Consider the following 56,892-nt stretch of genomic DNA (forward strand, 5'->3'; position numbering starts at 1 on the left):
TCGGGGCGCTCGCGCAGCGTGCCCGCGTCGATGTACTCCTGCACCGAGGCCACGTGCAGCCGCAGCCCGTGCTCGGCCACCACCCGGTCCCGGTAGTCCAGGACCTCGGGGAAGTTGTGCCCGGTGTCCACGTGCAGCAGCGAGAAGGGCACCGCCGCCGGGGCGAACGCCTTCAGCGCCAGGTGCAGCATCAGGATCGAGTCCTTGCCACCGGAGAAGAGGATCACCGGCCGCTCGAACTCCCCCGCCACCTCACGGAAGATGTGCACCGCCTCGGACTCCAGCGCGTCCAAGTGGCTGAGTGCGTACGGGCTGTCGGTCTCCTCGGAGACGCCGACGACGGTCGTCATGCGAGACCCCTCTCGGTGAGCAGCGCGTGGAGAGCCGCCGCGGACTCCTGCACGGTCTGATCCTGCGACTCGATGCGCAGATCGGGCGAGTCAGGCTCCTCGTACGGGTCGTCGACCCCGGTGAGGCCGGATATCTCGCCCGCGGCCTGCTTGGCGTACAGGCCCTTCACATCGCGCACGGAGCACACTTCGACGGGCGTCGCGACGTGCACCTCGACGTACGCGCTGCCGGTCGCCTGGTGGCGCTTGCGCACCGCCTCGCGGCTGTCCGCGAACGGCGCGATCACCGGCACGAGCGCCAGCACGCCGTTGCGGGCGAGGAGTTCGGCGACGAACCCGATCCGCTGCACGTTGGTGTGCCGGTCCTCGCGGCTGAAGCCGAGGCCCGCCGAGAGGAACTCGCGGATCTCGTCGCCGTCGAGCACCTCCACGCGGCGGCCGTCGGCGCGCAGCCGGCCCGCCAGTTCGTACGCGATGGTGGTCTTGCCGGCGCTGGGCAGGCCGGTGAGCCAGACGGTGGCTCCGGTCGTCACGTGGTTCTCCCGGGTCGGTTGCTGCTGAGTCTGGGGCTGCTGGGTCTGGGGCTGCTGCTGAGTCGGGGGCGCGGTCATCCGTGGATCCCGCACTCGGTCTTGGTGTTCCCGGCCCAGCGGCCGGCCCGCACGTCCTCGCCCGACAGGAGGCGACGCGTGCAAGGAGCGCAGCCTACCGAGCCGTAACCGTCCATCAGGAGGGGGTTGGTGAGGATGCCGTGCTCGGCGACGTACGCGTCGACGTCGTCCTGGCTCCAGCGGGCGATCGGCGAGATCTTGACCTTGCCGCGCTTCTCGTCCCAGCCGACGACCGGGGTGTTCGTGCGGGTCGGCGACTCGTCGCGGCGCAGCCCGGTGGCCCAGGCCTCGTACCCTTCGAGGCCGGCCTCCAGGGGCTGCACCTTGCGCAGCGCGCAGCACAGGTCGGGGTTGCGGTCGTGCAGCTTCGGCCCGTACTCGGCGTCCTGTTCGGCCACGGACTGCCGCGGGGTCAGCGTGATGACGTTGACGTCCATCACGGCCTCGACGGCGTCGCGGGTGCCGATGGTCTCCGGGAAGTGGTAGCCGGTGTCGAGGAACACGACGTCGACGCCGGGCATGGCCCGCGAGGCGAGGTGGGCGACGACCGCGTCCTCCATCGAGGACGTCACGCAGAACCGTGCCCCGAAGGTGTCGGCGGCCCACTGGAGGACCTCCAGGGCCGAGGCGTCCTCCAGGTCGCGCCCGGCCCGCTCGGCGAGCGCCTTCAACTCCGCCTCCGCAGGCCGCGGTCGGCCCTGAGCGGTCGTCATATCTGCTCCCCTCCACCACTGGTGTGCTGAACGCCCCGGGCGAGGAGCCCGAGGAACTTCAGCTGAAAGGCCCGGTTGCATGCCGCGCATTCCCAGGCGCCGTGACCGGTCTCGTTCGGACGCAGGTCCTCGTCGCCGCAGTAGGGGCAGTGGAAGGGGGCGGCGCGCTCGCTCACTTGAGGGCCTCCTCGGACGCGCGGGCCGTCCAGGTGGCGAAGCGCTCGCCGTCCTCGCGCTCCGCCTGGAAGCGCTTGAGGACCCGCTCCACGTAGTCGGGCAGCTCGGTGGCGGTGACCTTCAGGCCGCGGACCTTGCGGCCGAAGCCGGCGTCCAGACCGAGGGCGCCGCCCAGGTGCACCTGGTAGCCCTCGACCTGGTTGCCCTCGTCGTCGAGGACCAGCTGGCCCTTGAGGCCGATGTCGGCGACCTGGATGCGGGCGCAGGCGTTGGGGCAGCCGTTGATGTTGATGGTGATCGGCTGGTCGAACTCCGGGATGCGGCGCTCCAGTTCGTCGATGAGCGAGGCGCCGCGCGCCTTGGTCTCGACGATGGCGAGCTTGCAGAACTCGATGCCGGTGCAGGCCATGGTGCCGCGCCGGAAGGGCGAGGCGTTGACCCGCAGGTCGAGCGCCTCCAGGGCGGAGACGAGCGAGTCGACCTGCTCCTGCTCGACGTCGAGCACGATCATCTTCTGCTCGGCGGTGGTGCGCAGGCGGCCCGAACCGTGCGCGTCAGCGACCTCGGCGATCTTCGTGAGGGTGGTGCCGTCCACCCGGCCGACGCGGGGCGCGAAGCCGACGTAGAAGCGGCCGTCCTTCTGCCGGTGCACGCCGAGGTGGTCGCGCCAGGTACCCGGGGGCTGCTCGGGGGCGGGCCCGTCGACCAGCTTCCGGTGCAGGTACTCGTCCTGGAGGATCTGCCGGAACTTCTCCGGCCCCCAGTCGGCGACGAGGAACTTCAGGCGGGCGCGGTTGCGCAGGCGCCGGTAGCCGTAGTCGCGGAAGATGCCGATGACGCCGCCGAACACGTCCGGCACCTCGTCGAGCGGCACCCAGGCGCCCAGGCGCACGCCGAGCTTGGGGTTGGTGGACAGGCCGCCGCCCACCCACAGGTCGAAGCCGGGGCCGTGCTCGGGGTGGTGGACGCCGACGAAGGCGACGTCGTTGATCTCGTGCGCGACGTCGAGCTGCGGGGAGCCGGAGATCGCGGTCTTGAACTTGCGCGGCAGGTTCGAGAAGTCGGGATTGCCGATGAAGCGGCGCTGTATCTCGTCGATGGCGGGGGAGCCGTCGATGATCTCGTTCTCGGCGACGCCGGCGACGGGCGAGCCGAGGATCACGCGGGGCGTGTCGCCGCAGGCCTCGGTCGTCGAGAGTCCCACGGCCTCCAGGCGGCGCCAGATCTCGGGAACGTCCTCGATGCGGATCCAGTGGTACTGGATGTTCTGCCGGTCGGTGAGGTCGGCGGTGCCGCGCGCGAACTCCTGGGAGACCTCGCCGATGACCCGCAGCTGCTCGGTGGTCAGCCGGCCGCCGTCGACGCGCACCCGGAGCATGAAGTACTCGTCGTCCAGCTCCTCCGGCTCCAGGATCGCGGTCTTGCCGCCGTCGATCCCGGGCTTGCGCTGGGTGTAGAGGCCCCACCAGCGCATCCGCCCACGCAGGTCGTTCGGGTCGATGGAGTCGAATCCACGCTTCGAATAGACCGTCTCAATACGTGTCCGCACATTGAGACCGTCGTCGTCCTTCTTGAACTGCTCATTGCCGTTGAGCGGCGTGAAGTGACCAACGGCCCACTGACCCTCGCCGCGGTGACGGCTCGCCTTGCGGCGGGGCGTGGCTGGGGCGGGCTTTTCCGGCGTGGCGGCCATGGTGGTACGTCCTTCGGGGCAGCGAGAAAGCGGCTCTGACCTGCGGATGTGGCACATGACCGGGAGAGCAGGGCTCATCCGGACATGCGCGCGCGGCGCTGCGCAGGGAGGGGAATCAGGGAGAGGGGAGCGGCGGTGCTGAGTCGATCAGCGAGCCGGACACATGGCGCTGGACATGCGGCCGAGGTCGACGTGACGTCGACTCACCAAGGCGATTCCAGTGCGATCCATGCGGGAAGCGTGTCATGGGACTTTCGGCCCAGTCCAGCATTATCCAAAATGTGGACACCCTTGTCCCGCATCGTGGACAAGGGTGTCGCCGGTCACAGGGGCGCGCGTGCGCCGGGAAGGGGTCAGTCGCGCTCCGCCCCCGGCCACGGGCCCGGGGAGGCCACGTCGGGCTCCTGCTCCACCTTCGTGTCGAAGAGCCGGAAGCCGCGCCGCTGATAGTTGGCCATGGCGTGTTCGCCGTCCTTGGAGCAGGTGTGCAGCCAGACCCGCTCGGTCGGCGCGAGCCCCGGCCACCGCTCGGCCAGGTCCCAGGCGCGCGCGGTGGCGTACGACAGGAGGTGGCCGCCGATGCGTCGCCCCCGGAAGGCGGGGAGCAGCCCGAAGTAGACGATCTCGACGACACCCTCCGCCGCGTCCCCCCGCTCGCCCCGCGCCGCCAGCTCGACGTACCCCGCGGGCGTCCCGTGGTCGTACGCGACCCAGGTCTCCACGCCCGGCCGGTCGAGCAGTTTCTGCCACTCGGCGTACGTGAGGGAGAGCCGGTCGGTCCAGCGGATGTCCCCGCCGACGGACGCGTACAGGAACCGGCTGAATTCGGGCGAGGGCACTTCGGCGCGCACGATCCGTACGTCGCCGTCGGGCACGGCGGCCGGGACCAGGTCGGCGGGCGACGTCTGCTCCAGGGACCACGTGGTGACAGTGAGGCTCATGCGGGTCAGCGAATCACGGGCCGCGGCGCGCCACGAGCCCGGGGCCCGACGGGGGTTCGAAGGCAGGCTCTCAGGGCTCCGCCACCCGCCGCGCCGCGCGGACCGCCGGTGCCGTCGAGTGGGGCAGCAGGTCCACCGGCCGCTCCGGCATGACCACGTCGACGTCCACGTCCTCGTGGAAGCGGTAGGGCCGGTGGGCGAGCAGGCCGCCCAAGTAGCGGCGCACCCGGGAGAGTTCGGCGCGGACCGTCACCGTGCGGGCCGGATCGCCGAACATGTCCTCGGCCAGGCCCGACGCGGTGCGCCCCGTGCGGTACGTACAGAGCAGGAAGAGCAGTTCGGCGTGGCGCGGACTCAGGTCGTGGGTCCAGTCGCGGGCGCCGCCGAGCACCGAGAGCGTCCACCGGCGCGGGCTGCTCACGTCCAGGACGAGCCGGGTCGCGGCGAGCGCCCGCGGCGCGTCGCCGGGGCTGTCCACGCGCAGCAGCCAGCCGCCGGGCAACGGCTCCACCAGGCAGGAGCCCAGCGAGGGGAGCCAGGTGCGGCCCGCACCGAAGGCCTTGGGCAGGGCGAGTCGGTCCGCCGGGGCCATGCCCGTCACCGCGGCGGTCCAGCCGTGCACGTCCACCGCGAGCGCCCGCCCGTCGAGGCGCGCGAGGAGCGGGGCCGCCACCGCGCGCAGCCGGTCGAGCGCCGTCACGTGCCGGTCCCGCAGCCGGGCCTCGGCGAGCTTGGCCACCGAGTCGACCAGGGCGAGCGTGGCGGGATGGACGGTCCGCAGCGGGCCGCTGACGTCGACCACGCCGAGCAGCCTGCCGTCGCGCGGATCGGTCACCGGGGCGCCCGTGCACGTCCACGGGTGGTGGGTCCGCACGAAGTGCTCGGCGGAGAAGACCTGCACCGGACGGCGCACCACCAGGGGAGTGCCTATGCCGTTCGTGCCGACCACGCTCTCCGCCCAGTCCGCCCCGAGCTCGAAGCCGAACGAGTCCGCCTTGCGCAGCACCGACGCGCTGCCCTCGCGCCACAGCACCCGCCCGTCCGCGTCGCTGACGACCATGATGTGCTGCGCGGCGTCCGCCACGGAGACCAGGGCGTCGCGCAGGACGGGCAGGATCTCGGCGAGCGGCGAGGCGCGGCGGCGCTCCGCCAGCTCCTCCTCGCCCAGCGGCGGGGACCGGAAGTCGTGGTCCGGGTCGACCCCGACGAGCATCATCCGCCCCCACGAGTCGCCGATCACCGGCCGCGGCAGGAGCTGCGGCCGCCGCCCGGACAGCGTGGCGTCGCGCACCCCCTCCAGGAGCCGCGCGGCGTGCGGGAGGTCCATGGCGGATATCCGCGCGAGATCTACGGTCGACGGGGCGTTCATGACCACTGGGTCCTTTCCGGCCAGACCAGTGTGCGGCAGCAGGATTTCATCGTGCCCCCTGCGCACGCCCCCGGGTGACGCATCGGCGATGAACCGGCGCTCGCCGCCGCCCGTTGCAACCTCCTGCAACTCTGGCCAACGCCTGAGGGGTGCCCGAGGGTGGACACGACACCGCCCGTGCGGTGTTCACGCTCCTCAAGGGGCCTGAGAGACGGGGGTGGTGCCGTGTCGGCGCAGCACCACCCCCGTGTCGGCCGCTACGCCTGAAGTCCGGGCGTGGCGCGCGCCACCACCGAGGCCAGATCCAGACTGTGCGGCAGCGTGCCGAAGGCCGCGCCCCAGTCCCCGCCGAGCCGCGACGCGCAGAACGCGTCGGCGACCTCCGCGGGCGCGTACCGCACGAGCAGCGACCCCTGGAGCACCAGCGCCATCCGCTCCACCAGGCGCCGGCCGCGCGCCTCGATGCCGTCCAGGTCGGCCAGTTCGGTCAGCAGGCCCTTGATCGCGCCGTCCAGACGGTGGTCGGCGCCGCGTGCCGCGCCGACCTCTTGGAGGAACGCGTTCAGGGCCAGCGGCTCACGCTGCAGCGCCCGCAGCACATCGAGCGCCTGGACGTTCCCCGAGCCCTCCCAGATGGAGTTGAGCGGCGCCTCGCGCAGCAGCCGCGGCATGCCCGACTCCTCCACGTAGCCGTTGCCGCCCAGGCACTCCAGCGCCTCGCCGACCAGCGGCGTGCACCGCTTGGTCACCCAGTACTTCGCGGCCGGCACCGCGAGCCGCAGGAACGCCTGCTCCTGCTCGCTGCCGTCGTCGTACGCCGCGGCGAGCCGCAGCGCGAGCGTCGTGGCCGCCTCGGACTCCAGGGCCAGATCGGCCAGTACGTTGCGCATCAACGGCTTGTCGACCAGCTTGCCGCCGAACGCCTCCCGGTACGTGGCGTGATGCACCGCCTGCGCCACGGCCTGCCGCATCAGCGCCGCCGAACCGATCACGCAGTCGAGCCGGGTCGCCGCCACCATCTCGATGATGGTGCGCACCCCGCGCCCCTCGTCCCCGACCCGGCGCGCCCACGTCCCGTCGAACTCCACCTCGCTCGACGCGTTGGACTTGTTGCCCAGCTTGTCCTTGAGGCGCTGGATGGCGAAGGCGTTGCGCGAACCGTCCTCCAGGACGCGCGGCACCAGGAAACAGGTCAGCCCCTGCCCGGCCTGCGCGAGCACCAGGAACCCGTCCGACATCGGCGCGGAGCAGAACCACTTGTGGCCGGTCAGCGCGTACGTCCCGTCCTCCGCGAGCGCCTGAGCCCGCGTCGTGTTGGCCCGTACGTCGCTGCCGCCCTGCTTCTCCGTCATGCCCATCCCGAAGAGCACACCGGCCTTCTGCGCGGCCGGGCGCAGCCCTTCGTCGTACACGGTCGAGGTGAGCCGCGGCTCCCACTCGGCGGCGAGGGCGGGATCGGCGCGCAGCGCGGGCACCGCCGCGTGCGTCATCGAGACGGGGCAGCCGTGCCCCCCTTCGGCCTGCGTCCACACCAGGAATCCGGCGGCCCGCCGCACGTGCCCGCCCGGCCGCGACCAGGCCGCGGTCAGCCCCGCGGAGACGGCCTTGCCGAGCAGCCGGTGCCACGCCGGGTGGAAGTCGACCTCGTCGATCCGGTTCCCGTAGCGGTCATGGGTGTGCAGAACGGGAGGATTCTCATTGGCCTGATCTCCCCACCTCTGTGCCTGGGCGGAGCCCGCGGAGCGGCCGAGCAGGGCGAGTTCGTCGCGAGCGGAATCCAGGAGCGCCGGGTCCAGATGCCGCTCGACGCCCTCCACGAGGGCCCGGTCGGACGTGAATACGTCATATCCCACCAGGGGCGGAGCCTGGTTGGTCACTGTGTGGGTGCTGGCTGCCATGCCGCTACGGTAAGGAGGTGCACCAGGCAAAAGAAACACCCGGGCGGCCGTCGGGCCGTTGGAATCGGGCCCGCGCTCTCTACCGGAACGTCTCGAAGCGCAGGACCGCCTGGCTGCTGCTCAAGGACACCGTCAACTCGTGCGTCGAGTACCGCATCCTGGGGCTCGCGGCCGAGGCGGCGTTCTTCACGCTGCTCTCCGTGCCGCCGCTGCTCCTGAGCCTGATCGGACTGCTCGCCTACGTCGACCGGTGGACCGGCGCGGACACCATCACGAGCGTCCAGAACAACATCCTGGAGGCGTCCCGCACGGTCCTCTCCGACAAGGGCGTCAGCCAGATCGCGGAGCCGATACTGGCGGACGTGCTGCGGGTCAGCCGGCCCGACGTCATCTCGATCGGCTTCCTCTTCGCTCTGTGGTCCGGCTCGCGCGCCGTGAACGTCTTCATCGACACCATCACGGTGATGTACGGCCTCGACGGCGTGCGCGGCATCGTCAAGACCCGCATGCTCGCCTTCGGCCTGTTCATCGTGGCGCTGCTCATCGGCTCGGTCGCGCTGCCGCTGATGGTGGCGGGTCCGGACGCGGTGGTGAACCTGCTGCCGGGGTCCACGACCGTGGTCCAGATCCTCTACTGGCCGGTCGTCGTCATCCTCTCCGTGGTCTTCCTGACCACGCTGTACCACGTGTCCGTGCCGGTGCGCTCGCCGTGGGTGGAGGATATGCCGGGCGCCCTGATCGCGCTCGCCATGTGGGTGCTCGGCAGCTTCCTGCTCCGCATCTACCTCACCAGCACGGTGGAGGGCCCCACCATCTACGGCTCGCTCGCGGCCCCGGTCGCGGTGCTGCTGTGGATCGGCGTCTCGGCGTTCGCGGTCCTGGTCGGCGCCGCCGTCAACGCGGCCATCGACCGGGTCTGGCCGTCCGTGGCGACGGCCGCGGCGCGCGCCGCCAACGACCGGATAAGGGAGGCCCAGGCCGCGGAGGTGGTGGCCCGCGCGGCCGCCGCCCGCGAGGCGATGGCGGACCTCGACGACCCGGACGACCCGATGATGCCGTCCGAGTTCCCCGAGCGCTGGTCGCGCTTCCTGCCGCCGGACGACGTGTCGTCGCGGCTGCGGACGCCCGCGAAACCCACGAAGCAGGCGAAACACGCGAAGCGGAACAACACGGGGAGCGGAGGGAAGACCCCCTCCGGCGACTGAGGAGCGGGGTCCGGGGCGGAGCCCCGGGACCTCGCCCCGCGGGGCCCGGCCTCACCTCTTCCAGGTGCCCGCCTCGGCCTGTTCCCGCGCGAAGTCCGCGAAGTCCCGTGGGGCCCGGCCCAGCACTGCGCGCACCTCCTCGGAGACCTTCGCGTTGCGGCCGTCCAGGTTCGTTTCGAACAGCTCGGTCAGGAACTCCGCCTCCGCCGCCGGAACCCCGAACTCCGCGAGCGCGGCCCCGTAGTCGCGCGCCGACACCGGTACGTACGCGATCTCCCGCCCCGCGGCCGCCGCGACCTCCGCCACCGCCTGCCGGAACGACAGGAGCCGGGGCCCGGTGAGGTCGAGGGTCCTCTCCGCGAACCGGTCGCCGCCGGTCAGCGCGGCCACCACCACGTCCGCGACGTCCCGCGCGTCGATGAACGGCTCCAGGACCTCGCCGCCGGGGAAGACCAGCTCCCCGCCCCGCATCCCGTCCAGGAGCGGCCCCTCGCTGAGGTTCTGCGCGAACCACGCGGCCCGCACGACCGTCCACCGCGCGCCCGCCTCCCGCACGGCCCGCTCCGTCGCGTGCGCCTGGTGCTCGCCCCGCGCCGAGAGCAGCGTGAGCCGCCGCACGCCGAGCTCCACCGCCTGCCGGGCGAACGCGCCGACCGTCTCCGCCGCGCCGGGCGCCCCGACGTCCGGCAGATACGCGAGGTGCGCCGCGTCCACGCCCCGCAGAGCGCCCTCCCACGTCGACCGGTCCGCCCAGTCGAACCGCACCGCGCCGGACCGCGAGGCCGCCCGCACCGTGAGCCCCGCCGCCTCGGCGGACCCCACCACCCTGCGCCCCACCCGCCCGGTCGCGCCCGTCACCAGAACCGTCATGCCTGCCGTGTGCGGCGTGTCCGCCGTGTTCGTCGTCATGGCTTCAGTGAACTGCCGCGCAGGTCACGGAACCATCGCCGAGGAGCTCACGGCCATACGCGTGCGTCTACGCTGCCGTCATGGACGTACTCGCGGGACTTCTGGAGGGGCCGCGCGCCCGGGGAGCCTTCATGATCCGCGCGCTCTTCGACCCGCCCTGGTCCGTCCGCATCGCGGACGAAGCACCCCTGTCGGTCATGGTCATGGTGCGCGGCACCGCCTGCATCGTCCCCCAGGGCGGGGCGCCCGCCCAGCGGATCCGCCCCGGCGACCTCGCCATCGCCCGCGGCCCCGGCCACTACACCTGTGCCGACGACCCCGCCACCGCGCCCTTCGCCGAGATCAGGCCGGGCGAGCGCTGTGTGCCGCTGGGCGCCACGCCCCCCGACAAGTACCGGGACCTCGGCCTGCGCGCCTGGGGCGAGTCGCCGGACAGCTCCGTGGAGATGCTGATCGGCACCTACCAGATGCGCGGGGAGATCACCGGCCGCCTCCTCGACGCGCTGCCGCCGCTGCTCGTCCTGCCCGGCGACGTCTGGGAGTGCCCGCTCACCCCGCTGGTCGCCGACGAGCTCGGCAGGGACGAGCCGGGCCAGGCCGTCGTCCTCGACCGGCTCCTCGACCTGCTCCTGATCGCCGCGCTGCGCGCCTGGTTCTCCCGCCCCGAGGCGGCGGCCCCCGCCTGGTACCGGGCGATGGGCGACCCGGTCGTGGGCCACGCCCTGCGGCTGCTCCAGGACGACCCGGCCCACCCCTGGACCATCGCGGACCTCGCGGCGAAGGCCGGCGTCTCGCGGGCCGCGCTGGCCCGGCGGTTCGCCGGCCTGGTGGGGGAGCCCCCGATGACGTACCTGACCAACTGGCGCCTCGCCCTCGCCGCGGACCTGCTGCGCGACAGCGAGCTGACCATCGGCTCGATAGCCCGCCGCGTCGGGTACGGCAGCGCGTTCGCGCTGTCCGGCGCCTTCAAGCGGGTGTACGGGGTCAGCCCGCAGGACCACCGCACGCGGGCGGCGTGAGGGCGGCCCGGCGTAGCCTCGTCCCGTGGCCGAAGCGACCGGCGGGTACCGGGAGCGGCCGTCCCGGCTGACCGGTGCGGTCGTGTGGACCCGCACGCTCACGGAAGGACCCGGCGGCAGCCGTCCGGTGCTGCCCGACGGCTGCATGGACCTGCTCTGGACCGAGGGCCGGCTGTTCGTCGCGGGCCCGGACACGCGCGCCCACGTTCCGGGCGCCGCAGACGTCGGCGGCCGCTGCGTGGGCATCCGCTTCCACCCCGGCACCGCCCCCGCCTTCCTCGGCGTACCCGCTCATGAACTGCGGGACCGGCGCGTGGAGTTGGAGGACCTGTGGAGCGCTCCCCTGGTGCGCCGCCTCCTCGCGCGGGTGGACGGCGCGGGCGATCCGGTGACCGCCCTCGAAGCGGTCGCGCTGGACCGGGCCGCCGACGCCGAGCCGCCCGATCCGCTGCTCGCCCGGGTCGTCGGGGACCTGAGCGCGGGCCGCACCGTCGCGCGGACCGCCGCGGCCGCCGGGATCAACGCCCGCCTGCTGCACCGCCGTTCCCTGCACGCGTTCGGCTACGGCCCCAAGATGCTCGCCCGGGTACTGCGCCTGCAGCGCGCGCTCGCCCTCGCCCGCGCAGGCCTGCCGTACGCGGACACGGCGGCCGTCGCGGGCTTCGCCGACCAGGCCCATCTCGCCCGCGACGTCAAGGAGTTCACCGGGATGCCGCTGGGCGAGCTGCTGGGCGAGCGCGCCTAGCTCGACTCCAGCGGGGCGAAGAGGTCGACTCCGTTGCCGTCCGGGTCGAGCACGACGGCGTACCGCTGGCCCCAGACCGCGTCGAACGGCTTGAGCTCACCCGCGTACCCGGCGCCCGTCATGTCCGCGAACGCCGCGTCGACCCCGGCGGCGGTGCCGCAGTGGAAGGCGAGCCCGATCCGGCCCGCGTCGGCGGGGGCCCGCCAGTCGGGGGAGAAGGACCGGATGGTCTCCTCCGTGTCGAAGGCGATGCGCAGGCCGCCGGGGAGCGCCGCCTCGGTGTGCGGCGCGCTCTCCGCGTCCTCGGGGAACTCCAGGCCCAGCCTGCGGTAGAAGGCGAGTGAGGCGCTCATGTCCGAGACGACCAGGCCGATCAGGTCGAACCGGGGAACGGGGGAAGTCGGTGTGCTGTCCATGCCCGCAGCGTAGGCAGCGGCCCCGCGCCGGGTCTTGAAGAAAACGGACACCCGGGCGGCCACGGGCCGTGCCGACGCGTGTGGGTGACGGCCTACGGCACTCGGTTGACGGACGTCTACGTTCCGGTCGAGCCCGACCAGGGAGAACGCGAAACGGTGGCCGATGCCCGCTGCCCCGACTGTCCCGGCCCCCCGATCCCCGCTACGTTGGAAGGCATGGACTATCCCGGTGACAACCGGCTCGCGGCGGCCGTCGTGGCGTTCCGCGGCCGCGTGCTGCTCGTGCGACGCAGCGAGACCGAGCGGTTCCTGCCCGGCGTGTGGGGCGTACCGTGCGGGAAGCTGGAGCCGGACGAGAGTCCCCGTGACGGCGTCCTCAGAGAGCTCAAGGAAGAGACCGGACTGCTCGGGCACGTGCTCCGCAAGGTCGGCGAATCCTCCTTCGTCAGTACCTACCGCGGCCACGAGGTGAAGAACTGGCAGGACAACTTCCTGGTCCGCCCCCTCACCTTCGACGTGACGCTGCCGCTGCCCGACCAACGGCACCGCTGGCTCGCCCCGGCCGAGCTCGGCACCGTCGAGATCGACGACTACAACCGCGACATCGTCCGCCAGGCCTTCGGCTGACTCAGCCGAGCAGCTCGGCAAGCGCCGAGAGCTCCGCCAGATAGTCCCGCACCTCCAGAGGCTTCTTCGCGACCGCGCGCCCCGACAGGTCCGCGCCGGCCGTGCCCGCGCCGCCCGTGTCCGCACCGGGCCCGGCGAACACGTCCGTGTAGCGCCGCCGCCCCGCCCCCGTCTCCAGGAACAGCGTGACCGTCGTGCCCGACGAGGCGCACCAGGCGCGGTGCAGGACGTGCGGCGGCAGCGCGTAGCCGCTCCCCGCCGCGTAGCGCGCGGTCTGCGTCAGACGCAGCCGTGCCCCGCCCGCGGGCTCCAGGAGCCAGTCGCCCTCCTCGCCGGAGAGGGACTCCCGGTACCAGGCCGTGTCGATCCCCTCGTCCGAGGAGGCGGCCGTGGCGGCGGACACGGGCTCGTACAGCTCCATGCCGAGCGCGCCCCGCACCACACAGGAGGCCAGCGGCGAACGGTGGTTGTGGATGTCTTCCTGCGTGCCCCGGCCGGGGTGCCACACATGGGCGCGCAGCATGTGCCGGGGACCGCCGTCGATCAGCAGCAGCTTGTCGAAGCCGAGGACGTGGCGGTACGAGAGGAGCGCGCACCCCGACGGGTCGCCGGCCCCCGCCGCCAGCTCGCGGATCAGCGGCAACAGGGCGGCGGGGGCGGCCAGTTCGGCCACGGCCCCGCGGGCGGCCCCCACCAGTTCGTCCCCGCCGGTCCCGTCGAGGGTCTCCCGCAGGAACCGCCTGGCGTCGTGGACGTGCCGACCACCCACCGCACCCTCCCCCTCGTCCGCGCGCACGCGCCGCGCCGGGGGCTCAGACCCCCGGCTGATACATCCATACGGCATGTGCCCGCAGCGCGGAAAGGCCTTGATAGGTCATCCACAGCGGGTAGGCGAGATCGGCCCCGTCCCACGTCCAGATCCCGTTCTCCTGCTGGCGCCACACGGACGCGGCCGCGCCCGACAGCATCTCCTGCCACACCGCCTCCCGGCCCTCGTCGGCGGCGACCGCCGGGGCGTCCGGGGTGAGCAGCGCCCGTACCACCCAGGCCGCCGCGAAGTGCCGCACGGCCAGCACCTCCGAGCGCGACGCGTCGACGGGGTGCGGCCTGCGCACCGTCTCGTGGCCGCTCTCCAGGTCGTCGCAGCCGTCGTGCGCGGGCCCGGGACAGGAGAGCAGCCAGCGGATGCCCTCCTCGCGCGTGGCGCGGGCGTTCGCGTCCTCGCCGAGCACCCGGGCCGCCCGGTCGAGGGCGACGACGGCCTGCGCCGTGTGCACGGCCGAGGGCGCCACCGTCCGGCCGCGCGGCGGAGTGAGACGCGAACCCCAGCAGCGCCGGTGGCCGCGCGCCGGATCGGTGACGGCCCCGTCGACGAGGGCGTCCCGCAGGACCGGCAGGGCGGGCGAATCGGGCGCGGCGCGCAGCAGCCCACGCAGCACCGTCGTGACGACATGGGTCAGCTCCGCGCCCGCGGGCTCCAGTTCGCGGGTGAAACGCTCCGTGCACCGCTCCGCCTCCGTGGCGAGGAGCCGGGCGTCGGCGCCCGCCCTGGCGAGCGCGCCGAGCACCAGGGCGGTCACCTCGGGCCGCCCCACCGCGCCCTGCGAACGGGCCGACCAGCCGCCCTCGGGCAGCCGCAGCCGCCACAGCGTCTCCACGAGCTCGGGCGTTCGCAACCGTCCGTCGGGCATGCCGAGTTCGAGGGCGATGTGCAGTCCGTACGCGGTGCCGGTCGGGGTCGGCCGGACCGGCAGCGGCTGCTCGTCGAGGGCGTGCGACCAGCCGGTGAGGCGGCCGCGCGGCGCGTCGTCGAAGACCGTGAGGCGCTCCACGAGGGCGGCGTACGTGGCGGTGGAAAGACCCGGCAGCGGACCCGGCACCGAGGCCCCCGCACCCGGTGCCGCGGCGCCCGCAGAGCCGCGCCGGGGCGAGGGCACGCCGTCCAGGCCGCCGGCCGTGCCGTCGTCCGCCGCGGCCGCCCTGGCCCGCAGCAGCGCGCCGGCCAGCCAGGCGGAGACCCCCGTCCCGAGACCGCTGACCACGGCGAGCGAGTAGCGGGCCGGGTCCGGGAAGAGCCCGGCGGGCAGCAGCCCCACCAGCGCCTGGAACACGCCGTACCCCACGGCGGCGGGGGCGAGTCTGCCCAGCCACGCCACGAGGCGCCCCGGCCGCGGCGCGGGCGGTGGCTCGGGCGGCACGGGGTGCCGGGCGGGGTCTGTGCTTCCGCGCATGGGTGCTGTAGGCATGAACTCCACTTACCCATAAGACACTTGTGACGAAAGGGAGTGAGCACCGTGCCCGGTTCGGAACCGACAGCGGACCTCACCGGCTGGACCAAGTCCCCGTTCACCGGGGCGAGCATCACGCATGATGTCTATGAGAAGGGGACAGGCCCCGGCGTCGTCCTGGTTCCCGAAATGCCCGGAGTACATCCGGGCGTGCTCGGGCTCGGTGAATACCTGGTGAAACAGGGCTTCACCGTGGCGATCCCGTCCCCCTTCGGCGAACCGGGCAGGCCGGTCTCGACGCCGTACATGCTGGGCGTCTTCCCCCGGCTCTGCGTCTCCGCCGAGTTCCGCGCCTTCGCCACCGACGCCCGGCGCCCCTTCGCGGATTACCTGCGCTGCCTCGCCCGCGACCTGGCGGCCCGCACCCCGGCCCCGGGCGTCGGCGTCATCGGCATGTGCTTCACGGGCGGCTTCGCGCTGGCCGCCGCCACGGAGGAGGCCGTCCTCGCGCCCGTGGTCAGCCAGCCCTCGGTGCCGCTGCCCGTCAGCCGTGGCCGCCGGGTCGACGCGGGCATGTCCCGCGCCGAGTTCGACACGGTCGTGGCCCGCACCAAGAACGAGGGCCTGTGCGCGCTCGGGCTGCGCTTCAGCGAGGACAAACTGGCCCCGGGCGACCGCTTCGCCACGCTGCGCCGCCACCTCGGCGACGCGTTCGAGGTCATCGAGCTGGACTCGTCGCCCGGCAACGAGGCGGGCTTCGCCAAATCGGCGCACTCCGTCCTCACGGAGGAGGTCCGCGAGGTGCCCGGCCACCCCGCGTACGCCGCGCGCGAGCGGGTCGCCGCGTTTCTGCGGGAGCGTCTGGCCCCCGCCGGCTGACCCGGCGGATCACTCGTCCGTACGCGAGAAGACGCAGCTGAACGACGTCGGTCCCGGCGTGGCCCGCAGCTCGTAGCGCGGCAGCACGCCGGGACCGCACGACTGGGTGCCGATGCCGTGCCGGGCGCTGTCGAGGTTGACCCAGACGGTGTCGCCGGGGGTGAGGTCGGTGCGGTGCCGGGCGGCGTCGAGCTGCCGCGTCGTCCAGCGGCGCGCGGTGAAGGCCGGTGCGCCGTCGCTCTCGACGCGCAGCCCGCCGATCTCCACCCAGCGGACGTCGGCGCGGGCGCCGTTCTCCTGCGGGCGCACGTAGGGGGTCTGCAGCGCGTCGACGTCCGACTCCCAGAGGCCCGTCATCGAGGCGGCGGCCGTGTCGGGATAGGCCTCGCCGGGCCCGCCGCCGAACCACCGCACCCGGCCTGCGGCGCCCGGCAGCCCGAAGCGGATGCCGATGCGGGGCAGCGGCACCGGCCAGTCGCCCTCCGGTGTCACGGTCATCCGCAGCTGCAGCCTGACACCGTTCGACACCCAGTGGTACTCCGTGCGCAGCGCCAGGTCGCTCGCCGCCGGAGCCACCCGGGTGCGTACGGTCAGGCCGTCGGCGACCGGCTCGACGGCGTCGACGCGGTGCCGCATCCGGTCCAGGCCGAGGGCGCGCCAGCGGGCGGCCACGGAGGGTTCGGGACGCCAGGGCATGCCGTTGTCGTTGTCGGTGGGGGCCCGCCACACGTCCAGGGCCAGCTCCCTGATCTCGCGGTCCCGGAAGGTGAGGAGCGTGCCGGTGCGGGCGTCGAACGTCGCGGCGCCGAGCGTGATGGACCGGCCCGCCGCGTCCCGCACCGGTGCCGCGCCGCCGGGCACCGGCAGCATCATGCCCTCCTCGACGGGCAGTTGGGCCCATGCCACCAGGTGCCCTGCGGGTGCCCACGCCGTGTCCCCGGCGAGCGTCGCCCGCACCGTCCACTGGGTCGCGGCGTCCGGGTCGCGGCGCGGCGGGGGCGGCAGCTTCACCTCGGCGCGCCCGCCGGGCCCGACCGGCGGCACCGCGAGGACACCGTCCGCGACCGTCCTGCCGTCCTTCTCGTACGACCAGGTGAAGGCGAGGTGGGAGAGGTCGGCGAAGTCGTGCAGGTTGGTGATCGCGACCGTGCCGTCCGGCCCGTCGCCCTCGATCCTGACCGGCTCGATCACCTTCTTGTACTCGGCGAGGCCGGGGGACGGCGTCCGGTCGGGAAAGACCAGGCCGTCGCAGACGAAGTTGCCGTCGTGCAGCTCCTCGCCGAAGTCGCCGCCGTACGCGAAGCCGTGCTCGGGGTGCGCGATGCCGTGGTCGATCCACTCCCAGACGAAGCCGCCCTGGAGCCGCTCGTAGGTCTCGAAGAGCCGCTGGTACTCGCTGAGTCCGCCCGGGCCGTTGCCCATGGCGTGCGCGTACTCGCAGAGGATGAAGGGGAGCCCGCTCCGCTCCCGCGGCCCCTCGTCCTCGCCCCGGCCGATGCGCTCGACCTCGGCGTGGTCGGCGTACATCCGCGCGTACACGTCCGTGTCCGCGCAGGAGCGGTCGCCCTCGTAGTGGAGCAGGCGGCTGCCGTCCCGCGCCCGGATCCACTCGGCCATGGCGGTCAGGCCGCGGCCCGTACCGCACTCGTTGCCGAGCGACCAGACGACCACCGACGGATGGTTCTTGTCGCGCTCGACCATGCGGGCCGCGCGGTCCAGGAGGGCGGGCGTCCAGCGGTCGTCGTCGACCGGGTTGCCGCGCCAGTCCACCGCCTGGAATCCGTGGGTCTCCAGGTCGCACTCGTCGATCACCCACAGGCCGTACTCGTCGCAGAGGTCGAGGAAGGCGGGGTGGGGCGGGTAGTGGCTGGTGCGGACGGCGTTGATGTTGTGACGCTTCATCAACAGGACGTCCGCGCGCATGGTGTCGAGGCCGAGGGCGCGGCCCGTCTCCGGGTGGAACTCGTGGCGGTTCACGCCCCGGAAGAGGACCGGGCGGCCGTTGACGGTGATGAGGCCGTCCTCGACGGCGACCGTGCGGAAGCCGACGCGCAGCGGAATCCGCTCGCCGGGCGTGGCCAGGGTCGCGTCGTACAGGCGGGGCGTCTCGGCGGTCCACGGCTCGACGGGTACGACGACCTGCTCGCCGGTCGGCACGTCGATGCCCAACTCGGGTACGGTGACGCGCCCTTGGACCTCGGATTCGACCCGCAGCGTGCCCGTTCCCGCGCGGTGGTCGTAGGCGGCGTGCACGAAGAAGTCGCGGGCGCACCCCTCGGGGCGGTGCAGCAGTGTCACGCCGCGGAAGATGCCCGGCAGCCACCACTGGTCCTGGTCCTCCAGGTACGATCCGGCGGACCACTGGTGGACGCGGACGGCGAGGACGTTGCCCTCGGGGCGCAGCAGCTCGCCGACGGCGAACTCGTGGGCGAGCCGGGAGCCCTTGAAGTCGCCGAGCGCGGTGCCGTTGAGCCAGACGCGGGCGCAGGACTCGACGCCGTCGAAGCGCAGCAGGGCCGCGCCGTCCCGCGGCCAGTCGGCGGGCAGGTCGAAGGTGTGCAGGTGGTCGCCGGTCGGGTTCTCGGTGGGGACGCGCGGCGGGTCCACCGGGAAGGGGTAGAGCTGGTTGGTGTACTGGGGCGCGCCGTGCCCCTGCAACACCCAGTGGCCGGGAACGGCGATCTCGTCCCAGGTGCCGGGGTCGTACCCGTCGGCGGCGAAGGTCTCGTCCTCGGCGTCCGCGGTGGGGGAGAGGCGGAAGCGCCAGCGGCCGTCGAGGGAGAGGGCGGCGGCGTCGGACGCCGCGTACCAGGTGCGGGGCGGCAGGGTGCCGGTGCCGGGGGACACGTCCTCGTGGTGGGGAAGCTCCATGGTGTCCATCAGACCGTGCGGGGGCGGGGGCCCGCCATCGTCGCGGGGCGGAAGTCGTTGGATTCTTCAGCGACGGCTTGGACGCGCTGTCCGGGTCCTGCGGATACCGTTCCGGGAGGTCTGCGGTGCGACGAATTCCGTCGAACCATGGCTTCCCGTACGCGATATCGGTAACTTGTCGCGATGTGAACGATCAATATGAGCAGCCAACACCCCCGGACGCACGGCCCCGCCCCGACGGTGCCACGCTCCCCGGCACCCTGCCCGTCACCGACCGCACCCGCCACCGCCGCCTGCGCGAGCAGGGCAGTCTGTGCCGCGCCGAGCTCGAAGCGGTCCTCGACGTGGGCTTCGTCTGCCACCTCGGCGTGGTCGTCGACGGCCACCCGGTGGTCGTGCCCACCGTCTACGGCCGCGACGACACCCAGCTCTTCCTGCACGGCTCCGTCGCCAGCCGCAGCCTGGCCGCCGATCCCGAGGCGGCCGTCTGCGTCACCGTCACCCACATCGACGGCCTGATCCTCGCCCGCTCGGTGTTCGAACACGGCGTCAGCTACCGCAGCGCGATGATCCACGGCGTACCCCGCCGCGTGAGCGACCCCGACGAGAAGCTGCGCGGCCTGCGCCTGCTCACCGAGCACGCGACGCCCGGCCAGTGGGACTACGCCCGCCGCCCCAGCCGCAAGGAGCTCGCCGCGACCACCCTGCTCTCCCTCTCCCTGGCGGAGGCCTCGGTCAAGGTCGCGCAGGGCCCGCCGGAGGACGGCGAGGGCCCCGACGCGGAGCTCGGCATCTGGGCCGGAAACCTCCCGCTGACCGCCACCTGGGGTGCGCCCGTTCCCGATCCCCTGCTGCCCGCCGGGATCGCCCCGCCCCCGCACATCGCGGGCCGCGGCGGCACCCGGCAGGGCTGAGAGCCTGTCGCTGAACGGCCCTGTCGCGCCGGGCCGCGGGCTCTCAGGGCAGCTTCGGCGCCCCGCACCCGTGGGCCCGCGCCGAGCGCTCGGCGAACTGCCGCAGCGCGGCCCGCTCGTACGCCAGGTCGCTCGCGGACGGCTCCGTCGCGCGGCGCCCGTCCCCGGCGTCGTACCCGTTCCGGCCGGCGCCGTCGTCCCGCACGGTGAACAGCGCGGGCCCGCCCCCGCCTCGCCCAAGTCGGCGTCGCAGCCCCAGTTCCCGGCGGCCGTCGCGGCCGTCGCCGTGGCGATCCGCGCGTACGCGGCGCGCCTGCGCGGATCGTCGAGGGTGACGTCCTCCTCCTTCACGCCCACCGTGACGAGCAGGCCGCCGCCGCGGGCGCACTCCAGGAGCACCGCCGCGGTCGCCGAAGGGAGACCGTCAGCCATGTGCGCCGCCGAGCCGCACGCGACGCGCCCGTCTCGGGCATGACGCTCCCCTTCCCCCGTGAACGGCACCATGATCGGAGCCGTGATCGGAGTGGACGCTATCAATCCGCCGCGTCGCGACGGCGGGCCGGGACCCTTGTCGCCGGTGGGGACCTCTGCTTGACTCCGCTCGCAAAACGCCCCCGGAACGCCCCGCACGTCACCGTTGGAGGCCGCCATGGAGATGACCCGCAGACGCCTGCTGTCCGCCCTGTCGGCCGGCGGTTTCCTGGCGGTGGTCCCGGCGGGCCGGGTGAGCGCGGCCACCGCCGCGGCGGACCGCGCCCGGCTGCTCGCCAACACCGTGGCCGTCTTCGCCGGGACCGCCGCGTCCAACGTCCGCCCGGAGACGGCCGCGAAGCTCGCCGCCGTCGAGAAGACCGCGCGGGCGGGCCTCAAGGCGATGGACGACGCGGGCGCGGGGGAGCTCTTCGCGGGCCTGGTCCTCGGCACCGACGAGGCCAACCTGAACACCGCCTACCGCAGGCTCTACGAGATCGCCCTCGCCACCCGCACGCCGGGCACGGCCGCCGACCTGTACGGCAGCACGGCCGTGCAGCGCCGGGTCATCGACGGGCTCGGCTGGCTCCACGAGCACTACTACGGGGACCAGTCCAAGGGGTACTACGGCAACTGGTTCCACTGGGAGATCGGGATCTCCCAGCACATCAGCAAGACCCTGGTCCTGCTCGCCGACGCGGTGGCCGCCCACCGCCCCGGCCTCGTGGCCACCTGCGTCGCCGCCATGGACGCCTACCTCCGCAACGGCACCGGCGGCGACGTCGACCTCGACTCGCGCTTCCACACCGGCGCCAACCTCGCCGACATCACCACCAACCGGATCCTGCAGGGCGCCCTCCTGGGCGAGCCCGGCGAGGCCCGCATCCGCAAGGCCCTCGCCGACCAGCTGACGGTCTTCGCCACCATTGACCCGTACGCCCTCGAACACGGGGTGACGGACGGTCATTACGCGGACGGCTCCTTCATCCAGCACGCCTCCGTCGCGTACACCGGTTCGTACGGCAAGGGGCTGCTCACCCGCGTCGTCCAGACCCTCAAGATCCTGGAGGGTACGGGCTTCGCACACGGCGAGGAGCTCGTGCCGACGGTCACCGGGTGGGTGCGGAACGGCTTCGCCCCGCTGATGTTCGAGGGCTGGATGATGGAGATCGTCAAGGGCCGCGCGGTGTCGCGCCCGGACTCCGGGTACACCGACGCGGCGGTGGTCGTGGAGGCCGTCGTCGACCTCTCCTCACTCGCCGTCGGCGCCGAGGCCACCGCCCTGAAGAGCTACGTCAAGCACCTCAGGGCCACTTCGCGGGCCGCCCTCGACCCGGCCCGGTTCATCTCTCCGGTCAGCATCGTGCGCTACGCCGACATCCTCGGCGACGCCACCGTCCCGGCCGCCGACCTCAACGCCCCGGCGCGCAGCGTCGCGTTCAACGCCATGGACAGGACCGTGCACCGCAGGCCGGGCTACGCCTTCGCCCTCGCGCGGAGCTCGGACCGGATCAGCAAGTACGAGTACATGAGCGGCGAGAACCTCATGCCGTGGTTCCAGGGCGACGGGGCGTACTACCTCTACCTCGCCGGGCAGGACCAGACGCGGGCGTACGGCGTCGACTACTACACCACGGTCTCGCCGTACGGCCTCGCGGGCGTCACCGCGCCCGTCCAACAACGGCGCACCGTACCGGAGTTGTACGGAAAGCCGTACTACGACAACCCCGGCCACCCGCTCCACTTCACGTCGTCGTCCGAGTCGCAGAACACGTACGTCTACTTCCCGCGCGGCACCAACCGGTATTCGGGCGGCGCGGTCCTCGGGGCCTACGGCGCGGCCGGAATGGTGCAGTCCAGCGACGTGGCGTACCGCGACCGGCACCTGCTGCCCGACGACTTCGTGGTCTACCGGGGGGCGACGGCGACGAAGTCCTGGTTCCTGCTCGACGACGAGATCGTGGTGCTCGCCGCGGACGTCGGCGACGCCGCGGGGCGGGCCGTCACCACCACCGTCGACGCCCGCACCGCCGCCGTGACCGACCGCACCTCGCTGACCGGCATGCGGCGCGACGGCCGCCCCTGGACAGGACCCGGCACCGCCGACCTGCGCTGGCTGCGCCACGCCAACGCCACCCGGGGGACCGCCGTCGGCTATCTGTTCCTCGACACCCCGCCGGTACGGGTGACGCTGGCCGAGGTCACCCGCAGCCGCCGGACCGTGCGCACCGCCAACCCCGACACGGAGGTGACCCGTTCGGTCCTCGGCATCACGCTCGACGGCCCCGCGGGCTCCGAACCCGTCAGTCTTGCCTACGCGTTGGTGCCGAACGCCGACGAGGACCAGCTGCGCGCCCACCGCCACGGGCCGCTGCGGGTCCTCGCCAACTCCGCGCGCCTGCAGGCCCTCGCCCACTCCGGGCTCGGCCTGACGGCCGCGAACTCCTTCACCTCCGGCTGGCACCGGACCGCGGGCCTGCACGTACACGGGCCCGCCTCGGTCGTCCTGCGCCGGGAGCCCCGCGCCGAGACCGTCTCCCTCGCGGTGTCCGACCCGACGACGGACCGGGACACCGTGACGGTGCTGCTCCCCGGCCGCCCGCTGCGGAAGGTCGCGGCGGACCAGGGGGTCAGGGTGCGCGGGGTGCCGGGCGGCACCCGCGTCGAGGTCGACACCCATCACGCCTACGGCAGAAGCTTCACGGCCACACTGTCTCCCTGAAACCCCTGCCGTAGCACTCCTTCTGTCGGTCCGTCAGCTCTCCTCGACGCTGATGGCCTGCACCGGGCAGGCCCGCGCCGCCTCCCGCACCAAGGGGTCGCCGCCGCCGTCCTGGCGGCCGGGCAGGACCTCACTGAGGCCGTCGTCGTCCTGGGTGAAGACGCCCGGCGCGGTGAGCGCGCACATGCCCGCGCCCACGCAACGGTCCTTCTCCACGTGAATCACCGTGCTCGCCATGGCCGCCCCCTACCAGGTGACGGGGAGTTCGAGCATCCCCTGGAGCGTGTCGCCCGGTTTGAACGGGATGTCCCGCGCGGGCGCGGCGAGCCGCAGCCCCGGCAGCCGTTCGAAGAGGGTGCCGAGCGCGATCTCCATCTCGGCGCGTGCGAGGTTCTGGCCCAGGCACTGGTGGATGCCGAACCCGAAGGCGACGTGGTGGCGGTCCGGGCGGTGCCAGTCCAGCTCCTCGGGGGCCTCGTAGGTCACGTCGTCCCGGTTGATGAGGGACGTGGCGAATACGACGCCGTCGTCGGCGCGGATGGTGCTGCCCGCGAACTCGATGTCCTCCGTGGCCACCCGCAGCAGCCCCTCGGCGATGGACAGGAAGCGCAGCAGCTCCTCGACGGCGGCGGGCATCAACGGCGGCTCGGCCCGCAGCCCCGCGCGCAGTTCGGCCAGCCGGTCGGGGTGCTGGAGCAGCGTGAACGTGCCCAGCGAGATCATGTTGGCGGTGGTCTCGTGCCCGGCGATCAGCAGGATCGAGGCCAGCCTGACCAGTTCCTCCCGGTCGAGCGCGCCCGAGGCGAGCTGCTGCGCGATCAGCTCGTCGAGGAGCCCGTCGCCCGGTGCGGCGCGCTTGCTGTCGATCAACGCGTAGAAGTACGCGTCCAGTTCGTCCCGCGCCCGCTGGGTGTCGTCGGCGGTGGGGCCGCGCAGCAGCCGCCGCGACTGCTCCTCGAAGAACTCGTGGTCGGCGTAGGGCACCCCGAGCAGGGCGCAGATCACCATGGAGGGGACGGGCAGCGCGTACGCGCTCACCAGCTCGGCGGGCGGGCCCTGCTCGATCATGGCGTCCAGGAGCGTGTCGACGGTCTCCTGGATGCGCGGCCGCATGGCCGCGACGCGCTTGACGGAGAAGCTCGGGATCAGCATCCGGCGCTGGGTGTTGTGCTCCGGGTCGTCGACGCCGAGGAGGGCGATGCGACGGTCGTTGAGCCGACTGAAGCGCTCGGTCGGCGAGGGGAACGCCTCGTGCTGGCGGTCCGCGGAGAGACGTGGGTCGATGAGCAGCTCACGGGCCGCCCTCTGCCCGGTGACCGCCCAGACGGAGCGGCCGTCGAAGAGGGTGACACGGGAGAGCGGGCGGGTCTCGCGCAGCGGCGCGTATGCGGTCGGCGGGTGGTAGGGACACGAGCGGTCCTGGGGGAAGGAGACGGTTTCCATCGCCTTCGTTGACTCCGTCATGGATGTACCTCGCAAGCGCAGTTCTTCCCTCTGTCCGTGCCCATTGGATGCCTGGGGCATCTATTTCGTCCACGACAAGACCGGCCAGATCGTCACGCCGCGACATCTGTCCGGAACCACCCCCTCCGCGCAACCCGCCTGCGTCTGGGCGGGTCCGGGTGCCGGGTGGCCGCGCCACGAGCGCGAACGGCCTGCTCGCGCGGGGCGCCGTGGCGTCATCTCGCCGACGGACGGGAGCTGTCGAGGCCCGTCACGGTGCGGAATCCGGCCGACTGCGAAGAGTCGCGGCTCGGGCCCGGCCGAGGAGCCGTGGAAAAAGCGGTGGCGTCGGGTTCGGCGTCGTGGCTAGGCTCTGGGATGTTCCCGGGCGGCCGTACGGCCCCCGGACCGAGCGTGCCGAGACTTGGAGGTGTTGACCGATGGCTGTCGTTGCGATGGGCGCTGCCCGCATCCGGAAGTTCATCAAGTCCACCTCCGTGGCCTCCGGCTGAGCTGATCGACCTCCGCGCCGACCGTGCGCGGACGCCGGGGCCGCCCCTGTGAAGGGTCACCCCTTGTCTTCCTCTTCTTCTCTCTCGTCCTCCTCGTCCTCCTCCTCTTCCCCGTCCTCTTTGGGGAGTTCCTCGCACCCCCTCGCCGCGTACGGCTGGGACGCGGGCTGGGAGGCCGAGTTCGCGCCGTACGCGGCTCGGCAGTTGGTCGCCGGGCGCGTCGTCCGGGTCGACCGCGGGCAGTGCGACGTCGTCACCGCCGACGGGACCGTGCGGGCCGACACCGAGTTCGTCACCCCGCGCGACCCGCTGAAGGTCGTGTGCACCGGCGACTGGGTCGCCGTGGACCCGGCCGGCCGCGACCCCCGCTACGTACAGGCGTACCTGCCGCGGCGTACGTCCTTCGTGCGCTCCACCTCGTCCAAGCGGTCCGAGGGGCAGATCCTCGCGGCCAACGTCGACCACTCGATCATCGCGGTGCCGCTCGCCGTGGAGCTCGACCTCGCGCGGATCGAGCGCTTCCTCGCGCTGGGCTGGGAGTCGGGCGGGCAGCCCGTCGTCGTCCTCACCAAGGCCGACCTCGTGCCGGACGCCACCACGCTCGGGCACCTCGTCGAGGACGTGGCGACCACGGCGCCCGGCGTGCAGGTCCTCCCGGTCAGCGCCGCCACGGGGGAGGGCGTCGATGTCCTCACCGCCGTTGTCTCCGGCGGTACGTCGGTACTGCTCGGTCAGTCCGGCGCGGGCAAGTCGACGCTGGCCAACGCGCTTGCCGGGGCCGACGTCATGGAGGTCCAGGCGATCCGTGACGTCGACGGCAAGGGGCGGCACACCACGACGACGCGCAACCTCATCCCGCTGCCCGGCGGCGGGGTCCTCATCGATACGCCGGGGCTGCGCGGCGTGGGCCTGTGGGACGCCGAGAGCGGCGTCGGGCAGGTCTTCTCCGAGATCGAGGAGCTGGCGCGGCACTGCCGGTTCCACGACTGCGCGCACGGGGCGGAGCCGGGGTGTGCGGTGCTCGGCGCCGTCGCGGACGGCACGTTGCCGGAGCGGCGGCTCGACAGCTACCGCAAGCTGATCCGCGAGAACCAGCGCATCGTCGCCAAGACGGATGTGCGGGCTCGGGCGGAGATGCGGAGGCAGTGGCGGTTGCGGGGGGCGGAGGGGAAGGCGGCGCTCGACATCAAGCGGGGGCGCTTGCGCTGAGCTTGGGCGGGGTGGGGTTCGGGGGATTGGGGGGCTTGGGGGGTGGGGGGAGCTGCGGGTTCGGTGTCGCTGGGCGCGCAGTTCCCCGCGCCCCTGAAGGATTGCGGAGTTCCCCGCGCCCCTACAAGATCGCGCAGTTCCCCGCGCCCCTAAAAGATCGCGCCGTTCCCCGCGCCCCCGGACCGTTCCCCCGGAAAGGTCGTGTCCGAAATCCGCCAGCCGGGGGGGGTGGGGGGTGGATCACAATGAGGGGGTGATCGATGAAGAGACCAGGTACGAGGCCGTGCGGAGTCGGGATGCCCGGTTCGACGGGGAGTTCTTCTTTGCCGTCGCTACCACCGGGATCTACTGCCGGCCCAGCTGTCCCGCCGTCACGCCCAAGCGGCAGAACGTCCGGTTCTACCCCACCGCGGCCGCCGCCCAGACGTCCGGTTTCCGCGCCTGTCGCCGCTGCAGGCCGGACGCCGTGCCCGGGTCCGCCGACTGGAACGTGCGCGCCGACGTGGTGGGCCGCGCCATGCGCATGATCGGTGACGGCGTCGTCGACCGCGAGGGCGTTCCGGGCCTCGCCGGGCGCCTCGGCTACAGCGCCCGGCAGGTGCAGCGCCAGCTCACCGCCGAGCTGGGCGCGGGCCCCGTCGCCCTGGCGCGGGCGCAGCGCGCGCACACCGCCCGCGTGCTGCTGCAGACCACCGAGCTGCCGGTCACGGAGATCGCCTTCGCCGCCGGGTTCGCCAGCGTCCGGCAGTTCAACGACACCGTCAAGGCGGTGTACGCGCTGACGCCGACCGCGCTGCGCGCCGCGGCCCCCCGGCGCGGCACGGCCCGGCCCACGCCCGCCGCAGGCATCCCGCTGCGCCTGGCCCACCGGGGCCCCTACCGCGCCGACGCCGTCTTCGACCTGCTCGCCGACGAGGCGGTGACCGGAATCGAGGAGGTCGCGGGGGAGCGGGGCGCCCGCACCTACCGGCGCACGCTCCGGCTGCCGTACGGCACGGGCATCGTGGCCGTCGAGGAGGCGCACCACGACGTCACCACGGGGACCGGCGGCGGGTCGAGCACCGACGCCGTGCACCGCGGCGGCTGGCTCGACGCCCGGCTGCACCTGAGCGACCTGCGCGACCTCACCACGGCCGTACAGCGCCTGCGCCGCCTCTTCGACCTCGACGCCGACCCGTACGCCGTGGACGCGCGGCTCGGCGCCGACCCCCGGCTCGCCCCGCTCGTCGCCGCCCGGCCCGGGCTCAGGTCGCCGGGCGCCGCCGACCCGGACGAGTTCGCGGTGCGCGCGCTGGTGGGGCGGGCGGGCGCCGAGCGGCTGGTGCGGCGGTACGGCAAGGTGCTCGACGCCGCGTGCGGGCGGCTCAGCCACGTCTTCCCCGCCCCGGCGGACCTCGCGGCCGAGCCCGGCACGCTCGGCGCCCTCGCCGCGGTGCTCGCGGACGGCTCCCTGCGCCTGGACGCGGGCGCGGACCGCGACGACGCGGAGGCGGGGCTCCTCGCGCTGCCCGGCATGGACGCGCGGACCGCGGCGCTCATCAGGACGCGGGCCCTCGGCGACCCCGACGTGAACCTGCCGGGGGAGCCGGAACCCGCCGTCGACGCCTGGCGCCCGTGGCGCTCGTACGCCCTGCGCCATCTGGCACACGACGCCGGCCGAGCCCGGCCGTACGTCAGCCCCAGATGAGCGCCCCGAGCCACGCCCCCACGATCAGCAGGCACGCGAACAGCTCGGTCAGCACGCTGCTCCCGCCCATCCGCAGGGCCGTCCGCGTCGCGGCCGCCGCCTCGCCGTGCCGGCCGAGCCGCAGCCGCTCCCCCGCGTAGATCCCGCCGATGAAGCCGGGGATCGCCCCGATCACCGGCAGCACGCAGAAGCCGAGCAGCGCCCCGGCCCCGGCGAAGACCGCCATCCGGGGCGTCGCGCCGCTCTCCCGCAGCCGTCGGGGCGGCAGCTGCCAGCGCACGGCCTGCGCCGCGAGCAGCACCACGGTCGCACCGACGAGGATGCCCCAGGCGAGGCCGTTCGGGTCGTACAGCGTCCACCACAGGACCGCGGCCCACACCAGCCACGACCCCGGTACGCCGGGCACCAGCACTCCGCACAGGCCGAGCAGCATCACCACGCCGACCAGCAGGAGTTCCCACGCTCCCATCCGTCAAGCGTGCCTGAGATTCCGTGAAACCGCAGGTCAGGCGTCAGTCCCGAGGTGGGCGGGAGCGCCGGGCGACCCAGTCCCTCTCGTACGCGTGCCAGCCCAGCTGGAGCCGCGTCGTGACGCCCGCGAGCTCCATCAGGCGCTTCACCCGGCGCTGCACGGTGCGCAGCCCCAGGTCGAGCTGTTTGGCGACGCTGGCGTCCGTCAGGCCCGCGAGGAGCAGGGAGAGGATCTCCAGGTCCGTGCCGTCGGGGCCCTCGGGGGCGTCCTCGACGACCGTGGAGCCGTCCTCGCCGAGGCGCAGCGGCAGCGCCTCGCGCCACACCGCCTCGAAGAGGCCCGTCAGCGATTCGAGCAGGCCGCTGGCGTGCACGACGAGCGCCGCGGGCTCGGCCGTGCGCGAGGTGAGCGGGACCATGGCGAGCGAGCCGTCGGCGATGACCAGCTTGGTCGGGACCCGGTCCACCACCCGCACCTGCTCGTCCCTGCCGATCGCCGTCGACAGCTCGACGAGGCCGGTCGGCAGGTCGAGGACCGTGCGCTCGACCACCACGCGGTAGCGCACGCCACGGCCCGTTGCCTGCTCCTCCGCGCTGTTCTCCGTGCCGGTGATCGCGACGGGGCTGCCGGTCACCAGGGCGCACACCTCGTCGGCCGCCCCCAGTTGCAGCTGGAGGAAGCGCTGGGAGACGGCGGCCGCCCCGGTGACCACCTCGACCAGGTCGTGGACGGCGGGCTCGGCGGCCTGCGCGCGGTACTCCTCGGCGAGCAGCGTGGCCGCCAGCTCGGCCTTCTCCAGCTCGTGCCGCTGCTGGGTGAGGAGCGCGCCGAGCGCGACACCGGGCGGCGCCGCCACCCAGCGGCCCGCCCTGCCGGACGCCTGCGCGGCCAGGCCGTGCCGCTCCAGGCGGCGCAGCGTCCGCTCGGTCTCCGGCTCGCCGAGTGTGAGCCTGCGCGCGAGGTCCGCGACGTCGGCGGCGCCCACCGACACCAGTGCGCGGTACGCCGACTCGTGCGTCTCGTCCAGACCGATCGCTGCCAGCATGCGGCGACGTCCCTCCCCACGGCTCCGTTCCGGCGGCGCCGTGGCGGGAAACGGCCACGGCGTAAACCCGCCCGGGGACATCATCCCCGCACCACCCGTCTCTCTGCCAAGGTGACGCCACCGCAGCACCAACCGCGGCCGCTTATGCGGCCTTTGGGCCGAATCGGCCTGCGGTTCCGCATGCCCGTCAACCCTGGGGAGAGCGATGCGCCCGATATCGCGTACGGCTTCGGTGGCGGCCTCCGCCGCCGTCCTGGCCGTCACCGCGGCCGTCCCGTCCGTGGCCGAGCCACGACCGTCGGCGGAGCGGCCGCCGCTGACCGGGAGCGCCGCGCGGGACGGCGGCGGCTCCGTCGTCACCCTCGTCACCGGCGACCGGATCCTGGTGACGTCCGACGGCGACGGCGGGTCGGGGGCGGCCGCGCTGCCCGGCGCGGACGGCACCGCTCCGCTGATCCAGACGCGCCGGTCCGGCAAGGACCTGTACGTCTACCCCGAGGGCGCCGAGCACGCCATCGCCACGGGCCGCGTCGACGAGGAACTGTTCAACGTCACCGGCCTTGTCCGTCAGGGCTACGACGACGCACACGCCGAGAAGCTGCCGCTCATCGCCGTGTACGACAAGTCCGTCGACGTCGCCCGCGCGCTGCCCGCCACCCCGCGCGGCGCCGAGCGCGGCCCCGTCCTCGAACCCGTCGACGGCGTCGCCCTGAAGGCCGACAAGAAGAAGGCCGCCGCCTTCTGGGCGGAGATCGCGAACCCCAGGTCCCGTGCGGCGGGCGACCTGAAGAAGCTCTGGCTCGACGCCAAGGTCGAGGCCACCCTCGACAAGTCGACCAAACAGGTCCACGCCCCCGAGGCCTGGGCCGCGGGCTACGACGGCAAGGGCACCAAGGTCGCCGTCCTGGACACCGGGGCCGACGCCGAACACCCCGACCTCAAGGGCCGCGTCGGGGCGCGGAAGAACTTCACCGACTCCCCGGACGACGAGGACCGCCAGGGCCACGGCACCCACACCACCTCCACCGTCGGCGGCACCGGCGCGGCGAGCGGCGGCAAGAAGAAGGGCGTCGCGCCCGGCGCCGGGCTCCTGCACGGCAAGGTCCTCAACGACTCCGGTTCCGGGGCCACTTCCTGGATCATCGCGGGCATGCAGTGGGCCGTCGACCAGAAGGCCGACGTCATCTCCATGAGCCTCGGCAACCCGGCGCAGACCGACTGCACCGACCCGATGAGCACGGCGACCGAGGAACTCGCGCGGTCGGCCAAGGACACCCTCTTCGTCATCGCGGCGGGCAACACCGGCCCGGCCCTCAACTCCGTCTCCTCGCCCGGCTGCGCACCGAGCGTCCTGACCGTCGGCGCCGTCGACCGCGACGACAGCACCGCCCCCTTCTCCAGCCGAGGCCCCGCGTACGGCTCGCACACGCTCAAGCCGGAGATCGCCGCGCCCGGCGTCGGCATCTCCGCCGCGGCGGCCGGTGGTCGCGGCCCCCACGCCTACCGGTCCATGAGCGGTACGTCGATGGCGACCCCGCACGTCGCGGGCGCCGCCGCCCTCGTCAAGCAGCGCCACCCCGGCTGGAGCGCGCGGCAGATCAAGGCGGCCCTCGTGTCGTCCGCCGACAGCGGGGTCCCCGGCGACGCGCGCGAGACCGGTGGCGGACGGCTCGACGCCAAGGCCGCGATCGACCAGCAGGTGCTCGGCTCGCCCGCCGTGCGGGGCGGCAGCTTCGGCTGGCCGCAGGACGCCTCGGACCGCACCGCGGTCGCCGTTCCCTACACCAACACCACTGACAAAGCGGTGCAGTTGAAGCTCACGGTGGCGGGCGTCACCGGCAACGACGGATCCGCCGTGAACTCCGGCATCGCGCGGCTCGGCAAGCGCTCCGTGCGCGTCCCCGCAGGGGCCACCGTCGAGGTGCCGCTGAAGCTCACGCCCGACGCGGACCTCGAGCGTGCCCAGTACGGTGACGTCACGGGACGCGTCCTCGCCACGGTGGAGGGCGGCGCCCGCGTCTCGACCCCCTTCTCCCTCTACGTCCAGCCGGAGACCGTCAGCCTCCGCGTGAAGCTCGTCGACCGCAACGGCAAGCCCGCCGACGGGCCGTCGTCGGTGGACCTCATCGGCACGGACACGGCGAGCGGCGAACGCCGCTTCAACGAGGGCGCCAACGACCAGACGTACCAAGTGCGCCCGGGCGCCTACTTCCTGACGAGCTTCATCGCGACCGGCGACAAGGCCGGCGGCACCCTGACGGACTCCCTCACACACCTCGCCCGCCCCCAGATCGAGGTCACGAAGGACACGACGGTCACGCTCGACGCCCGCACGGCGCACCGCGTCGCCGTCCGGACCGACAAGGCCTCCGAAGTCCGCGGCGCCACCCTCGCCTTCGCCCGCACCTGGGGCAAGGACCACTGGCTGCACGCGGGCACCGCGGCGGGCCCCCGCACGATCCGCGGCTACTACCGGTCCGTCGAGGGCAAGCCGTCCGAAGGCACCTTCGAGTCGGGCAGCTACTGGCGCACGGCGGCTCCCCAGATCTCCGAACTCGCCGTCGTGGGCGGCACGTCGCTGCACCCCGTGACGGCCTCGACCGGCTCCGCCAACCTGGACGGAACCGGCCGGGCGGTCCTCGTCGACGCCGGGTCCGGCACGCCGGACGAGCTCGCCGCCGCCGGGGTCAGGGGCAGGATCGCGCTCGTCGAGGTCCCGGACAGCGGGCAGGCGGCCACCGCGGCGGCCGACGCGAAGAAGGCGGGCGCGCTCGCCGTCATCGCCCACCGCGCGGCCCCCGGCCGCTGGTACCCGTCGGCCGGGTTCACCGGCTCCCCGCTGCCGGTCCTCGGCATCCCGACGGACGAGGCGGCGGCGCTCCTTGCTCAACTGCACGTCGGTGAGGTCCAGTTGAAGTGGAGGGCGACGGCCAGGAGCCCGTACGTCTACAACCTGGCGTTCCCTGAGAAGGGCCGGATCCGGGACGACCGCACCTACCGGGTACGGGACAAGGACCTTGCCGCGAACCGGTCGACGTACCGGGCGATGGGCGAGACCACGGACTACGTGGACCTGCCCTCGGCCGCCCGGCCCGGCGGGCTGGAGATCTACTTCGGCGACCTCGCGTCCGTGCCTGCCCCCGGCAAGCGCACGGAGTACTACTCGGCGGGCACGACCGGCTGGGGCCACCAGGTCTCCAGCAGCTTCCCGTACGGCGAGTTCATGATCGACCCGGTGCGTACGTACGAGAAGGGGGAGCGGCGCGACGAGACCTGGTACGACGGGGTCCTCGTGCCCGGCACCCCGCGCGACGCGGCGGGCGATCCGGCGCTCGCCGGGGAGCGGCAGGGCAATCTGATCGGCGTCGCGCCCGGCTTCTGGTCCGATGCCGGACACGCGGGGATCCAGGGCGGCTTCGGCGACATCGGTTCGGTGCGGCTGGAGCGGGACGGAGAGGTCGTGGGGGAGTCGGGCTGGCCGTCCGGGGTCTTCACGGTCCCGGCCGAGGACTCCCGCTACGAACTCACCCTCACCACGCGGAAGATCGGCTCGCGGGTCTGGCACCGGTCGACGGGGACGGAAACCACCTGGTCGTTCCGCTCGCACCTCGACGAGGAGGCGTACTCGCAGGGCATCCCGATGCTCTTCCCGACCTACCGCCTCCCGGAGGACGGCCTCAAAACCCTGCCCGCGAAGGACGGGCTGCGGATTGAACTCGGCGCGACGGGGCACGCGGGCTACGAGCCGGGAGCGCTCGAGGAAGCGAAGCTGTCGTACTCCTACGACGAGGGCCAGACGTGGCAGGCGGCCACCACCGCCGAACACGACGGCACGTGGCGCGCGACCGTGAACCACACGGGCGCGGCCGGCCGACAGGTCTGGCTCAGAACCCGGCTGACGGACGCCCACGGCAACTCCGTCACGCAGACCGTGGCCCGCGCGTACGACGTGCGCTAGCCACACCGGCCCCGCCGGGCGGTCCTCCTGTGGGGGGTGGGCCCGCCCGGCGGTCTCCGTCGTCTCCCCTCCCCCCGGCGGCCGGAAATTTTCCGGATGCACCGTTTTCGTACGGGCTCCGCGGTGGAAAATAGGGGCATGAGCCAGCAGGGGGACAGGCCCACCGGCCGCGACGACGACTGGTGGGGACAGCTGTACGACGACTCCGCGCCGGACACGGGTCCCGCGCCCGCGCCGGACACCCTCGACGACAGATTCGCCTCGGCGACGAACGCCCTGCAGGAAGGCTTCCCCACGCAGCGCGACTCCGCGCCGGGCGAGCAGGGGCGGGGTGGGACTGCGCCAGGTGGCTCCGCGCCGGACGACCTTGCGTCGGGCGACCCCGGGCGGGGTGTCCCTGCGTCACCCGGCTCCGTGCCGGACGGTTCCGCGCCGCGCGACCCCGGGCCGGGGGGCCTTGTGCCGAGCGGTCCCGCACCGGGTGACCTCGTGCCGGGCGTCCCCGGACGGCGTGACCCCGCGCCACGTGGCCCCGCGCCGGACGGTTCCGCGTCGAATGACCCCGGGCGGGGTGGACCCTTCGTGGCTCCCGGCGAAGTGCCCCCGGAGCGACCGGTGCCGCGCCGGTCGCCGCAGGCGGGCGTCCCGCCCGCCCCCTCCGATCCGCCCGCCCCGCCCCAGCCACCCGCCCCGCCCCGGCGGCCGCCCGCGCAGAACGGACGCGCCCCGGGCCGGCAGCGTGCCGAACCCGCGGGGCCGCCCACCTTTGCCGCTCCCGCCCCCTGGGCCCCGCCCCCCACTGCCCCCAGCGGGCCCGTGACCTTTCCGGCCGGTGGGGCGGGGAAGGGGGGCGCGCACTCCACGCCCTCCACCGAGGCGCCCCGCGGCGACGAGTCCGCTTCGCGCGGGCCCGACGACCGTGGTCGGCAGCCAGGACCGGGCGGCGGGCACGGAGCGTCCGGAGAGGGGCGCGAGGAGGCGGGGACGGCCGGTACGGGGCTCGTCTACGTGGGGGACGGGCCGCCCACCTACGAGGCCGAGCCCACCGTGCTGCCCGCCGCCGACCCGGACGACCTCGGCGACCTCGTCGCCGACACCGTGCTCGACGGCGCCCGGTACGGGACCAGCACGCTGCGCGCCGCCTCCGTGCGCGGGGACTCCGCCCGGTACCGCGGCGAGCCGCGCCGGGACTCCCTGCTCACCGCCCGCTTCGGCGCGGGCGAGGACTCCCTGGTGCTCGTCGCCATGGCCACCGGCGCCCGCGCGACCCCGGGAGCGCACCGCGCCGCCGCCGAGGCCTGCGGGTGGATCGGCCGGGCCGTGGGCCGCAGCCACCGGCGCCTCGCCGAGGACATCAGGGCCGCCCGGCGCGGCGACCTGAAGTCCGGCCTGCACCGGCTCACCGACCGCAGCCTCGGCAAGCTCCGCGCCCGCGCCGTCGACCTGGGCCTGGAGCCCGAGGAGTACACGGCGTCCCTGCGCTGCCTCCTCCTGCCCGCCGACCCCCGCTGCCGTACGCGGGTCTTCTTCGGCGTCGGCGGGGGCGGCCTCTTCCGGCTGCGCGGCGGCGAGTGGCAGGACATCGAGCCGCGCGTCGCCGACGCCACGGGCGACGCCGTCGTCGGCTTCGGATCGCTGCCCGCGCAGAGCCCCGAGGGCGACCACCTCACCATGGACCTCGGCATCACCACCCCGCCGAGCCCCTACGAACCGGCCCCCGAGCCGCCCAGGGAGCCCTTCCGCTTCCGGGCCTCCGTCGCCCGCCCGGGTGACGCTCTCGTCCTGTGCAGCGGCGGCCTCGCCGAACCGCTGCGCGGCGAGCCCGAGCTGGCCGAACACCTCACCCGCAGATGGGAGAAGAGCGGCCCGCCGGGTCTCGCCGCCTTCCTGGCCGACGTCCAGGTCAGGGTCAAGGGGTACGCCGACGACCGCACGGCCGCCGCGGTCTGGGAGGCATGACCGCCGCACCTGTGACTTCATGGACCCGAGGAACGACCGAGCGGGAGCACGAGTGAAGACCGGGTCCACGGGTCACACGGGGTGAGCCACGGTTCACCAGCGTCGAGAGGTGCGTACAGCATGGCCAAGCAGAACGTCGCCGAGCAGTTCGTCGACATCCTCGTCCGCGCGGGCGTCAAGCGCCTGTACGGAGTCGTCGGCGACAGCCTCAACCCGGTCGTCGACGCCATCCGCCGCACCAAGGAGATCGACTGGGTCCAGGTGCGGCACGAGGAGACCGCCGCCTTCGCGGCCGGCGCCGAGGCCCAGATCACCGGCCGCCTGGCCGCCTGCGCGGGCTCCTGCGGCCCCGGCAACCTCCACCTGATCAACGGCCTGTACGACGCGCACCGCTCGATGGCCCCGGTCCTCGCCCTCGCCGCGCAGATCCCGTCCAGCGAGATCGGCCTCGGGTACTTCCAGGAGACCCATCCCGACCAGCTGTTCCGCGAGTGCAGCCACTACAGCGAGATGATCTCGACGCCGAAGCAGATGCCGAGGCTGCTGAACACCGCCATCCAGAACGCCGTCGGCCGCAGCGGCGTCAGCGTCGTGTCGCTGCCCGGCGACGTCGCGGGCGAACCCGCCCCGGAGAGGGCCGCCGAGACCGCGCTGGTCACCACCCGCCCCTCCGTGCGCCCCGGCGACACGGAGATCGAACAGCTCGCGACGATGATCGACGAGGCGCGGAAGGTCACCCTCTTCTGCGGCAGCGGCACGGCGGGCGCGCACGCCGAGGTGATGGAGTTCGCCGAGAAGATCAAGGCCCCGGTGGGCCACGCCCTGCGCGGCAAGGAGTGGATCCAGTACGACAACCCGTACGACGTGGGCATGAGCGGGCTGCTGGGGTACGGGGCCGCCTACGAGGCGACGCACGAGTGCGACCTGCTGATCCTGCTCGGCACGGACTTCCCGTACAACGCGTTCCTGCCGGACGACGTGAAGATCGCTCAGGTGGACGTGCGCCCCGAGAACCTCGGGCGCCGCTCCAAGCTGGACCTCGCCGTCTGGGGCGACGTGCGCGAGACGCTGCGCTGTCTGACCCCGCGTGTCTCGCCGAAGTCGAACCGCAAGTTCCTCGACAAGATGCTGAAGAAGCACGCCGACGCCCTGGAGGGGGTCGTCAAGGCGTACACCCGCAAGGTCGAGAAGCACGTCCCGATCCACCCGGAGTACGTCGCCTCCGTCCTCGACGACCTCGCCGCCGACGACGCGGTCTTCACCGTCGACACCGGCATGTGCAACGTCTGGGCGGCCCGCTACCTCACCCCCAACGGCAAGCGCCGCATCATCGGCTCCTTCAGCCACGGCTCGATGGCGAACGCCCTGCCGCAGGCGATCGGCGCCCAGTTCACCGACCGCAAGCGGCAGGTCGTCTCGATGTCGGGCGACGGCGGCTTCTCGATGCTGATGGGCGACTTCCTCACCCTCGTCCAGCACGACCTGCCGGTGAAGGTGGTCCTGTTCAACAACTCATCGCTCGGAATGGTGGAGTTGGAGATGCTGGTGGCCGGGCTGCCGAACTACGGCACGGCCAACCACAACCCCGACTTCGCCGCCGTCGCCCGCGCCGCCGGTGCCTACGGCGTCCGCGTCGAGAAGCCCAAGCAGTTGGCCGGCGCCCTCAAGGACGCCTTCGCGCACAAGGGCCCCGCCCTCGTCGACATCGTGACCGACCCGAACGCCCTCTCCATCCCGCCCAGGATCAGCTCGGACATGGTGACCGGTTTCGCCCTCTCCGCCAGCAAGATCGTGCTTGACGGCGGGGTGGGCCGGATGGTGCAGATGGCCCGCTCGAACCTGCGGAACGTGCCGAGGCCGTGACACCGGCCCCGGCACCGGCGCCCGCTCAGGCGGGCCGCAGCCGCAGCGTGACGATCTGGAACGGCCGCAGCGCGAGAGCGAGGCCCGCCTCGCCCGTCTCCGCCTCGTGCAGCGGCCGTTCGAGCAGGTCGGCCACCTCGGCCCGGGCCACCGGGAACGACGTGCCGAGCACGGCCGCCGCCCGTCCGCCGCGCGACTCGTAGAGCCGTACGACGACATCGCCGCTGCGGTCGTCGGCGAGCTTCACCGACTCGACGGTGACCGCCGGGTGGTCGACGCTCACCAGCGACGGCAGGACGGGCGCGTCGGCCACCCGCAGCGGCAGATTGAGCGCGAGCCCCTGCGCCACCGCGTCACCGGTGCCCGCCCCCGGCAGCAGCGCGTACGTGAAGCGGTGCGTGCCCCGGTCGGTCTCCGGGTCCGGGCTGTGCGGGGCCCGCAGCAGGGTCAGGCGCACGGTGGTGCCGAGCGCGTCGCCGTGCTCCTCGCGCGTCACGTCGTGGCCGTACGTCGAGTCGTTGAGCACGGCGACGCCGTACCCCTCCTCGGCCACCCGCAGCCAGCGGTGCGCGCAGATCTCGTAACGCGCCGCGTCCCAGCCGGTGTTGGCGTGCGTGGGCCGGTGCACATGGCCGAACTGGATCTCGGCGGCGGACCGTTCGGCGTGCACGTCGAGGGGGAACGCGGCCTTGAGGACCTTCTCCGACTCGCGCCAGTCGACGTCCGTGACGACGTCCAGGCGTCGGCTGCCCGCCGCGAGCCGGATCTCCTGGGTGATCCGTGAGTCCCCGAAGGACCGCACCACGCGCACCGCGACCCGCAGCGGCCCGTCCTCGACGAGTTCGACGGACTCGGCGTCGTCGAGGTCGGTGTGCCGGCGCCGGTAGTGCTTGTCGAGGTCCCAGGCGTCGTAGTGGGTGGGGTGGTCGGGGTGCAGCTGGAGGAGGTTGCCGGGGGCGGCGAGGACCTCCCGGCCCGCGTCCAGGTCCTTGACGGAGGTGAGCAGCCCGGCGGCGTCGACGGTGACGCTCAGGTGCTCGTTGGTGAGCAGGATCGTGTCGCCGGTCGTGTGCGCGAGAGCCCCGGGCCCCGCGTCCCGCGCGGCGTCCAGGCTCCGGCTGCCGAGCGCGGGGACGTCGACGCGCACCAGCGTGCCGTCGCCCGGGTCGACGACCTCGTCGCGCGGGTACGGCGAGGCGTTCAGGGCCGCGGGCCCGCCCGCCCCGAGCGACCGCACGGCCGCCGCCGTGATCTCGTCGAGCTCGGCGAGGACCCGCTCGTAGGTGTCGCGCGCCTCCCGGTGCACCCAGGCGATCGACGAGCCCGGCAGGATGTCGTGGAACTGGTGCAGCAGCACCGTCTTCCACAGCCGGTCCAGGGTGTCGTACGGATACACGTACGCGGGATCGCGCACCGCGGCCGCCGTGCACCACAACTCGGCCTCGCGCAGGGCGTGTTCACTGCGCCGGTTGCCGCGCTTGGTCGCCGCCTGCGTGGTGTAGGTGGCGCGGTGCAGCTCCAGGTACAGCTCGCCCGACCAGACGGGGGCCTGCGCCCCGTACTCCTCCTCGGCCGCCGCGAAGAACGCCGACGGCTTCTCGATCTCGACGCGCGGCGACCCCTCCAGGGAGCGCAGCCGCCGGGCCCGCTCCATCATCTCGCGGGTGGGGCCGCCCCCGCCGTCGCCCCAGCCGAACGGCACCAGGGAGCGCGACGCGCGCCCCTTGTCGGCAAAGTTCCGCTCGGCGTGGGCGAGTTCGGCGCCGTGGAACTGCGAGTTGTAGGTGTCGACGGGCGGGAAGTGGGTGAAGACCCGGGTGCCGTCGATGCCCTCCCACCAGAAGGTGTGGTGCGGCATCTTGTTGGACTGGTTCCAGCTCAGCTTCTGCGTGAGGAACCAGCGGATGCCCGCGAGCTTCGCCAACTGCGGGAAGGCGGCGGTGTAGCCGAACGAGTCGGGCAGCCAGATCTCCTCCGTCTCGACGCCGAACTCCTCCCGGAAGAACCGCCTGCCGTGCGTGATCTGCCGGGCGAGCGCCTCGCCGCCCGGCATGTTGGCGTCCGACTCGACCCACATCGAGCCCACCGGTGCCCAGTTCCCGTCCGCCACGGCCTTCTTGACGCGCTCCCAGACGTGCGGCTGGTGCTCCTTCACCCAGGCGTACTGCTGGGCCTGCGAGCAGGCGAAGACGAGCTCCGGATACTCCTCGGCCAGCGCCGTCACATTGGCAAAGGTCCGCGAAGCCTTGCGCACCGTCTCGCGCAGCGGCCACAGCCACGCCGAGTCGATGTGCGCGTGACCGGCCGCCGACACCCGGTGCGCGCTGGCGTGCGCGGGACGGGCGAGGACGCCGGCGAGCTCGGCGCGGGCCGCGGCCGCCGTGCCCGGCACGTCGTGCAGATCGAGCGCGTCGAGCATGTCCTCCAGGGCGCGCAGGATCTCGTGGCGACGCGGACGTTCGGGGTCCAGTTCGCGCATCAGCTCGGAGAGCACCTCGATGTCCAAGGTCAACTGCCATACGTCCTCGTCCAGTACGGCGAGATCGGCAGACGCGAATCGGTACATCGGGGTAGTGCCTGCGGTCAGTACGTCGCCGAGCGGTGTCGGCATGAAGTCGTGCAGAACGACAGGATTGGCCGCCGCTTCCAGGAGCAGGTGCACCGGCTCGCCGCCCCGGGCGGGGGAGGCCACCGGAATATGCCGATTGCGCGGGTGAACGCCCTTGAGGGGCACGCCCGACGCGTCGTGGACGAGGCCCTCCGCCTGGAAGCCGGGGCCGTCCCCGCTGAAGCCGGGATCGATCACCACTTCGACCCGCCGGCCGCGCCACTCCTGCGGCACCCGGCCCCGCATGCGGAACCAGCTGGTGGACCAGGGGTTTCCCCACTCGGTGCCGGTCTCGAAGGGTTCGTACGCGGCTTCGAGGGCCGTCCCGACCGGCACCGGCTCGCCCGGCGCGTGCCAGACGGAGAGGGACAGCGGGGTGCGCAGCGTGTACTGGGCGGGCTGGATGAACTGGCGCAGTGCCCGCTCCAGGCGGCCTTCCACCAGCAGTCGGTCGTCGTGCACTCGGGCTCCTCGGGGCTGAAGCGGCGGTGTCCACCGCTTCACTTCCCCCCGATGCCGTGCCGCACCCACCGCCGTTGGTTGACGATTCGACAAGCGTGCCGCCATGCGCCCGGGGCATGCATGTCGTGAGGTTGTTCGAGCAGGGAGGCAGAGACATCGCTTTGTGGGCGGGGGTCATGACGAGGCAGTCACGTGGGGGTGGCTCCGGGGCAATCGGGGCCTCCTCGCCGAGAGAACAGGACGAGAGGGCCGGCGAGGCGCCGGAAGGACCGGACAGCGGACAGCTCACGCGGAGGCTGGGAAGAGCCGATCTGCGCGCCGTGTCCGAGGTCAGGAGGGCCCTGAGGGAACTTCTGAGGCACTGGGGGAAGCCCGGAAGATCCGAGACGGCCGAACTCCTCACCAGCGAACTGGTCACCAACGCACTGGTGCACACCGATCACGACGCGTACGTCACCGCGACCCTGGGCCCGCGCGGCCTGCGCGTCGAGGTGCGGGACTTCGTGGGGGTCCGCCCCGAGCCGCGGGTACCGAACGCCGACGACGGTACGAACGGACGGGGCCTGATCCTCGTGCAGTCCCTCGCCGACGCGTGGGGCGTGCGGGCGCACGGGGTGGGAAAGGTGGTGTGGTTCGAACTGGACGGCGGCGGCACGGTGTGAGCCGTGCCGCCGCCGGACCGGCCGGACCCGGTGCGGTCAGCCGAACTGCTGTTCCAAGTCCTTCAGCTTCTGCTCCAGCGAATCGAGCCGGGGCAGGGCCTGGGTGTCGTCCTCCGCCGTCAGGTCGACGGTGACGGGGGCGACGGGGTCGGAGCCGTCAGGGCCGTTCCTGACGGCCTGCAGGGAGGGACGGGAGCGTACCGGCAGCTGTTCCTGCGCCGGTATAGCAGGGTCCGCGCCGACCTGCGCGGACCCGGCGGCCTGCGAGACGGCCTGCACCTCCACCTGACGGCCGCCGCCGCGGCCCTGCCAGGTGCGGTGGCCCCGGCTGAGGGCCTTGAGCTGCGCGCGCTCCAGCTTCTCCTGGTCGCGCCTGCGCAGCCGTGCGCTCTCCTTCTCGCGGCGGTCCTCCCGGACCTCCTCGACGGCCTCGTCCAGGGTGCGTACGCCTTCGAGGAGCATCAGCGACCAGGCCGCGAAGGTCTCGCGGGGCGCGCGCAGCCACCGCACGATGCGGATCTGCGGCAGCGGCCGCGGCACCAGGCCCTGCTCGCGCAGTGCCGCCCGGCGGGTCTGCTTCAGCGCGCGGTCGAAGAGCACCGCCGCCGAGAGCGACATCCCGGCGAAGAAGTGCGGAGCGCCCGCGTGGCTCAACCCCCGGGGCGCGTGCACCCAGTTGAACCAGGCGGCCGCGCCCGCGAACGTCCACACGAGCAGCCGTGAACCGAGCGCCGCGTCGCCGTGGCTCGCCTCGCGCACGGCGAGGACGGAGCAGAACATCGCCGCGCCGTCGAGGCCGAACGGGACCAGGTACTCCCAGCCCCCGGAGAGGCTGAGGTTCTGCTGCCCGAAGCCGACCAGGCCGTGGAACGAGAGCGCGGCCGCGACGGCGGCGCAGCAGAACAGGAGCACGTAGGAGGCGGTGCCGTAGATGGCTTCCTTGCGCCTGCGGCGTTCCTCGGTGCGCTCCCACGAGTCGTCGCCCGCACTCCCTTTCGCCGCCTTGCCGTGGCCTCGCCTGCCGCGCGCGAGCACCGCCACCGCCACCAGCATGCCCAGGAGCAGGACGCCGCCGGGAAGCAGCCAGTCCAGCGATATGTCGGTCAGTCTCATCTGGGGGTCCCTTGCGTTGCGGTAGGGCGTATCGGGCGCCATATTGACCCAACCCCGACGGCAGGCAGGGGGTTTCGGGGCAAGAGAACGCCAAGGGGGGTGCATGGGAGCACACGGGGCGTACTTTTGCTCGAACTCATGGCCAGGGACCGGGCGTTGAGTTCGATTGGGCGCGACTCGGCCGAGCGGGGCTCAGTCGGTCGGGGCGGCCGCGCTCAGCCGTGCGACGCGCTCCGCGTCGCAGGTGCGCGGGCAGGTGACGCAGGTGTCCTCGGGGCGCAGCGTGTAGAACATGCAGCAGCTCGCCCGGTCGCGGGTGGGCAGCGCCTCCCCGTCGGGGCCCGTCAGTTCCCGGAAGCCGGCCGTGCCCACGTACGGCTTGGTGGCGCCGGGGAGCAGGCGCTCCAGCTCGGTCACCGCGCGCCGCTCCTCGCCGAAGAGGTGGGCGACGTACCAGAGGCCCTCGACGATCTCGTCGGTGGCGAGGCTCCACAGCGCGCGCGAGCGGCGCCGCATCCGGGGGCCGAAGGTGTCGAGGAGCGGCCCGAGGTGCTCGGCGACCGCGGCCCGCACCTCGCCGCGCAGCGCTTCCTCGTCCGGCACGACACGGGCGCCGGGCAGCGCGGCGGCGGGGTCGTCGGGGAGGCAGGCGAAACTGTGCGTGCGTACGGCCATCCGGCCCAGCGTGCGGTGGTAGGAGACGTCGGCGACCGGGAAGCGCGGGACGCGGCGGTGCAGGAACCAGGGGACCGTGATGAGCAGGGTGGCCGGCCAGGCGTAGCGGTGCAGCCCGAAACTGGCCACCACGTCCGGCCGCGCCCGGGTGCCGTAGTCCTTCAGGACCTGGGCGTCGTCCCAGGCCAGGAACGCGTCGAGGTCGGCCCCGCCCTCCGCGAGCCGGGCGGCGGTGACCCAGCCGTCGCCCCGGGGAGCCTGTTCCCCGGGGCCGAGCTCGGTGATCTGCAGTCCGGAGTACACCTCGGCGAGGCGGGCGTAGGAGTCCGCTACGGCACTGCGGGCGCCCACGGCGGGTGCGGACAGGGTGAGTACGGACATGCGGGGGACCACCGAATCGCGATCGATAGCAGGTAAGCCTTACCTTACCCGACGTGATCGAGGTTTCAACTCCGGTCGTGCCCGCCTAGGGTGCCTCTCGTACCTTTCGGAGCAGTCGGAAGCGGGGCGGAACGACGTGGAGCAGACCGGAGCACGCGAGGGGGGTCCCCGGGCCGGGGCGCCGCGCGTCCGGGTGCCGGAGCAGGCGAGGGCCGAGACGCGCGGGTCCGCCGCGCACGGGGGCGAGCCGACGGCCGCCGTCCCCGCGCCCCGCCGCACGGTCCGGCGCAGCTCCGTGCGCGGGCAGGTCCTCGCCGCGCTGCGCGCCGCCCTGGTCGGCGGCGAGCTCGCGCCCGGCGAGGTGTACTCGGCGCCCGCACTCGGCGAGCGCTTCGGTGTCTCCGCGACCCCCGTCCGCGAGGCGATGCAGCAGCTGGCCGTCGAGGGCGCCGTGGAGGTCGTCCCCAACCGCGGCTTCCGGATCACCGAGCGCAGCGCCCGCGAGCTCGCGGAGCTGGCCGAGGTGCGGGCGCTGATCGAGGTGCCCGTGATGCTGCGGCTCGCCCGCACCGTGCCCGCCGCGCGCTGGGCCGAACTGCGGCCGCTCGCCGAGGCGACCGCGACCGCGGCGGCGGGCGGCGACCTCGCGCGCTACGCCGAGTCGGACCGCGCCTTCCACGGCGCGCTGCTCTCCCTGTCCGGCAACCAGCAGCTGGTGCAGGTCGCGGACGACCTGCACCGGCGCTCGCAGTGGCCGCTGGCGAGCGGGCCCGTCGCGGGCCGCCGGGCCGACCTGGTGGCCGACGCGGCCGAGCACATGGCGCTCCTCGAAGCGCTGACCGTCCAGGATCTGGGCGTGGTCTCGTCGCTGGTCAAGGAGCACTTCACGGGGGCCGGGGGCTGACGCCGGACCCCTGCGGGGCCCGGCGGCCGTGAGCTACACCGCGGCGGCCGGTGGCTGCAGATGCTGGGCGAGCCAGGACGGTACGCCGCCCAGGAGGCGGAACAGGCGGGTGGCCTCGGCGCGCAGCCGGGTGGCTTCCGGCTCCGGCTCCGCGTCCGCGAGCGCGGCGAGCGCCGGGGCCGTGCCGACCAGGTAGCCGAGCTCCTCGCGGATGCGCAGGGACTCCGCGAAGCCGTGCCGCGCCTCCGCCAACTCCCCGTCGCGCAGGGCAAGTCCGGCCAGATGACGCCAGGTGAAGGAGAGCAGCAGGGGGTCGGAGTGCGCCGTCGCGCCCGCGTGGGCCCTGCGGTACGCCGCCTTCGCGGACTGCGGCGAGTCGGCGATGTGTTCCGCGATCAGCCCTCTGCGGAAGTCCAGCAGTGGCCGTCCCGGTGCGTTCGGGGCGAGCAGCGCGGCCGCCCTGCCCAGCGCCGTGCGCGCCTCGTCGGCGCGGTCGCGTACGCCCAGGACCGTTGACGCGTAAGCCAGTTGGCCTCGTTCGCAGGCCGCGGCGCCCCGGTCGTCGTCGTCCTCGGCGAGCGCCTCGGCGGTCCGCAGACCGTCCTCGGCCTCGCCCCAGCCCTCCCCGGTGAACAGGCACCGCTCGACGAGGAGCGCCGTCCTCTGGAGTGCCGCGGCCGCCCCGGCCCGCGAGGCCAGCAGCGCCGCCGCGTCGGTCCAGCAGCCGCGTGAGCGCAGCCGCCATACCGCGGTCTGGAGTGGATCGTCCCCTGCAGTCGTTCCGGTACCAGACATGGCGGTATGCGCCACGTTGCCCTCCCCGAGCACACCATTGAGCTGTTGAGTCGTGGGCGAATCTCAGCATGGATCGCGGCACCGGGCCAAGAGGCTGGGTGAAAGAATTCACAAAGGGCGGGACGGGAACGGGGTCCGGGCCGGCCGGCGCCCCGCGGCCGCCGGCCGGCTCCGTACCCCGATGACCTCAGCTCATCCGCAGCGCGAGGAAGAAGTCGAGCTTGTCCTCGAGGCGCGAGAGGTCACGGCCCGTCAACTGCTCGATGCGGCCCACCCGGTAGCGCAACGTGTTGACGTGGAGGTGCAGGCGCGCGGCGCAGCGCGTCCATGAGCCGTCGCAGTCGAGGAAGGCCTCCAGGGTCGGGATGAGCTCGGCGCGGTGGCGCGAGTCGTACTCCCGCAGCGGGTCCAGGAGCCGCGCGGTGAACGCCCGCCGCACGTCGTCCGGGACGAACGGCAGCAGCAGCACGTGCGAGGCCAGTTCCTGGTGGCCGGCCGCGCAGACCCGGCCGGGGCGCGCCGCGGCCACCCGGCGCGCGTGCCGCGCCTCCTCCAGGGCGCCGCGCAGCCCCTCCGCCGAGTGCACGGACGCGCTGACGCCCAGGGTGAGGCGGCCGTCGCCGTCGAGGCCCGCCGACAGCGGGTCGTGCACGGACGCCAGGAGCGCGTCCGCGATCAGCCCCGTCTCCGAGCCGTCGTGCTCGCTGGAGACGGCGGGCAGCGGCACGAGCGCGATGGCCTCGTCGCCGGTGTGCGCGACCGCGATCCGGTCGGACGGCTCGGGCCCGGCCGACGCCGGGTCCACGAGGATCTCCTCCAGGAGCGACTGGGCGACCGGACCGCCGTCGATCTCCCCGCCCTCCCACTCCACGCGCGCCACCACGACCTGCCAGTGCGGGGCCGTGCCGAGGCCCGGCAGGAGCACCGGGGCGGCGACGCGCAGCCGCGCCGCGATCTCCGCGGGCGCCGCACCGGTCTGCACCAGTTCGAGGACCTCCTGGGCGAGACGGCGGCGCACGGTACGGGCCGCGTCGCGCCGGTCGCGCTCGACCGCGATCAGCTGCGTCACGCCCTGCAGCAGGTCGAGCCGCTCCTCGGGCCAGTCGCCCGCGTCGGCCTCCACGGCGAGCACCCAGTCGGAGAGCACCGACTCGCGCACGTCGCGCGAGGCGCCGGCCGTGCCGCGGCCACTGGTCCGAATGGGGAACAGCGAGTACGTGAGCGCGTCCACCGTCACGCGGTGCGGTCCGCGCCGGCCCGTTCGGACGGCCGCCAGGTGCTCCCCGGCCAGCCGCGCGCAGAGCGGTCCCGGCAGGGCGGTGCCCGCGGCGCCGGACCCGGCGATCACGCGCCCCGCGGGCGAGAGCACCCAGGCCCGCAGGTCCAGGTCGGTGCCGAGCAGGTCGAGGACGACGTCGGGGCCGCCGCCCGCGGGGCCCGAGGTCATCAGGCGGCGGTGCCGGTCGACGACGGCCGCGAGGTCCCCGGCGCGCTCGCCGGAGACCTGGCGCACCACGTGCTCGGTGATGGTCGCGAAGGCCACGGATTCGTTGACCGCGAAGAGCGGCAGGCGGTGCCGGGCGCAGGCGGCGACGATGTCGTCGGGGATGGCCCCGAGCTCGGCCTCACCGGCGGCGAGCGCCGCGACCCCCGCGCTCGCGAGGATGCGGACGAAGGGTTCGGTGTCCGAGGCGTCGCGGCGCCAGGCGAGGCCGGTGAGGACCAGCTCGCCCCCGGCCAGGTAGCGGCTGGGGTCCCGCAGGTCGGTGGTCATCACACCGCGCACGGTGCGGTCCAGCTCGTCCTCGCCGCCGAGCAGCCGCAGGCCCAGCGCGTCGGTGTCCAGGAGTGCGCGCAGCCGCATGGTGTCGTCGCCGCCGATCTGTCTCGAATGGTGTGTACAAACATGTGCGCTCTGTAGCGCCGGGGCCCCGCGTCGCAGGGTGGCCGCGGTTTCCGGGGGGAACCCGCGAGGTTCCTGGGGCCCGTTCTTCATACGAATCTACAAGACGCGCGGCTTGGCCAGCCAACTCCTTCATGGTTTCGGTGACTGACCCCATCGGACGAGCGGGCGGTGTACTTGCCCCACTCCGCGTTAACAGCACATGAACGAGCAGTCGAGGGACCAACGGCCCGAGTGGCCTAAACGGAATCCTCTGATTCGGAAATCTCGGGTCCCTCGAAGCGAACGACCCTCGATACGAACAAGAAGAGAGCCTCATGGACTTCCTTCGCCCCGCCAGCTGGGAGGAGGCGCTCGCCGCCAAGGCCGAGCACCCCACGGCTGTGCCGATTGCGGGTGGCACCGACGTGATGGTCGAGATCAACTTCGACCACCGTCGTCCCGAGTACCTGCTTGACCTCAACCGCATCGTCGAGCTGCGCGAGTGGGAGGTGGGCGAGGAGACGGTCCAGCTGGGCGCCTCCGTCCCGTACACGCAGATCATGGAGGAGCTCCGCACGGAGCTTCCCGGCCTCGCGCTCGCCTCGCACACGGTGGCGTCCCCGCAGATCCGCAACCGCGGCGGCGTCGGCGGCAACCTGGGCACCGCGTCCCCCGCGGGCGACGCCCACCCGGCCCTCCTCGCCGCCGACTGCGAGGTCGAGGTGGAGTCCGTGCGGGGCTCCCGGCTGATCCCGATCGACGAGTTCTACACCGGTGTGAAGCGCAACGCGCTCGCCGCGGACGAGCTCATCAAGTCCGTGCACATCAAGAAGGCGGACGGCCCGCAGCAGTACTCGAAGGTCGGCACCCGCAACGCGATGGTCATCGCCGTGTGCGCCTTCGGCATCGCGCTGCACCCCGGGACCCGGACCGTGCGGACCGGCATCGGCTCCGCCGCGCCCACCCCCATTCGGGCGAAAGCGGCCGAGGACTTCCTGAACGCGGCCCTCGAAGAGGGCGGCTTCTGGGAGAGCAAGAAGATCATCACCCCCTCGATCGCCAAGCAGTTCGCGGAGCTCGCCTCCGGTGCCGCCAACCCGATCGACGATGTGCGCGGCACGGCGAGCTACCGCCGGCACGCCGTCGGGATCATGGCCCGCCGCACGCTCGGCTGGACCTGGGAGTCGTACCGCGGCGACAGCCGCAGCACTGAGGGAGTCGCATAATGCGCGTGAACTTCACGGTCAACGGCCGTCAGCAGGAAGCCGACGACGTGTGGGAGGGCGAGTCCCTCCTCTACGTGCTGCGCGAGCGCATGGGGCTGCCGGGCTCCAAGAACGCCTGTGAGCAGGGCGAGTGCGGTTCCTGCACCGTCCGTCTCGACGGCGTGCCGGTCTGTTCGTGTCTGGTCGCGGCCGGTCAGGTGGAGGGCCGCGAGGTCACCACCGTCGAAGGGCTCGCCGACTACGCCAAGCACCGTGCGGACGCCCACCCGGGCGGCGGCTGCGCCTCCGGCGCGTGCGGCACCTCGATCCAGGACGCCCAGCAGTGGCAGGCCAACCCGGAGAAGGGTGCCACCGACTCGCAGACCGGCGAGGGCGGCGAGCTCTCCCCCATCCAGCAGGCGTTCATCGACGCCGGCGCCGTCCAGTGCGGCTTCTGCACCCCCGGCCTGCTCGTCGCGGCCGACGAGATGCTGGAGCGCAACCCGCAGCCGTCGGACGCCGACATCCGCGAGGCGCTCTCCGGCAACCTCTGCCGCTGCACCGGCTACGAGAAGATCCTTGACGCGGTCCGCCTCGCGGCCGCGCGCCAGTCCGAGGGGGTCTGACGCCATGGGAACCACAGGTACACCCACCAAGATCACGCAGGGTTCCAAGACCAAGGGCGGCATCGGCGAGTCGACGCTGCGCCCCGACGGCACCCTGAAGGTGACCGGCGAGTTCGCGTACTCCTCGGACATGTGGCACGAGGACATGCTGTGGGGTCACACCCTGCGCTCGACCGTCGCGCACGCCGAGATCGTCTCCATCGACATCTCGGAGGCGCTCGCGCAGTCCGGCGTCTACGCCGTCCTGACCTACGACGACCTGCCGGCCGCGATGAAGAACTACGGCCTGGAGATCCAGGACACCCCGGTCCTCGCGCACAAGAAGGTCCGCCACCACGGTGAGCCGGTGGCCCTGGTCGCCGCCGACCACCCGGAGACCGCGCGCCGCGCCGCGGCCAAGATCCGAATCGAGTACAAGGAGCTGCCCCTCATCACCGATGAGGCCTCGGCGACCGCTCCCGACGCCGTACTCGTGCACGAGGGCCGCGACGACCACCACATCGGCCACGTCCCGCACCCCAACATCGTGCACCGCCAGCCGATCGTCCGCGGCAACGCCGAAGAGGCCGCCAAGAAGGCCGACTTCATCGTCAAGGGCGAGTACACCTTCGGCATGCAGGACCAGGCCTTCCTCGGTCCCGAGTCGGGTCTCGCGGTGCCCTCCGAGGACGGCGGCGTCGAACTCTACGTCGCCACCCAGTGGCTGCACTCGGACCTCAAGCAGATCGCCCCCGTCCTCGGCCTGCCCGAGGAGAAGGTGCGCATGACGCTCTCCGGCGTCGGCGGCGCGTTCGGCGGCCGCGAGGACATCTCGATGCAGATCCACGCCTGCCTCCTGGCGCTGCGCACCGGCAAGCCGGTCAAGATCGTCTACAACCGTTTCGAGTCCTTCTTCGGCCACGTGCACCGCCACCCGGCGAAGCTCTACTACGAGCACGGCGCCACCAAGGACGGCAAGCTCACGCACATGAAGTGCAAGATCGTCCTGGACGGCGGCGCCTACGCGTCGGCCTCCCCGGCGGTCGTCGGCAACGCCTCGTCCCTCTCGGTCGGCCCGTACGTGATCGACGACGTCGACATCGAGGCCATCGCCCTCTACTCCAACAACCCGCCCTGTGGCGCGATGCGCGGCTTCGGCGCCGTCCAGGCCTGCTTCGCCTACGAGGCGCAGATGGACAAGCTCGCCGACAAGGTGGGCATGGACCGGGTCGAGTTCCGGCGGCTCAACGCCATGGAGCAGGGCACGCTCCTGCCGACCGGGCAGCGCGTCGACTCGCCCGCTCCGGTCGCCGAGATCCTGCGCCGCATCAAGGCCCGCCCGCTGCCGCCCGAGCGCCAGTGGGAGTCCAGCGAGGGCGCCGACGTGCGCCAGCTGCCGGGCGGCCTGTCCAACACCACGCACGGCGAGGGCGTCGTCCGCGGTGTGGGCTACGCGGTCGGCATAAAGAACGTCGGCTTCTCCGAGGGCTTCGACGACTACTCGACCGCCAAGGTGCGCATGGAGGTCATCAACGGCGAGCCCGTGGCGACCGTGCACACCGCGATGGCCGAGGTCGGCCAGGGCGGCGTCACCGTCCACGCGCAGATCGCCCGGACCGAGCTGGGCGTCACGCAGGTGACGATCCACCCGGCCGACACCCAGGTGGGCAGCGCGGGATCGACGTCCGCGTCGCGCCAGACGTACGTCACCGGCGGCGCCGTCAAGAACTCCTGCGAGCTCGTCCGCGAGAAGGTCCTGGAGATCGGCCGCCGCAAGTTCGGCACGTACCACCCCGCGTGGGCCACCGCCGAACTGCTCCTGGAGGGCGGCAAGGTCGTCACCGACGGCGGCGAGGTCCTCGGCGACCTGGTCGACGTCCTGGAGGGCGAGACCGTCGAGATCGAGGCCGAGTGGCGCCACCGCCCCACCGAGGCCTTCGACCTGCGCACCGGCCAGGGCAACGGCCACGTCCAGTACTCCTTCGCCGCGCACCGCGCGGTCGTGGAGGTCGACACCGAGCTCGGCCTGGTCAAGGTCATCGAACTGGCCTGCGCCCAGGACGTCGGCAAGGCGCTCAACCCGCTGTCCGTGATCGGCCAGATCCAGGGTGGCACCACCCAGGGCCTGGGCGTTGCGGTCATGGAGGAGATCATCGTCGACCCCAAGACCGCGAAGGTCAGGAACCCCTCCTTCACGGACTACCTGATCCCCACCATCCTCGACACGCCGACCATCCCCGTCGACGTGCTCGAACTCGCCGACGAGCACGCCCCGTACGGGCTCCGCGGCATCGGCGAGGCCCCGACCCTGTCGTCCACCCCTGCGGTCCTCGCGGCCATCAGGAACGCGACGGGCCTGGAGCTCAACAAGACGCCGGTACGCCCTGAGCACCTGACCGGTACGTAACCCCCACCGGGTGGAGAGCGAGCCGTCCACCCCCGAAGCCCTCCGCGCGGTGCGGGCCACCGAGGAACGTCACACTTCCGCCGCCCGCACCGCCCGGAGCCCGGCTCCCCTCCCCACGAGGGAGCGTCGTTCGTCTCGGGCCGTCCCCCGGGTCGTGCAGCCAACGCACCATCCCAAATCCCGTGAACCCAGCGGGTGCCCCTGTGAACCTTGGGAGTAGGCACCATGACCCAGTCGTCAGTGGAGCCCAGGACCACCGCAGAGGACGCGGGCCCCGGCTCACGCGTCCCGGCCGGCAGGTCTTGGCTCGATCGGTACTTTCACATATCCCTGCGGGGATCGACGGTCGCGCGCGAGGTGCGCGGCGGCATCACCACCTTCATGGCGATGGCGTACATCGTCCTGCTGAACCCCGTCCTGCTGTCCGGAAAGGACGCGGCCGGGGACACCATGGGCCAGAAGGCCCTGATCACCGCGACGGCGCTCGCCGCGGCGGTCACCACGCTCCTGATGGGGTTCATCGGCAAGGTGCCCCTGGCCCTGGCCGCCGGACTCTCCGTGTCCGGAGTGATCTCCTCGCAGGTGGCACCCGAGATGACCTGGCCGCAGGCCATGGGCATGTGCGTGATGTACGGCGCCGTGATCATGCTCCTGGTGGTCACCGGGCTGCGTGAGATGATCATGAACGCCATCCCGCTCGCCCTCAAGCACGGCATCACCATGGGCATCGGGCTCTTCATCGCCATCATCGGCCTGGTCAAGGGCGGCTTCGTGCACCCCGGCAAGGCCACCCCGCTCTCGCTCGGCCCCGCCGGTGAACTCTCCGGCTGGCCCGTGCTGCTCTTCGCCGGCACCCTCCTGCTGATCTTCATGCTGCAGGCGCGCAACACCCCGGGCGCGATCCTGATCGGCATCGTCACCGGCACCGTCGTGGCCGTCGCGCTCAACGCGCTCGACGTCATCGACCCCAAGCAGTGGGCGAACGGCGCCCCCGAACTGCACGGCAGCGCGGTCTCCTCGCCCGACTTCTCCCTCCTCGGCGACGTCGAGTTCGGCGGCTGGGGCGAGGTCGGCGCGATGACCGTCGGCATGATCGTCTTCACCCTGGTCCTGGCCGGCTTCTTCGACGCGATGGCCACCATCATCGGCGTCGGCACCGAGGCCAACCTCGCCGACGACAAGGGCCGCATGCCGGGCCTGTCCAAGGCGCTGTTCATCGACGGCGCGGGCGGTGCCATCGGCGGCGTGGCGGGCGGCTCGGGACAGACCGTCTTCGTCGAGTCCGCGACCGGCGTCGGCGAAGGCGCCCGCACCGGCCTCTCCTCGGTCATCACCGGACTGTTCTTCGCCGGCTGCCTCTTCTTCACGCCGGTCACCGCGATCGTGCCCCAGGAGGTCGCGTCCGCCGCGCTCGTCGTCATCGGAGCGATGATGATGATGAACGCCCGGCACGTCGACTGGGCCGACCGCGCCACCGCGATCCCGGTCTTCCTGACCGTCGTGCTCATGCCCTTCACGTACACCATCACCACCGGTGTCGCGGCGGGCGTCATCTCCTGGGTCGCCATCAAGGTCGCCCAGGGCAAGGCCCGCGAGATCGGGGCCTTCATGTGGGGCCTGACCCTCGTCTTCATCATCTATTTCGCCCTCAACCCCATCGAGAGCTGGCTGGGCGTCCACTGAGGCGCCGAGCCCTCCGCACACCCGCAGAGCCTGAGGAGGCCGAGATGCTGGACATCGCCGACGAGTTGAACCGGTGGGTCGAGCAGGGACGTGACTTCGCCGTCGCCACCGTGGTGGCGGTCGGCGGGAGCGCGCCCCGGCAACCCGGTGCCGCGCTCGCCGTCGACAGCGAGGGCACGGCGATCGGCTCGGTCTCCGGCGGATGTGTGGAGGGCGCCGTCTACGAACTGTGCCGGCAGTCCCTCGACGACGGCGAGACCGTCCTCGAACGCTTCGGCTACAGCGACGAGGATGCCTTCGCCGTGGGCCTGACCTGCGGCGGCGTCATCGACATCCTCGTCACCCCGGTCCGCGCGGACGCCGCGGCGCGGCCGGTGTTCGGCGCCGCGCTCGCCGCGGCCTCCGCAGGGGAGGCGGCAGCCGTCGCACGCGTCACCTCCGGACCCGCCGGCCTTCTCGGCCGCGCCCTCCTCGTCCGCGCGACGGACGGGGCGGGGGCGTACGAGGGCGGCCTCGGCGGCCATCCGGAGCTGGACCGCACCGTGGCGGAGGAGGCCCGCGCCCTGCTCGACGCGGGCCGCACCGCGACCGTGGAGATCGGCGAGGACGGCTCGCGGTGCGGAGCGCCGCTGGTCGTCCTCGTCGAGTCCAGCGTCCCGCCGCCCCGCATGATCGTGTTCGGGGCCATCGACTTCGCCTCGGCGCTGGTGCGCATCGGCAAGTTCCTCGGCTACCACGTGACCGTGTGCGACGCGCGCCCCGTCTTCGCGACGCCGACGCGCTTCCCCGACGCCGACGAGATCGTCGTCGAGTGGCCGCACCGCTACCTGGAGTCCACCGACGTCGACGGCCGCACCGTCCTCTGCGTCCTCACCCACGACGCCAAGTTCGACGTACCGCTGCTGCACCTGGCGCTGCGGCTGCCCGTCGCCTACGTCGGCGCCATGGGGTCGCGCCGCACCCACGAGGACCGCAACGAGCGCCTGCGCGAAGTGGGCGTCACCGAGCTGGAGTTGGCCCGCCTGAGGTCGCCCATCGGACTGGACCTGGGCGCGCGCACGCCCGAGGAGACCGCCCTGTCGATCGCCTCGGAGATCGTCGCCCACCGGCGCGGCGGCAGCGGAGTCTCCCTGACCGGCGCCCACACGCCCATCCACCACGACGGCACGCGCGGCCCCTCGGGACGGATCGGCTCGGTCGCCTGAGCGGGAGCCTTCGTCAGGGACGGCCCGCGCCCGATGCCGGGCCCGCCGCGACGAGCCGGTCCGCGGCGGCCCCGAACATCCGCCGCGCCACGGCCGCGAGGACCCCGTCGCAGAACGCGGGCAGCCACCGCACGCGCAGGTCCTCGCGCCACACCAGCGCCGAACCCGGACCGCGCGCGGGGTAGACCTCGATCTCCGCCCACCCCGTCACGAACGCCCCCCGCTTCTCCAGCCGGCACCGCCCCGGCGCGGTTCCGTCCGGCGGGGACCACTCGACGACCTCCATCACGTCGTCGAAGCCGACGGGACCCAGCGCGGAGCGGGCGACGAAGACCGTGCCGGCGTGGGTCGGCGGGGGAGTACGGACCGTAACGCGGGTGAGCGGGACGACGTCGCCGTGCCGCTCCCAGGTGGTGAGGCGGCGCCACGCCTCGGCGGCGGGCAGGGGCATGTCTCGGGTGATCTGGAAGATGGCCACCCTGTGAGCCTGCCAGGCCGCGGCCCGGTCCGCCGGACAGTGCCTAGCGGTAGACCTTGCCGGGCTCGGCCTTGCCGGGTGCGAGCAGCTGCGGCACCGTCACGAAGACATAGCCGCGCTTCTTCAGCCCGTCGATGACACCGGGAACGGCCGGCACGGTGCCCTTGTAGATGTCGTGCAGCAGGATGATGCCGTCCCGCTCGGTCTGGTCGAGGACCCGCTTCTCGATCAGCTTGGAGTCATTGGTCGTGTAGTCCTTCGCGGTGACGGTCCACAGGACCTCCGCGAGACCGAGCTCCTTGGAGAGCTTGTTGACGTCGTCGTCGGTGCGGCCCTGCGGCGGGCGCATCAGCGTCGGCTTCTTGCCTATGAGCTTCTCGATCGCCTTGTTGGGGCGCTCCAGCTCGCGCCGCGCCTCCTTCTCGTCGATCTTCGTCAGGATCTTGTGGGACCAGGTGTGGCTGGCGACCTCGTGGCCCTCGGCGTCCATCCGCTTCACGAGCTCGGGGTACTTCTCTATGTGGTTCTTGCCGAGCGTGAAGAAGGTGGCGTGGACCTGCTTCTCCTTGAGGATCTCGAGAAGTCTGGGCGTGTTCTCGCTGGGTCCCGCGTCGAAGGTCAGCGCCACGCACTTGGCCTTGCGGCAGTCGACGGTGCCCATCTTCCCCTGATCGGCGGCCTTCGCGTTCGCGCCGTCCTTGCGCACGGTGCTGGGCGAGGTGGTGTCGAGCTTGGTGCACCCCGTCAGGGCGAGGGCAAGGGCCGCTCCGGTCGCGAGGACGGAGGTGGCGCGACGAGGCAACCTCTTGCGGGAGCGCGTCGTCTTGCTGTGGGAAGAGATGTTCGAGGGGGGCATGTGATGACTATACATCGCATGTATACACCTCGTTCATAGTGGGCGTCGGCTCCGGACGGAACGGGTAGAGGCAGCGGGCAGGAGCGGCACGGCCGGGGAGGGTGCGCAGAGCCCCGCGCCGCACCGCGCGGCCCCACTGATCCCCTCCCCGAGGAGCAAGATGCCCCCGTCCCACCGGCCCCGCGCCGCGCTCGCCCTGTCGCAGGGAGCGGCCGACGCCGTCCTGGAACAACCGGCCCTCGACGCGCTCGCCGAGGTCACGACGCTCGAACCGCCGCCCGTGCTCGACGACTTCGGCACCGGCCGCGCACGCGCCGTCCTCGCCGGGACCGAACTCCTCGTCACCGGGTGGGGCTGCCCGCCGCTCACCGCCGAGGTGCTCACGTACGCCCCGCGCCTGCGCGCCGTCGTCCACACGGCGGGCTCCGTCCGGGCCCACGTCACCGAGGCGTGCTGGGAACGCGGCATCGAGGTGTCCTCGGCCGCCGCCGCCAACGCGCTGCCCGTCGCCGAGTACACCGTCGCGATGATCCTGCTCACCGGCAAACGCGTCCTGGAGAGCGCCCGCGAGTTCCGCGCCGCCCGTACCGAGGCCGACTGGCGGCGCACGCCCCGCTCCGTCGGCAACTACCGGCGCTCGGTGGGCGTCCTCTCCGCGTCGCTGATCGGACGCCGCGTCATCGAGCTGCTGCGCCCCTACGACCTGCGGGTGCTCCTGTACGACCCGTACGTCTCCGAGGAGGAGGCCGCCGGGCTCGGCGTGGAGCTCGTCCCGCTCGCCGGACTCTTCGCGCGGAGCGACACCGTCAGCGTGCACACCCCCCTGCTGCCCGCCACGCGCGGTCTCGTCGGCCGGGACCTGCTCGCGGCCATGCGCCCCGGCGCCGTGCTCATCAACACCGCGCGCGGCGCCGTCGTCGACCAGGAGGCGCTCACCGAGGCCGTCACCGCGGGCCGCGTCCGCGCGGTGCTCGACGTGACCGACCCCGACGTCCTGCCGGGCGACCATCCGCTGTGGGACTGCGAGCACGCCCTGCTCACCCCGCACCTCGCGGGCTCCCGGGGCAACGAGTGGCGGCGCCTCGCCGAACTCGCCGTCGACGAGGTCCGCCGCTGGGCCGCGGGGGAGGGCTTCGCCCACGCGGTGCGGCGCGACAGGCTCCCGTACCTGGCCTGAGCCGGAGGAGAATCAGCGCCCGCCCGAGCCTGTTGGACGGTGTATAACCCTTCCTCGCAAGGCGATTAGGGTGGTGTCCCGTACGACGAACGAACTCGGGCAAGGGTGCTGTGCGGGATTTCCTCTTGGTTTTGTGCGTGGTCACGGCCGTCACCTGTCTCGCCACCGGGCCGGTACGGAAATTCGCCATCGCGGCCGGGGCCGCCCCGGCGGTCCGGGCCCGCGACGTGCACCGCGTGCCCACGCCCCGCCTGGGCGGCATCGCCATGTTCTGCGGCCTGTGCGCCGGTCTGCTCGTCGCCGCCCGGCTGCCGGGCCTCGCCCACGTCTTCCCCACCGGCCAGCCGCAGGCCCTGCTGGCCGGGGCGGCGGTGATCTGGCTGGTCGGAACCCTGGACGACAAGTTCGAGATCGACGCGTTCAGCAAGCTCGGCGGCCAGATCATCGCGGCCGGCGTGATGGTCTACAAGGGACTCGTCATCCTCTGGCTGCCGATTCCCGGCTACGGCACGCTCTATCTGGACCAGGTCCAGGGCTCGTTGCTGACGGTCGCCCTGATCGTCATCACCATCAACGCCGTCAATTTCGTCGACGGGCTCGACGGACTCGCGGCGGGCATGATCTGTATCGCCGCCGCGGCGTTCCTCGTGCACAGCTACCGCCTGCTGTTCGGATACGGCATCGAGGCCGCCGAGCCCGCCGCGCTGTTCTCCGCCGTACTCGTGGGCATGTGTCTGGGATTCCTGCCGCACAACGTGCATCCGGCGCGGATCTTCATGGGCGATTCCGGTTCGATGCTGATCGGCACCGTGCTCGCCGGGTGCGCCATCTCGCTCACCGGCCAGGTGGACGCCTCCCTGTTCGTCCAGGCGGCGGGCAGCACGC

Annotated in this window: 47 protein-coding genes (1 of these 47 only partly in view); 21 read left to right on the forward strand and 26 right to left on the reverse strand. The window is 73.0% G+C overall.

The window, feature by feature from the left end; all coding sequences use genetic code 11:
• The 9 genes from ACZ69I_RS23795 to ACZ69I_RS23835 form a co-directional block, all read right to left on the reverse strand.
• Positions 1–350: phosphoadenosine phosphosulfate reductase domain-containing protein (locus tag ACZ69I_RS23795; protein WP_470834419.1), on the reverse strand; the 350-nt coding region annotated here is incomplete at its 3' end.
• Positions 347–961: an adenylyl-sulfate kinase gene (gene cysC / locus ACZ69I_RS23800; protein ID WP_470834421.1), complete on the reverse strand. Its 615-nt coding sequence runs from the start codon at positions 959–961 to the stop codon at positions 347–349. The genes ACZ69I_RS23795 and cysC, both read right to left, overlap by 4 nt.
• Positions 958–1,674 carry a phosphoadenylyl-sulfate reductase gene (locus ACZ69I_RS23805; protein WP_470834422.1) on the reverse strand — a complete coding sequence of 239 codons (717 nt, stop codon included), beginning with the start codon at positions 1,672–1,674 and terminating at the stop codon, positions 958–960. Before ACZ69I_RS23805 ends, cysC begins: the two co-directional genes overlap by 4 nt.
• Positions 1,671–1,850: a hypothetical protein gene (locus tag ACZ69I_RS23810; RefSeq protein ID WP_361724557.1), complete on the reverse strand. Its 180-nt coding sequence runs from the start codon at positions 1,848–1,850 to the stop codon at positions 1,671–1,673. Before ACZ69I_RS23810 ends, ACZ69I_RS23805 begins: the two co-directional genes overlap by 4 nt.
• On the reverse strand, positions 1,847–3,544 hold the full coding sequence (locus tag ACZ69I_RS23815; protein ID WP_467678226.1) for a nitrite/sulfite reductase: 1,698 nt from the start codon (positions 3,542–3,544) through the stop codon (positions 1,847–1,849). Before ACZ69I_RS23815 ends, ACZ69I_RS23810 begins: the two co-directional genes overlap by 4 nt.
• A 147-nt stretch (positions 3,545–3,691) precedes the next feature.
• On the reverse strand, positions 3,692–3,775 hold the full coding sequence (locus ACZ69I_RS23820; protein ID WP_330166862.1) for a putative leader peptide: 84 nt from the start codon (positions 3,773–3,775) through the stop codon (positions 3,692–3,694).
• 122 nt (positions 3,776–3,897) lie between these two features.
• Positions 3,898–4,485, reverse strand: a complete 588-nt coding sequence (locus ACZ69I_RS23825; protein WP_467678228.1) for a GNAT family N-acetyltransferase — start codon at positions 4,483–4,485, stop codon at positions 3,898–3,900.
• A gap of 70 nt (positions 4,486–4,555) precedes the next feature.
• Entirely contained in the window at positions 4,556–5,854 is a 1,299-nt protein-coding gene (locus ACZ69I_RS23830; RefSeq protein ID WP_470834423.1) for a GAF domain-containing protein, read from the reverse strand.
• Positions 5,855–6,111: 257 nt separating this feature from the next.
• The gene (locus ACZ69I_RS23835; protein WP_467678232.1) at positions 6,112–7,752 is read right to left on the reverse strand and encodes an acyl-CoA dehydrogenase family protein; all 1,641 of its coding nucleotides are present in this window, start codon (positions 7,750–7,752) and stop codon (positions 6,112–6,114) included.
• A gap of 17 nt (positions 7,753–7,769) precedes the next feature.
• On the opposite strand from ACZ69I_RS23835, the gene ACZ69I_RS23840 reads away from it, so the two are divergent.
• Positions 7,770–8,957 (forward strand): YihY/virulence factor BrkB family protein, encoded by a 1,188-nt coding sequence (locus tag ACZ69I_RS23840; RefSeq protein WP_467678234.1) that lies wholly within the window; start codon positions 7,770–7,772, stop codon positions 8,955–8,957.
• A 51-nt stretch (positions 8,958–9,008) separates the two neighbouring features.
• Here ACZ69I_RS23840 and ACZ69I_RS23845 read toward each other — a convergent pair whose 3' ends face one another.
• Positions 9,009–9,866: an NAD(P)H-binding protein gene (locus tag ACZ69I_RS23845; RefSeq protein WP_470834425.1), complete on the reverse strand. Its 858-nt coding sequence runs from the start codon at positions 9,864–9,866 to the stop codon at positions 9,009–9,011.
• A gap of 80 nt (positions 9,867–9,946) precedes the next feature.
• Here ACZ69I_RS23845 and ACZ69I_RS23850 point away from each other — a divergent pair, with 80 nt between their 5' ends.
• Together ACZ69I_RS23850 and ACZ69I_RS23855 are read left to right on the forward strand one after the other, a co-directional pair.
• The gene (locus ACZ69I_RS23850) at positions 9,947–10,885 is read left to right on the forward strand and encodes an AraC family transcriptional regulator (RefSeq protein ID WP_470834426.1); all 939 of its coding nucleotides are present in this window, start codon (positions 9,947–9,949) and stop codon (positions 10,883–10,885) included.
• A gap of 25 nt (positions 10,886–10,910) precedes the next feature.
• The gene (locus tag ACZ69I_RS23855) at positions 10,911–11,630 is read left to right on the forward strand and encodes a helix-turn-helix domain-containing protein (protein WP_470834428.1); all 720 of its coding nucleotides are present in this window, start codon (positions 10,911–10,913) and stop codon (positions 11,628–11,630) included.
• Here ACZ69I_RS23855 and ACZ69I_RS23860 read toward each other — a convergent pair.
• Entirely contained in the window at positions 11,627–12,046 is a 420-nt protein-coding gene (locus tag ACZ69I_RS23860; RefSeq protein WP_470834430.1) for a VOC family protein, read from the reverse strand. The genes ACZ69I_RS23855 and ACZ69I_RS23860 overlap by 4 nt on opposite strands.
• A gap of 216 nt (positions 12,047–12,262) precedes the next feature.
• Between ACZ69I_RS23860 and ACZ69I_RS23865 the strand changes: the two genes are divergently transcribed.
• Positions 12,263–12,673 (forward strand): NUDIX hydrolase, encoded by a 411-nt coding sequence (locus ACZ69I_RS23865; protein WP_467678243.1) that lies wholly within the window; start codon positions 12,263–12,265, stop codon positions 12,671–12,673.
• A 1-nt stretch (position 12,674) separates the two neighbouring features.
• On the opposite strand, the gene ACZ69I_RS23870 is transcribed toward ACZ69I_RS23865, so the two are convergent.
• Positions 12,675–13,442: a hypothetical protein gene (locus tag ACZ69I_RS23870; protein ID WP_470834431.1), complete on the reverse strand. Its 768-nt coding sequence runs from the start codon at positions 13,440–13,442 to the stop codon at positions 12,675–12,677.
• Positions 13,443–13,485: 43 nt separating this feature from the next.
• The gene (locus ACZ69I_RS23875; RefSeq protein WP_470834432.1) at positions 13,486–14,904 is read right to left on the reverse strand and encodes a hypothetical protein; all 1,419 of its coding nucleotides are present in this window, start codon (positions 14,902–14,904) and stop codon (positions 13,486–13,488) included.
• A 63-nt stretch (positions 14,905–14,967) separates the two neighbouring features.
• Here ACZ69I_RS23875 and ACZ69I_RS23880 point away from each other — a divergent pair, with 63 nt between their 5' ends.
• Positions 14,968–15,780, forward strand: coding sequence for a dienelactone hydrolase family protein (locus ACZ69I_RS23880; RefSeq protein ID WP_470834434.1), 813 nt, complete (start codon positions 14,968–14,970; stop codon positions 15,778–15,780).
• A 9-nt stretch (positions 15,781–15,789) separates the two neighbouring features.
• Here ACZ69I_RS23880 and ACZ69I_RS23885 read toward each other — a convergent pair whose 3' ends face one another.
• Positions 15,790–18,651 carry a glycoside hydrolase family 2 TIM barrel-domain containing protein gene (locus ACZ69I_RS23885; protein WP_470834435.1) on the reverse strand — a complete coding sequence of 954 codons (2,862 nt, stop codon included), beginning with the start codon at positions 18,649–18,651 and terminating at the stop codon, positions 15,790–15,792.
• A 260-nt stretch (positions 18,652–18,911) separates the two neighbouring features.
• Here ACZ69I_RS23885 and ACZ69I_RS23890 point away from each other — a divergent pair, with 260 nt between their 5' ends.
• Positions 18,912–19,565 carry a pyridoxamine 5'-phosphate oxidase family protein gene (locus tag ACZ69I_RS23890; protein ID WP_470834659.1) on the forward strand — a complete coding sequence of 218 codons (654 nt, stop codon included), beginning with the start codon at positions 18,912–18,914 and terminating at the stop codon, positions 19,563–19,565.
• 43 nt (positions 19,566–19,608) lie between these two features.
• Here ACZ69I_RS23890 and ACZ69I_RS23895 read toward each other — a convergent pair whose 3' ends face one another.
• Positions 19,609–19,770 carry a hypothetical protein gene (locus ACZ69I_RS23895; protein WP_470834437.1) on the reverse strand — a complete coding sequence of 54 codons (162 nt, stop codon included), beginning with the start codon at positions 19,768–19,770 and terminating at the stop codon, positions 19,609–19,611.
• A 444-nt stretch (positions 19,771–20,214) separates the two neighbouring features.
• Between ACZ69I_RS23895 and ACZ69I_RS23900 the strand changes: the two genes are divergently transcribed.
• A complete protein-coding gene (locus tag ACZ69I_RS23900; RefSeq protein WP_470834438.1) occupies positions 20,215–22,758 on the forward strand; it encodes a polysaccharide lyase family 8 super-sandwich domain-containing protein in 2,544 nt (847 codons plus the stop codon).
• A 33-nt stretch (positions 22,759–22,791) separates the two neighbouring features.
• Here the strand turns inward: ACZ69I_RS23900 and ACZ69I_RS23905 are convergent, their stop codons facing one another.
• Positions 22,792–22,995, reverse strand: a complete 204-nt coding sequence (locus tag ACZ69I_RS23905; protein WP_470834439.1) for a ferredoxin — start codon at positions 22,993–22,995, stop codon at positions 22,792–22,794.
• A gap of 9 nt (positions 22,996–23,004) precedes the next feature.
• Entirely contained in the window at positions 23,005–24,222 is a 1,218-nt protein-coding gene (locus ACZ69I_RS23910) for a cytochrome P450 (protein WP_470834440.1), read from the reverse strand.
• 539 nt (positions 24,223–24,761) lie between these two features.
• Between ACZ69I_RS23910 and rsgA the strand changes: the two genes are divergently transcribed.
• The gene (gene rsgA, locus ACZ69I_RS23915) at positions 24,762–25,922 is read left to right on the forward strand and encodes a ribosome small subunit-dependent GTPase A (protein WP_470834441.1); all 1,161 of its coding nucleotides are present in this window, start codon (positions 24,762–24,764) and stop codon (positions 25,920–25,922) included.
• A gap of 256 nt (positions 25,923–26,178) precedes the next feature.
• Entirely contained in the window at positions 26,179–27,609 is a 1,431-nt protein-coding gene (locus tag ACZ69I_RS23920; protein WP_470834661.1) for a DNA-3-methyladenine glycosylase 2 family protein, read from the forward strand.
• On the opposite strand, the gene ACZ69I_RS23925 is transcribed toward ACZ69I_RS23920, so the two are convergent.
• Positions 27,596–28,078: a DUF456 domain-containing protein gene (locus ACZ69I_RS23925; protein ID WP_467678264.1), complete on the reverse strand. Its 483-nt coding sequence runs from the start codon at positions 28,076–28,078 to the stop codon at positions 27,596–27,598. The two genes, ACZ69I_RS23920 and ACZ69I_RS23925, sit on opposite strands and share 14 nt — an antisense overlap.
• A 43-nt stretch (positions 28,079–28,121) precedes the next feature.
• Positions 28,122–29,126 (reverse strand): helix-turn-helix domain-containing protein, encoded by a 1,005-nt coding sequence (locus ACZ69I_RS23930; protein WP_470834443.1) that lies wholly within the window; start codon positions 29,124–29,126, stop codon positions 28,122–28,124.
• A 205-nt stretch (positions 29,127–29,331) separates the two neighbouring features.
• On the opposite strand from ACZ69I_RS23930, the gene ACZ69I_RS23935 reads away from it, so the two are divergent.
• From ACZ69I_RS23935 to ACZ69I_RS23945, 3 genes are all read left to right on the forward strand, one after another.
• On the forward strand, positions 29,332–33,084 hold the full coding sequence (locus ACZ69I_RS23935; RefSeq protein WP_470834445.1) for a S8 family peptidase: 3,753 nt from the start codon (positions 29,332–29,334) through the stop codon (positions 33,082–33,084).
• Between the two features lie 138 nt (positions 33,085–33,222).
• On the forward strand, positions 33,223–35,043 hold the full coding sequence (locus ACZ69I_RS23940; RefSeq protein WP_470834447.1) for a protein phosphatase 2C domain-containing protein: 1,821 nt from the start codon (positions 33,223–33,225) through the stop codon (positions 35,041–35,043).
• Between the two features lie 120 nt (positions 35,044–35,163).
• Entirely contained in the window at positions 35,164–36,906 is a 1,743-nt protein-coding gene (locus ACZ69I_RS23945; RefSeq protein ID WP_470834448.1) for a pyruvate dehydrogenase, read from the forward strand.
• A gap of 25 nt (positions 36,907–36,931) precedes the next feature.
• On the opposite strand, the gene ACZ69I_RS23950 is transcribed toward ACZ69I_RS23945, so the two are convergent.
• On the reverse strand, positions 36,932–39,976 hold the full coding sequence (locus ACZ69I_RS23950; protein WP_470834449.1) for an alpha-mannosidase: 3,045 nt from the start codon (positions 39,974–39,976) through the stop codon (positions 36,932–36,934).
• A gap of 176 nt (positions 39,977–40,152) precedes the next feature.
• On the opposite strand from ACZ69I_RS23950, the gene ACZ69I_RS23955 reads away from it, so the two are divergent.
• On the forward strand, positions 40,153–40,638 hold the full coding sequence (locus ACZ69I_RS23955; RefSeq protein ID WP_470834451.1) for an ATP-binding protein: 486 nt from the start codon (positions 40,153–40,155) through the stop codon (positions 40,636–40,638).
• Positions 40,639–40,674: 36 nt separating this feature from the next.
• Here ACZ69I_RS23955 and ACZ69I_RS23960 read toward each other — a convergent pair whose 3' ends face one another.
• Both ACZ69I_RS23960 and ACZ69I_RS23965 read right to left on the reverse strand, forming a co-directional pair.
• Complete coding sequence (locus ACZ69I_RS23960; protein ID WP_467678277.1) at positions 40,675–41,751, reverse strand: DUF2637 domain-containing protein; 1,077 nt, start codon at positions 41,749–41,751, stop codon at positions 40,675–40,677.
• A gap of 192 nt (positions 41,752–41,943) precedes the next feature.
• The gene (locus tag ACZ69I_RS23965) at positions 41,944–42,807 is read right to left on the reverse strand and encodes a (2Fe-2S)-binding protein (RefSeq protein ID WP_470834453.1); all 864 of its coding nucleotides are present in this window, start codon (positions 42,805–42,807) and stop codon (positions 41,944–41,946) included.
• A gap of 136 nt (positions 42,808–42,943) precedes the next feature.
• Here ACZ69I_RS23965 and ACZ69I_RS23970 point away from each other — a divergent pair, with 136 nt between their 5' ends.
• Positions 42,944–43,711, forward strand: a complete 768-nt coding sequence (locus ACZ69I_RS23970) for a GntR family transcriptional regulator (RefSeq protein WP_470834454.1) — start codon at positions 42,944–42,946, stop codon at positions 43,709–43,711.
• Between the two features lie 33 nt (positions 43,712–43,744).
• Here the strand turns inward: ACZ69I_RS23970 and ACZ69I_RS23975 are convergent, their stop codons facing one another.
• Together ACZ69I_RS23975 and ACZ69I_RS23980 are read right to left on the reverse strand one after the other, a co-directional pair.
• Entirely contained in the window at positions 43,745–44,506 is a 762-nt protein-coding gene (locus ACZ69I_RS23975; protein ID WP_467678284.1) for a hypothetical protein, read from the reverse strand.
• Between the two features lie 187 nt (positions 44,507–44,693).
• Positions 44,694–46,370, reverse strand: a complete 1,677-nt coding sequence (locus ACZ69I_RS23980) for a PucR family transcriptional regulator (protein WP_470834456.1) — start codon at positions 46,368–46,370, stop codon at positions 44,694–44,696.
• A gap of 356 nt (positions 46,371–46,726) precedes the next feature.
• Between ACZ69I_RS23980 and ACZ69I_RS23985 the strand changes: the two genes are divergently transcribed.
• From ACZ69I_RS23985 to ACZ69I_RS24005, 5 genes are all read left to right on the forward strand, one after another.
• The gene (locus ACZ69I_RS23985) at positions 46,727–47,617 is read left to right on the forward strand and encodes an FAD binding domain-containing protein (RefSeq protein WP_470834457.1); all 891 of its coding nucleotides are present in this window, start codon (positions 46,727–46,729) and stop codon (positions 47,615–47,617) included.
• The gene (locus ACZ69I_RS23990) at positions 47,617–48,222 is read left to right on the forward strand and encodes a (2Fe-2S)-binding protein (RefSeq protein ID WP_467678290.1); all 606 of its coding nucleotides are present in this window, start codon (positions 47,617–47,619) and stop codon (positions 48,220–48,222) included. Before ACZ69I_RS23985 ends, ACZ69I_RS23990 begins: the two co-directional genes overlap by 1 nt.
• A gap of 4 nt (positions 48,223–48,226) precedes the next feature.
• A complete protein-coding gene (locus tag ACZ69I_RS23995; protein ID WP_470834459.1) occupies positions 48,227–50,608 on the forward strand; it encodes a xanthine dehydrogenase family protein molybdopterin-binding subunit in 2,382 nt (793 codons plus the stop codon).
• A 225-nt stretch (positions 50,609–50,833) separates the two neighbouring features.
• Positions 50,834–52,291 (forward strand): NCS2 family permease, encoded by a 1,458-nt coding sequence (locus ACZ69I_RS24000; protein ID WP_470834460.1) that lies wholly within the window; start codon positions 50,834–50,836, stop codon positions 52,289–52,291.
• A gap of 44 nt (positions 52,292–52,335) precedes the next feature.
• Entirely contained in the window at positions 52,336–53,496 is a 1,161-nt protein-coding gene (locus ACZ69I_RS24005; protein ID WP_467678297.1) for an XdhC family protein, read from the forward strand.
• 13 nt (positions 53,497–53,509) lie between these two features.
• Here ACZ69I_RS24005 and ACZ69I_RS24010 read toward each other — a convergent pair whose 3' ends face one another.
• Both ACZ69I_RS24010 and ACZ69I_RS24015 read right to left on the reverse strand, forming a co-directional pair.
• Complete coding sequence (locus ACZ69I_RS24010; protein WP_470834461.1) at positions 53,510–53,974, reverse strand: SRPBCC family protein; 465 nt, start codon at positions 53,972–53,974, stop codon at positions 53,510–53,512.
• A 43-nt stretch (positions 53,975–54,017) separates the two neighbouring features.
• Positions 54,018–54,830, reverse strand: a complete 813-nt coding sequence (locus ACZ69I_RS24015) for a polysaccharide deacetylase family protein (RefSeq protein ID WP_470834463.1) — start codon at positions 54,828–54,830, stop codon at positions 54,018–54,020.
• A gap of 160 nt (positions 54,831–54,990) precedes the next feature.
• Here ACZ69I_RS24015 and ACZ69I_RS24020 point away from each other — a divergent pair, with 160 nt between their 5' ends.
• Positions 54,991–56,007, forward strand: coding sequence for a hydroxyacid dehydrogenase (locus ACZ69I_RS24020; RefSeq protein WP_470834464.1), 1,017 nt, complete (start codon positions 54,991–54,993; stop codon positions 56,005–56,007).
• A gap of 110 nt (positions 56,008–56,117) precedes the next feature.
• Positions 56,118–56,892: the 5' portion of an MraY family glycosyltransferase gene (locus ACZ69I_RS24025; protein WP_467678306.1), read on the forward strand. Its footprint extends 482 nt past the window's final position; only the first 775 of its 1,257 coding nucleotides appear in the window; the start codon lies at positions 56,118–56,120; its stop codon lies off the right edge, out of view.

Source organism: Streptomyces sp. NPDC036815 (assembly GCF_055609205.1).

Bases quoted from the DNA above. Each gene is read 5' to 3' on its own strand.
- ACZ69I_RS23985 (WP_470834457.1), top strand. From the start codon at position 46,727: ATGGACTTCCTTCGCCCCGCCAGCTGGGAGGAGGCGCTCGCCGCCAAG.
- ACZ69I_RS23960 (WP_467678277.1), bottom strand. From the start codon at position 41,751: ATGAGACTGACCGACATATCGCTGGACTGGCTGCTTCCCGGCGGCGTC.
- ACZ69I_RS23815 (WP_467678226.1), bottom strand. From the start codon at position 3,544: ATGGCCGCCACGCCGGAAAAGCCCGCCCCAGCCACGCCCCGCCGCAAG.
- ACZ69I_RS23860 (WP_470834430.1), bottom strand. From the start codon at position 12,046: ATGGACAGCACACCGACTTCCCCCGTTCCCCGGTTCGACCTGATCGGC.
- ACZ69I_RS23905 (WP_470834439.1), bottom strand. From the start codon at position 22,995: ATGGCGAGCACGGTGATTCACGTGGAGAAGGACCGTTGCGTGGGCGCG.
- ACZ69I_RS23945 (WP_470834448.1), top strand. From the start codon at position 35,164: ATGGCCAAGCAGAACGTCGCCGAGCAGTTCGTCGACATCCTCGTCCGC.
- ACZ69I_RS23980 (WP_470834456.1), bottom strand. From the start codon at position 46,370: ATGCGGCTGCGCGCACTCCTGGACACCGACGCGCTGGGCCTGCGGCTG.
- ACZ69I_RS23965 (WP_470834453.1), bottom strand. From the start codon at position 42,807: ATGTCCGTACTCACCCTGTCCGCACCCGCCGTGGGCGCCCGCAGTGCC.
- ACZ69I_RS23805 (WP_470834422.1), bottom strand. From the start codon at position 1,674: ATGACGACCGCTCAGGGCCGACCGCGGCCTGCGGAGGCGGAGTTGAAG.
- cysC (WP_470834421.1), bottom strand. From the start codon at position 961: ATGACCGCGCCCCCGACTCAGCAGCAGCCCCAGACCCAGCAGCCCCAG.
- ACZ69I_RS23975 (WP_467678284.1), bottom strand. From the start codon at position 44,506: ATGTCTGGTACCGGAACGACTGCAGGGGACGATCCACTCCAGACCGCG.
- ACZ69I_RS23990 (WP_467678290.1), top strand. From the start codon at position 47,617: ATGCGCGTGAACTTCACGGTCAACGGCCGTCAGCAGGAAGCCGACGAC.
- ACZ69I_RS24020 (WP_470834464.1), top strand. From the start codon at position 54,991: ATGCCCCCGTCCCACCGGCCCCGCGCCGCGCTCGCCCTGTCGCAGGGA.
- ACZ69I_RS23865 (WP_467678243.1), top strand. From the start codon at position 12,263: ATGGACTATCCCGGTGACAACCGGCTCGCGGCGGCCGTCGTGGCGTTC.
- ACZ69I_RS23825 (WP_467678228.1), bottom strand. From the start codon at position 4,485: ATGAGCCTCACTGTCACCACGTGGTCCCTGGAGCAGACGTCGCCCGCC.
- ACZ69I_RS24000 (WP_470834460.1), top strand. From the start codon at position 50,834: ATGACCCAGTCGTCAGTGGAGCCCAGGACCACCGCAGAGGACGCGGGC.
- ACZ69I_RS23910 (WP_470834440.1), bottom strand. From the start codon at position 24,222: ATGACGGAGTCAACGAAGGCGATGGAAACCGTCTCCTTCCCCCAGGAC.
- ACZ69I_RS24005 (WP_467678297.1), top strand. From the start codon at position 52,336: ATGCTGGACATCGCCGACGAGTTGAACCGGTGGGTCGAGCAGGGACGT.
- ACZ69I_RS24015 (WP_470834463.1), bottom strand. From the start codon at position 54,830: ATGCCCCCCTCGAACATCTCTTCCCACAGCAAGACGACGCGCTCCCGC.
- ACZ69I_RS23900 (WP_470834438.1), top strand. From the start codon at position 20,215: ATGGAGATGACCCGCAGACGCCTGCTGTCCGCCCTGTCGGCCGGCGGT.
- ACZ69I_RS23940 (WP_470834447.1), top strand. From the start codon at position 33,223: ATGAGCCAGCAGGGGGACAGGCCCACCGGCCGCGACGACGACTGGTGG.
- ACZ69I_RS23955 (WP_470834451.1), top strand. From the start codon at position 40,153: ATGACGAGGCAGTCACGTGGGGGTGGCTCCGGGGCAATCGGGGCCTCC.
- ACZ69I_RS23830 (WP_470834423.1), bottom strand. From the start codon at position 5,854: ATGAACGCCCCGTCGACCGTAGATCTCGCGCGGATATCCGCCATGGAC.
- ACZ69I_RS23885 (WP_470834435.1), bottom strand. From the start codon at position 18,651: ATGGAGCTTCCCCACCACGAGGACGTGTCCCCCGGCACCGGCACCCTG.
- ACZ69I_RS23995 (WP_470834459.1), top strand. From the start codon at position 48,227: ATGGGAACCACAGGTACACCCACCAAGATCACGCAGGGTTCCAAGACC.
- ACZ69I_RS23930 (WP_470834443.1), bottom strand. From the start codon at position 29,126: ATGCTGGCAGCGATCGGTCTGGACGAGACGCACGAGTCGGCGTACCGC.
- ACZ69I_RS23835 (WP_467678232.1), bottom strand. From the start codon at position 7,752: ATGGCAGCCAGCACCCACACAGTGACCAACCAGGCTCCGCCCCTGGTG.
- ACZ69I_RS23845 (WP_470834425.1), bottom strand. From the start codon at position 9,866: ATGACGACGAACACGGCGGACACGCCGCACACGGCAGGCATGACGGTT.
- ACZ69I_RS23875 (WP_470834432.1), bottom strand. From the start codon at position 14,904: ATGCGCGGAAGCACAGACCCCGCCCGGCACCCCGTGCCGCCCGAGCCA.
- ACZ69I_RS23925 (WP_467678264.1), bottom strand. From the start codon at position 28,078: ATGGGAGCGTGGGAACTCCTGCTGGTCGGCGTGGTGATGCTGCTCGGC.
- ACZ69I_RS23935 (WP_470834445.1), top strand. From the start codon at position 29,332: ATGCGCCCGATATCGCGTACGGCTTCGGTGGCGGCCTCCGCCGCCGTC.
- ACZ69I_RS23850 (WP_470834426.1), top strand. From the start codon at position 9,947: ATGGACGTACTCGCGGGACTTCTGGAGGGGCCGCGCGCCCGGGGAGCC.
- ACZ69I_RS23820 (WP_330166862.1), bottom strand. From the start codon at position 3,775: ATGGATCGCACTGGAATCGCCTTGGTGAGTCGACGTCACGTCGACCTC.